47 protein-coding genes and 2 pseudogenes are annotated in these 57,671 nt (G+C 59.2%); 20 read left to right on the top strand and 29 right to left on the bottom strand.

The genetic code is table 11. The annotated features are described in order from the left end of the window. Positions 1-580 precede the first annotated feature (580 nt). Entirely contained in the window at positions 581-1,531 is a 951-nt protein-coding gene (locus BSG20_RS23570; protein WP_072379167.1) for a DMT family transporter, read from the top strand. 314 nt (positions 1,532-1,845) lie between these two features. Continuing rightward, positions 1,846-2,166, top strand: a complete 321-nt coding sequence (locus BSG20_RS23565; protein WP_072379166.1) for a hypothetical protein — start codon at positions 1,846-1,848, stop codon at positions 2,164-2,166. Between the two features lie 693 nt (positions 2,167-2,859). On the opposite strand, the gene BSG20_RS23560 is transcribed toward BSG20_RS23565, so the two are convergent. Further along, positions 2,860-3,351, bottom strand: coding sequence for a YciE/YciF ferroxidase family protein (locus BSG20_RS23560; protein WP_072379165.1), 492 nt, complete (start codon positions 3,349-3,351; stop codon positions 2,860-2,862). A gap of 22 nt (positions 3,352-3,373) precedes the next feature. Then, on the bottom strand, positions 3,374-4,297 hold the full coding sequence (locus BSG20_RS23555) for a PhnA-like protein (RefSeq protein WP_072379164.1): 924 nt from the start codon (positions 4,295-4,297) through the stop codon (positions 3,374-3,376). A gap of 760 nt (positions 4,298-5,057) precedes the next feature. Here BSG20_RS23555 and BSG20_RS23550 point away from each other — a divergent pair. Then, positions 5,058-5,288: a hypothetical protein gene (locus tag BSG20_RS23550; protein WP_244541400.1), complete on the top strand. Its 231-nt coding sequence runs from the start codon at positions 5,058-5,060 to the stop codon at positions 5,286-5,288. A 21-nt stretch (positions 5,289-5,309) separates the two neighbouring features. Then, a pseudogene (locus BSG20_RS38905) lies at positions 5,310-5,504 on the top strand (transposase); the annotation flags it as partial. A gap of 140 nt (positions 5,505-5,644) precedes the next feature. On the opposite strand, the gene BSG20_RS23540 reads toward BSG20_RS38905, so the two are convergent. From BSG20_RS23540 to BSG20_RS23525, 4 genes are all read right to left on the bottom strand, one after another. Beyond that, entirely contained in the window at positions 5,645-6,844 is a 1,200-nt protein-coding gene (locus BSG20_RS23540) for a mandelate racemase/muconate lactonizing enzyme family protein (RefSeq protein ID WP_072379163.1), read from the bottom strand. 17 nt (positions 6,845-6,861) lie between these two features. After that, positions 6,862-8,223, bottom strand: a complete 1,362-nt coding sequence (locus tag BSG20_RS23535; protein WP_072379161.1) for a mandelate racemase/muconate lactonizing enzyme family protein — start codon at positions 8,221-8,223, stop codon at positions 6,862-6,864. Between the two features lie 64 nt (positions 8,224-8,287). Next, entirely contained in the window at positions 8,288-9,454 is a 1,167-nt protein-coding gene (locus BSG20_RS23530) for a mandelate racemase/muconate lactonizing enzyme family protein (protein WP_072379159.1), read from the bottom strand. Positions 9,455-9,508: 54 nt separating this feature from the next. Then, positions 9,509-10,219, bottom strand: coding sequence for a GntR family transcriptional regulator (locus tag BSG20_RS23525; RefSeq protein ID WP_072379157.1), 711 nt, complete (start codon positions 10,217-10,219; stop codon positions 9,509-9,511). Positions 10,220-10,429: 210 nt separating this feature from the next. On the opposite strand from BSG20_RS23525, the gene BSG20_RS23520 reads away from it, so the two are divergent. From BSG20_RS23520 to BSG20_RS23495, 6 genes are all read left to right on the top strand, one after another. Beyond that, positions 10,430-11,908, top strand: coding sequence for an ABC transporter substrate-binding protein (locus BSG20_RS23520; RefSeq protein ID WP_072379155.1), 1,479 nt, complete (start codon positions 10,430-10,432; stop codon positions 11,906-11,908). A gap of 73 nt (positions 11,909-11,981) precedes the next feature. Then, positions 11,982-12,941, top strand: a complete 960-nt coding sequence (locus BSG20_RS23515) for a carbohydrate ABC transporter permease (RefSeq protein WP_072379153.1) — start codon at positions 11,982-11,984, stop codon at positions 12,939-12,941. Continuing rightward, on the top strand, positions 12,938-13,828 hold the full coding sequence (locus tag BSG20_RS23510) for a carbohydrate ABC transporter permease (RefSeq protein ID WP_072379151.1): 891 nt from the start codon (positions 12,938-12,940) through the stop codon (positions 13,826-13,828). Before BSG20_RS23515 ends, BSG20_RS23510 begins: the two co-directional genes overlap by 4 nt. A gap of 11 nt (positions 13,829-13,839) precedes the next feature. Next, complete coding sequence (locus BSG20_RS23505) at positions 13,840-14,937, top strand: ABC transporter ATP-binding protein (RefSeq protein ID WP_072379149.1); 1,098 nt, start codon at positions 13,840-13,842, stop codon at positions 14,935-14,937. 33 nt (positions 14,938-14,970) lie between these two features. After that, the gene (locus tag BSG20_RS23500) at positions 14,971-16,134 is read left to right on the top strand and encodes a mandelate racemase/muconate lactonizing enzyme family protein (RefSeq protein WP_072379147.1); all 1,164 of its coding nucleotides are present in this window, start codon (positions 14,971-14,973) and stop codon (positions 16,132-16,134) included. Between the two features lie 21 nt (positions 16,135-16,155). Continuing rightward, a complete protein-coding gene (locus BSG20_RS23495; protein ID WP_072379145.1) occupies positions 16,156-16,905 on the top strand; it encodes a ribonuclease activity regulator RraA in 750 nt (249 codons plus the stop codon). 546 nt (positions 16,906-17,451) lie between these two features. Here the strand turns inward: BSG20_RS23495 and BSG20_RS23490 are convergent. Both BSG20_RS23490 and BSG20_RS23485 read right to left on the bottom strand, forming a co-directional pair. Next, positions 17,452-18,396: an extracellular catalytic domain type 1 short-chain-length polyhydroxyalkanoate depolymerase gene (locus tag BSG20_RS23490; protein ID WP_306372252.1), complete on the bottom strand. Its 945-nt coding sequence runs from the start codon at positions 18,394-18,396 to the stop codon at positions 17,452-17,454. Positions 18,397-18,766: 370 nt separating this feature from the next. Beyond that, positions 18,767-19,186 carry a CopG family transcriptional regulator gene (locus tag BSG20_RS23485; RefSeq protein WP_072379140.1) on the bottom strand — a complete coding sequence of 140 codons (420 nt, stop codon included), beginning with the start codon at positions 19,184-19,186 and terminating at the stop codon, positions 18,767-18,769. Positions 19,187-19,604: 418 nt separating this feature from the next. Between BSG20_RS23485 and BSG20_RS23480 the strand changes: the two genes are divergently transcribed. Further along, entirely contained in the window at positions 19,605-19,958 is a 354-nt protein-coding gene (locus BSG20_RS23480; protein ID WP_280142206.1) for a response regulator, read from the top strand. Positions 19,959-20,517: 559 nt separating this feature from the next. Further along, the gene (locus tag BSG20_RS23475; protein ID WP_072379136.1) at positions 20,518-21,525 is read left to right on the top strand and encodes a sensor histidine kinase; all 1,008 of its coding nucleotides are present in this window, start codon (positions 20,518-20,520) and stop codon (positions 21,523-21,525) included. A 190-nt stretch (positions 21,526-21,715) separates the two neighbouring features. Here the strand turns inward: BSG20_RS23475 and BSG20_RS23470 are convergent, their stop codons facing one another. From BSG20_RS23470 to araD, 5 genes are all read right to left on the bottom strand, one after another. After that, positions 21,716-22,009, bottom strand: a complete 294-nt coding sequence (locus BSG20_RS23470) for a hypothetical protein (RefSeq protein ID WP_072379135.1) — start codon at positions 22,007-22,009, stop codon at positions 21,716-21,718. After that, entirely contained in the window at positions 22,006-22,530 is a 525-nt protein-coding gene (locus BSG20_RS23465; protein WP_177309874.1) for a hypothetical protein, read from the bottom strand. Before BSG20_RS23465 ends, BSG20_RS23470 begins: the two co-directional genes overlap by 4 nt. Positions 22,531-23,101: 571 nt before the next feature. Then, entirely contained in the window at positions 23,102-24,022 is a 921-nt protein-coding gene (locus tag BSG20_RS23460; protein ID WP_072379130.1) for a 2-hydroxyacid dehydrogenase, read from the bottom strand. A 9-nt stretch (positions 24,023-24,031) separates the two neighbouring features. Beyond that, the gene (locus BSG20_RS23455; RefSeq protein ID WP_072379128.1) at positions 24,032-24,757 is read right to left on the bottom strand and encodes a ribonuclease activity regulator RraA; all 726 of its coding nucleotides are present in this window, start codon (positions 24,755-24,757) and stop codon (positions 24,032-24,034) included. A gap of 29 nt (positions 24,758-24,786) precedes the next feature. Next, complete coding sequence (araD, locus tag BSG20_RS23450; RefSeq protein ID WP_072379126.1) at positions 24,787-26,517, bottom strand: L-arabinonate dehydratase; 1,731 nt, start codon at positions 26,515-26,517, stop codon at positions 24,787-24,789. 266 nt (positions 26,518-26,783) lie between these two features. Here araD and BSG20_RS23445 point away from each other — a divergent pair, with 266 nt between their 5' ends. The 4 genes from BSG20_RS23445 (at position 26,784) to glgB (ending at position 36,811) form a co-directional block, all read left to right on the top strand. Beyond that, entirely contained in the window at positions 26,784-27,761 is a 978-nt protein-coding gene (locus BSG20_RS23445) for a DUF72 domain-containing protein (protein ID WP_072379125.1), read from the top strand. A 268-nt stretch (positions 27,762-28,029) separates the two neighbouring features. After that, positions 28,030-31,284: a maltotransferase domain-containing protein gene (locus BSG20_RS23440; protein WP_072379123.1), complete on the top strand. Its 3,255-nt coding sequence runs from the start codon at positions 28,030-28,032 to the stop codon at positions 31,282-31,284. A 14-nt stretch (positions 31,285-31,298) separates the two neighbouring features. After that, complete coding sequence (gene treS, locus BSG20_RS23435; protein ID WP_083539979.1) at positions 31,299-34,607, top strand: maltose alpha-D-glucosyltransferase; 3,309 nt, start codon at positions 31,299-31,301, stop codon at positions 34,605-34,607. Next, the gene (gene glgB / locus BSG20_RS23430) at positions 34,604-36,811 is read left to right on the top strand and encodes a 1,4-alpha-glucan branching protein GlgB (RefSeq protein WP_072379121.1); all 2,208 of its coding nucleotides are present in this window, start codon (positions 34,604-34,606) and stop codon (positions 36,809-36,811) included. The genes treS and glgB overlap by 4 nt, the downstream gene beginning before the upstream one ends. 169 nt (positions 36,812-36,980) lie before the next feature. Here glgB and BSG20_RS23425 read toward each other — a convergent pair whose 3' ends face one another. From BSG20_RS23425 to BSG20_RS36610, 5 genes are all read right to left on the bottom strand, one after another. Further along, positions 36,981-38,879 carry a DNA/RNA non-specific endonuclease gene (locus BSG20_RS23425; RefSeq protein ID WP_072379119.1) on the bottom strand — a complete coding sequence of 633 codons (1,899 nt, stop codon included), beginning with the start codon at positions 38,877-38,879 and terminating at the stop codon, positions 36,981-36,983. Positions 38,880-38,933: 54 nt separating this feature from the next. Further along, positions 38,934-39,920: a hypothetical protein gene (locus tag BSG20_RS23420; protein WP_072379118.1), complete on the bottom strand. Its 987-nt coding sequence runs from the start codon at positions 39,918-39,920 to the stop codon at positions 38,934-38,936. A gap of 482 nt (positions 39,921-40,402) precedes the next feature. Then, positions 40,403-40,618, bottom strand: coding sequence for a hypothetical protein (locus BSG20_RS23415; protein ID WP_072379116.1), 216 nt, complete (start codon positions 40,616-40,618; stop codon positions 40,403-40,405). Positions 40,619-40,881: 263 nt separating this feature from the next. Beyond that, complete coding sequence (locus BSG20_RS23410; protein ID WP_072379114.1) at positions 40,882-41,154, bottom strand: hypothetical protein; 273 nt, start codon at positions 41,152-41,154, stop codon at positions 40,882-40,884. 93 nt (positions 41,155-41,247) lie between these two features. Next, complete coding sequence (locus tag BSG20_RS36610) at positions 41,248-41,397, bottom strand: hypothetical protein (protein ID WP_167371595.1); 150 nt, start codon at positions 41,395-41,397, stop codon at positions 41,248-41,250. Positions 41,398-41,662: 265 nt separating this feature from the next. On the opposite strand from BSG20_RS36610, the gene BSG20_RS23405 reads away from it, so the two are divergent. The 3 genes from BSG20_RS23405 to BSG20_RS23395 all read left to right on the top strand — a co-directional run bounded on the left by BSG20_RS23405 (position 41,663) and on the right by BSG20_RS23395 (position 43,993). Next, the gene (locus tag BSG20_RS23405; protein WP_210216956.1) at positions 41,663-42,673 is read left to right on the top strand and encodes a hypothetical protein; all 1,011 of its coding nucleotides are present in this window, start codon (positions 41,663-41,665) and stop codon (positions 42,671-42,673) included. 180 nt (positions 42,674-42,853) lie between these two features. Beyond that, positions 42,854-43,444 carry an ankyrin repeat domain-containing protein gene (locus tag BSG20_RS23400; protein ID WP_072379110.1) on the top strand — a complete coding sequence of 197 codons (591 nt, stop codon included), beginning with the start codon at positions 42,854-42,856 and terminating at the stop codon, positions 43,442-43,444. 111 nt (positions 43,445-43,555) lie between these two features. Next, complete coding sequence (locus BSG20_RS23395; RefSeq protein ID WP_244541401.1) at positions 43,556-43,993, top strand: YHS domain-containing (seleno)protein; 438 nt, start codon at positions 43,556-43,558, stop codon at positions 43,991-43,993. 3 nt (positions 43,994-43,996) lie between these two features. Here BSG20_RS23395 and BSG20_RS23390 read toward each other — a convergent pair whose 3' ends face one another. Then, on the bottom strand, positions 43,997-46,207 hold the full coding sequence (locus tag BSG20_RS23390) for an adenylate/guanylate cyclase domain-containing protein (RefSeq protein ID WP_072379106.1): 2,211 nt from the start codon (positions 46,205-46,207) through the stop codon (positions 43,997-43,999). Positions 46,208-46,443: 236 nt separating this feature from the next. Here BSG20_RS23390 and BSG20_RS23385 point away from each other — a divergent pair, with 236 nt between their 5' ends. Beyond that, a complete protein-coding gene (locus BSG20_RS23385; RefSeq protein WP_072379104.1) occupies positions 46,444-46,680 on the top strand; it encodes a hypothetical protein in 237 nt (78 codons plus the stop codon). Positions 46,681-47,128: 448 nt separating this feature from the next. On the opposite strand, the gene BSG20_RS23380 is transcribed toward BSG20_RS23385, so the two are convergent. From BSG20_RS23380 to BSG20_RS23335, 10 genes and pseudogenes are all read right to left on the bottom strand, one after another. Continuing rightward, a complete protein-coding gene (locus BSG20_RS23380; RefSeq protein WP_072379103.1) occupies positions 47,129-48,283 on the bottom strand; it encodes a sulfite oxidase in 1,155 nt (384 codons plus the stop codon). Between the two features lie 424 nt (positions 48,284-48,707). Further along, positions 48,708-49,661 carry a DUF1643 domain-containing protein gene (locus tag BSG20_RS37680; RefSeq protein ID WP_244541398.1) on the bottom strand — a complete coding sequence of 318 codons (954 nt, stop codon included), beginning with the start codon at positions 49,659-49,661 and terminating at the stop codon, positions 48,708-48,710. 278 nt (positions 49,662-49,939) lie between these two features. After that, a complete protein-coding gene (locus BSG20_RS38900) occupies positions 49,940-50,149 on the bottom strand; it encodes an alpha/beta hydrolase family protein (protein ID WP_420884125.1) in 210 nt (69 codons plus the stop codon). A 565-nt stretch (positions 50,150-50,714) separates the two neighbouring features. After that, positions 50,715-50,843, bottom strand: coding sequence for a hypothetical protein (locus BSG20_RS38450; RefSeq protein WP_280142205.1), 129 nt, complete (start codon positions 50,841-50,843; stop codon positions 50,715-50,717). Between the two features lie 2 nt (positions 50,844-50,845). Next, a complete protein-coding gene (locus BSG20_RS23360) occupies positions 50,846-51,031 on the bottom strand; it encodes a hypothetical protein (RefSeq protein WP_072379099.1) in 186 nt (61 codons plus the stop codon). A 326-nt stretch (positions 51,032-51,357) separates the two neighbouring features. Further along, a pseudogene (locus BSG20_RS23350) lies at positions 51,358-52,585 on the bottom strand (cupin domain-containing protein). Between the two features lie 33 nt (positions 52,586-52,618). Further along, positions 52,619-55,729 (bottom strand): efflux RND transporter permease subunit, encoded by a 3,111-nt coding sequence (locus tag BSG20_RS23345; RefSeq protein ID WP_072379095.1) that lies wholly within the window; start codon positions 55,727-55,729, stop codon positions 52,619-52,621. Positions 55,730-55,834: 105 nt separating this feature from the next. Beyond that, positions 55,835-56,875: an efflux RND transporter periplasmic adaptor subunit gene (locus tag BSG20_RS23340; protein ID WP_244541397.1), complete on the bottom strand. Its 1,041-nt coding sequence runs from the start codon at positions 56,873-56,875 to the stop codon at positions 55,835-55,837. A 47-nt stretch (positions 56,876-56,922) separates the two neighbouring features. Further along, entirely contained in the window at positions 56,923-57,120 is a 198-nt protein-coding gene (locus BSG20_RS35760) for a hypothetical protein (RefSeq protein WP_072379093.1), read from the bottom strand. Positions 57,121-57,353: 233 nt separating this feature from the next. After that, a partial coding sequence (locus BSG20_RS23335; RefSeq protein WP_244551820.1) for a response regulator transcription factor occupies positions 57,354-57,671 on the bottom strand: 318 nt, incomplete at its 5' end.

The following is a 57,671-nucleotide window of genomic DNA, read 5'->3' as shown; positions in this document are numbered from 1 at the left end:
CGCCTAAGAACTGCCTTCCGCGCTGGTAGCGGATCTCTCTCGAGGCGGCTTTCCGCAGTTTCGGTAATTCGGTATCGTCCGCACGCTGTGCAGCTAATCTCCCTTTGATCACCCACCTTTGGTAATGCTTCGCCGCAATTTCCCAGACAGATGGGACACTTCCCGATCACCCAGCTCATCTTTCTTTCCCCGAATGATGAACAGCTAATAGACAATGCTTTGGAGTAGAAATTCAATTCCACCATAGGGGGATGGGAAGCGCGGCAGTCGTTTTTGAGGGTGTAGCCCAGTGCGGCCGTTAACATTCCTTAAACTATGCTGTTGCGCCGTAGGGCACAGAAATTTCTCGGCCAATAGCTCGGGCGCTGGCGCGTTTGTTCCCATTCACCCAAATTACCGAACTTTCCGGCTCTGCGATCCAACTACGGACAACGGAGGAAAGTCGCTGACAAAAGGAAACGCCACGAGCCTGTCCGTTTCGCTCAACGACCCAAGTTCGCTCGCGAAGAAATATGCCTAGGGTACCACAGCGGGCACTTATGGGCTTGAGCTAGTCCGTGCCCTCGACTAGGCCTCCTCAATGCGTGGGGCTTCTCGCGACGTAAAAGCGGAGGGCAGGGCGATCTTCAAGGACAGCAAAAAGGTCAGCGGATATGCGTTCACGCTGCTGGCGGTGTTCATCTTCGCGGTCCAGGACGGTTTCTCCAAATACCTCGGCGAGCGATACTCGCCCATTTTCATCACGATGATCCGTTATTGGGTTTTCGCGGCGTTCGTAATTCTGCTCTCATCCCGGCGACCCGGCGGGCTTCGAGGAGTGGCGACGACGAAGCATCCAGCCCTGCAGATCATGCGCGGCGTCTTGCTGGTCGCCGAGATCGCGATTTTCGTCTACGGACTGGCTCACACGGGACTTGCGATCACCCAGGCCATCTTCCAGGCGTCGCCCCTCATCGTCACGGTGCTGTCGATACCGTTTCTCGGCGAGCACGTCGGTTGGAGGAGGTGGTTAGCGGTACTGGCGGGACTACTCGGCGTGCTTCTGATCATCAATCCGACGGGCAGCCAATTCAGCGCGTATCTCCTGCTGCCGCTGACATGTGCTTTTATGTTCGCCACCTACAGCATCGCTACCAGGGCTGTTAGTCGCCAAGATCAGGCCTTTACCAGCTTGTTCTATACGGCTGTCGGAGGGGCGATCGCGATCTCCCTGATAGGTCCCTTCTATTGGACGCCAATTGCCCAGGCGGACTGGCCGTTCGTAGCTGCGCTGGGACTATGTGGCGCGGTTAGCCATTATTCCTTGATCCGCGCCTACGACTCGCTTCAGGCATCGGATGTTCAGCCCTTGACCTACTTGCAGCTCGTAGTCGGTGCGGTCATCGCGGTGGCATTCTTCGGCGAAACGCTGAGTTGGAACATGTTGCTCGGCGCAACAATCGTGGTAGGTGCAGGACTATTCACGATGTGGCGCGAACCTCGCGCGCACTCCAAGAACGAGCCAGCGAGCCGATCCGGGATCATGCCCTGACCTAAAGCTTCGCCGCCGCTGCAGTATGTTGCGTGGCCTCGAAATTTTCGGTGAACCCGCCGATTTCCGAACGGGCGCATCGAAAACGCAGCACAGGCGATCAGCTCAGGCGTCACCTGCGTTGATTGTCTCATTGCTTGCCGTCAGACTCGCAGCACTTTTCGCAGCTTCCCACCCTGACATGAGAATTCGATCCGGTTTCAGTACGCCACTAGGGTTCGATCCTCTGGCTCGATCTTTGCCATGGGATCGCTGCCCGGTTGCGTTTCCGAAAAGTTGTGTTATGTCGAACCAGCAGTGATCGGGAGGGGTCGATGCCGGCCGAAATGCTTTCCGAAATCCGGCAAGCCCGGCGGGCTCTTTCGCGCCTTTCGCCGGACGATCGTCGCCGCCTCGTCTCCAAGATCATTGAGGCGCTCGACGCCGCTCGTGACGAAGCCGCCGACGGCAATTCGAGCATTAATCTCGACGGCCTCGATCGCGTCATCGCCAGCACAGCCATGGCGATCGTCGATATCGGCGCTCTCGATGATATCGAGTTTGCGACGCTTGTCTCTGAATTCGAAATCTTGCTGGTGAAGCTCTCGGAGAGCTTCCACGCAAATGCGCGTCCTCCCACGCGTGACGTGCACTAGGCCCTTCGGCTTCGGACCCGGAGCTCGTAGAACTGAAAGTCTCAGTTCCGCGTTTAGCTTTTGATAATCGATGACAGTAACGAGGCAGACGACGGCGCACCCGGCGCCGAAGCGCCATTCCCTACGACCCGCCGACCGTCGAGCAGTTTCAGGTACGCTTTCCGCGTGTGGCACTGTCGTGGTAGTTGTGAACGCGGTTGCCCGTTTCTGGCCCGGAGCTACTCGGAACCGCGGTGTGCCGCTTTTGAGATGACTGTCGGCGAGTTAGGAAGCCAATTTTAACCCAGCGTGGAAGGAAGTTCACCTTTTCTGACTATGCAGAACTCGTCGGAAAGCTGACCTAGTGACGCTGTCAGACAGCCAGCGTTACAGAGAGCTTTCCGAGCGTCTCCAGATGGATAGCGACCTCGTGAAGCGCTCAATCCACGGTCGATATACGCTCGGGGAGAGACGGTCTGGGTCGTGAAGCCGGCCAAGGGAAGGAAAGGTCGAGCGGATCGAGGCAACAATACGACGGGACAGATCTCGGCCTATCCCGCAACGGAAGTGATGATAATCCTGCGCCGTCGGGCACGCACAAGGTGAGCCTCTCAGGGGGTGCATTAGGTCGCCAGTTGCAGGTTGGCCGCTAGGACGACCAACCCGATGTACCTCGCATGTTCATACGTCTCGCTCGCGAAACGTTGCCCGGATTCAGGCGGCCCGCGCGTTGACGGTCGCTTTGGCGATCGCGGTAAGCCGTTCGTCTGTCGTTTCCTCTTCGTCAAGAGTCTCCGCGAGGAGGTCAGCTACGTCATCTAAACCGAGCGTCTCGGCCCAGGTGACCATCGTTCCGTAGCGGCTGATCTCGTAATGTTCCACAGCCTGCGCAGCGGCGAGCAGGCCCGGATCGAGGGCTGCCGTACCCTTGAACGCCTCCATGACTTCCTTGCCTTCCTCGATGATGCCGAGGATGGCATTACAGGTCTTCGGCTGCGCAGGCTTGCCCATCAGTTCGAAGGCCCGTTCGAGGCGCGTTACGTGATCTTCGGTCTGGCCGCGATGTGTTTCGAATGCCTCCTTGAGATCAGGTGATTGTGCGGCTTCCGCCATCTTGGGCAGGGCGGCCAGTATCTGCTTTTCTGCGAAGTAGATGTCCATGAGGGTCTCATAAAGGAGATCACTGAGGTTTTTAGGTTCTGCCATGTTCGTGTTCCTCGTGTTGAGATTATGGGTTTCGGTCGCGTGTATATTCTTCAAGGATTGGGCCTGGCTTCGTGCCAGCTACACCGCCGAACCATGCTGCAATCAGGCCGAGAACGAGTGCGAGGAATCCGAGCAGAGCGCCGCTGGAAACGACGTCCGTCGTGGTCTGTGCCGCCTCCAAAGCCTGTTGCTTTGCCTGATCGATGGATGCCCTGTAGTTGGCTTCGTATTCATCGACCTTCGCACGGGCCTGGTCGACAGGGATATTCTGAGCTTTCGCTAGAGCGTCGGCGGCCCGTGCCTTGGCGTCCTCGACTTTGCTCTGGTCGCCCGTTGCTACGGCTTTCATCGCCGTCACTGCCGCCGTTTGCAGGGCTTGCGGGTCGGAGCCACCGCTGGCCCCGCGGATTTGCCGTTCGATATCGGCCATCGGATCGGTTGCCGCGGCAATCGAAGGCGCCGCGGTGGTCGCTGCGGTTGCTGCAGTCTTGCCGACGCCGCCGACCACGCTCGAAAGGCCGCTGAACGCGCCGCCGACGAGTGCGCCAACCGAGGTCGTCAGGAGGTAGAGAATGACCAGCGTGGTGACGGCCCAGGAAGTGATGCCGTGGAAACCGCCTGTGGACCTGCTGGGACGGCCCGACAGCCGGCTTGCAGCATATGCGCCGATAAACGAGGCGACGATGCCGGAAACGACGAACCAGAGGCCGCCGATGATGGAGAAACTAGCGGCTGCAGGATTGTCCGATGTGGCGGGATCGAGGACCGCAGCGCCAATTCCGACGCCGAGAAGATTGAGCAGGAACTGTGCGGCGAGGGCGATAACAACGCCGGCAAACACCGCACCCCATGATATCTTGTTGAGAGTGGCCGTAATGCGGGGGTCCACCGGGTTGACCGCATACGGAGTATCGCCCGGCAGGCGGGAGATGGATGGTTGGGACATTGTACAAGCCTCCAGAGCTTTCGGGGTTCTGTGAATGCGTCCCAACTCCCGCTTCATCCGAATGTTCCAAGGAGTATTTTCGCTTTGCTAGCGGTCAACTTGAGCGACACCGATGCTGAGCAGGATGCAAAGGACGTGTCGAATGGCCCGAAACCTCGTGGCCTGATCGCGAAGGATTCAACGGTGACGCTGGGGATGTCCGCAAAGTTTGCTGCGACTAGGGCGACCGACGTTGTGCCCTGACCGCAATCGAATCCGGAGAAAGACAGTGAGAGGCCTGCTGCCGTCTAGGCGATCGACTCCGCCACATGGTGTCCAACTCGGAGGAGGTCGAGGGCCCTCAATTACGCGGATATGCGTTCGATGTAGGCGGTCGCGAAATCTCTGATCTTTGTCATCAATCTGGAAATTTGAAATCACTCGAACGCTTCAGCTTCAAAGCTCCCTCATTCTAGCTCGTGAAAGGCGCCCCAGCGTGATGTGCCCGCTTGGAGGAACGCCACAAAGACCCCGCAGAATTGACCGGGGGTGTCTTCGTTGAGCCTGCCCTGGGAGTCCTTGTCTTTCTCGGTGCTCGATGCCGGAGGTCGAAGTGCCGGAGCCGCTACCGGACATGCTGCCAGATCCGCTACCGTAACCTGACGCGCCGCCGGACTGGCCAGAACCATTAGTTCCACCAGATCTATATTGGCCAAGGGAGAGGGACGAGCCGGATATCCGGATCGACTATCATCTTCGGGCAAACAGTCTGCATGACGTCATGACCAGGCTCTTCCCTTGGGCGACCTACTCCTACGCCGAGCCGATCAAGGAATATTCCGAAGACGTTGCCGTGCACGTTCTCAAGGTCGAACTTCGACCCGAAGCAGAGGCCTATCTCGAGGCCGAAGACTTCCTGGTGGCGGGTTACCCCGATGAAGAGGAGCCGTGCGCTTTGGAAGGAAGAAGAGGCGTTCTGGCGGGGCTGAGGGCTTTCTCGCGGGCATCGTGATCGAGAGGAGCGGGAGCGCGGACGATATTCCTGCCGCCCTATAGCCCCGATCTCACCCCCATCGAGCAGTTGTTCTCCAAGATCAAGCACGCCATGAGAACGGCTGTGGCCCGATCCGAACACGCCGCCCACGAAGCGCTGGCCGAAACGATCAATGCAATCGGGCCATCCGAATGCGCAAACTACATCCAGAACGCAGTATATATGCCAACCTAAATGCAAAACGCTCTAAAGGGAGGCCACAAAAACCTTTACGATAAGCAGGAGACTTCCCGCTTGTATGGTGCATGACCCCAAGCGTGTCATTCCGGACAGTAATTTGCGTGGACGATTCACATCATGCAGGTGGAGAGAGTTCAGTCGAAGAAGCCCACATCCTCTTCCCTGAGATATCTCCTGGCAGCTTCGGCGTCGATATCGAGGCCCAGCCCCGGCGCTTCCAGGAGGTCCACCATGCTTTCCTTCACGATCTGCGGCGGCAAGCCGATTACCAAATCCTCCCACCAGGGGTCGGAGGCACTCGGATATTCGAACGCGATGTAATTTGCAGGCAAGGTGGCGCAGACATTGATCAACGCGCCGAGGCCCAGCAGGCCGTTAGCAGTGCCGTGCGGTGCCATCAGGATCGAGTGCATGTAGGCGTGCTCGGCGACCCATTTGAGCTCGGCAATGCCGCCAACATCGGCTGGATCGGGGCCGATGACGCGCACCGCCTGCGTCTCGATCAGTTCCTTGAAATTGTGCCGCAGGTAGATCTGCTCACCAGTGTGGATTGGCGTCGAGGTGGAGGTTGTCAGTTCCCGATAGGCCTGCGGATTGACCCACGGCACGTAGTCGCCAGTCAGCATGTCCTCGAGCCACATCAAATTGTACTTCTCAACCGCGCGAGCGAACTTAATCGCATCGGGCAGCATCCAGCCCGGGCCGCAGTCGAGCGCCAGGCTGACTTTGTCGCCCAGCACTTCCTTCATCGCGATCACGCAGTCGAGCATGTGATTGAAACCGCGCTCGCTGATCACGCCCTGATCCATGGCACCGTGATAGCCGGCCTTCTTCTGCGTCACGCCATAGTGGAAGCCCTCGATGGTGTCCTTCATGTTGGAGTGGAACGAGATTCCTTGCTTGACCATGAAGAAGTTCTGCGGCTGCTCCATCATCCATTTGACGTCAGCGGCGTAATCCTCCGGCCGGTCGCCCGTGCGTTTCTGGCGAATCGAGCCGTTGTAGACGCGCACCTTGTCCCGCACCTTGCCGCCGAGCAGCTTATAGGCGGGCATGCCCGCGGCCTTGCCAGCAATATCCCACAGCGCATGCTCAATAGCGCTCACCGCCGCGCCGTACGGCTTGAAAGAGCCGCGTTGGCGGATCTTCAGCATTACTCTCTCGACGTCGGTCGGATCCTCGCCGACCAGCGCCTCGCGGAAATGCAGCACCCAGGGCTTGAGGTAGGACTTGGTGAATTCGACTTCGCCCAAGCCATAGAGGCCCTCGTCCGTTACGATGCGGACGATCGGGTGTTTGCCGATAACGGCGCAGCGGAGATCGGTGATCTTCATCTTCGTTCCTTTCCGCCTCAGCTCCAGGTGCGATCCCAGGAATACTCATCGTCCCAGTGATCCGTAGGCTGCCAAATGCCGGTGACACCCGGCTGCAGATGCTGCGAGATCACCTCGTCGACGACGTCGTCAATCCCTAGGCCCGGCTTGTCCGGAACAGTGATGAAGCCGTCCTTCACCAGCGGCTTGGGAAGGCCGGTGACGATATCGTCCCACCAGTCGACATCGGCGGAATGGTATTCGAGCGCCATGAAATTTTCGGTCGCCGTCGCGACATGTGCGGCGGCCATTGCGGCGATTGGACTTTCTGCCATGTGGATGGCCATGGCGACACCATGGTCCTGCGCCATGTCGCCGATCTTCTTGGTCTCGAGCATGCCCCCACTGGTGAGCAGGTCCGGGTGGATAACGGAGACGCCGCCGCTGTTGAGCAGAGGCTCGAAGCCCTCCTTGAGGTATATATCCTCGCCAGTGCAGATCGGCACCGTGGTGGCGTCCTGCAGTTGTCGGTATTGCTCGGTGTACTGCCATGGGATCACGTCCTCGAGCCAGGCTGGCACGTATTTTTCAATTCGCCTGGCAAGGCGAATGCCGTTCTGCACTGAGATGTGGCCGATGTGATCGATGGCGAGCGGAACATCCATGCCGATGACCTCACGAACCTCGGCAATGTATTGCTCAAGGAAATCGAGGCCCTTGTCGGAAAAGTGGAGGCCGGTAAAAGGGTGCGGGACGTTATGCAAATCGTACACAGCGTTGCGGACGCGCCGCTCTTCAATGGTCTTCACCGCGCCGCGACCGGGGTGGTCGCGGTACCCTTCAAGTGAGCCGGCAGGAGACACGACCGCACCGGGCACATCCGCGATCTGCATCAGCCCCAGATCCATCTTGAGGAAGGTGAAGCCGAGCTCCATGCGCTGCTTGAGGCGCTTGCCGGTCTCGGTGCCGCTCGGCACGGTGGCGTCGGTGTCGCAGTAGATGCGCACCTTCTCCCGAAACCGGCCGCCGAGCATCTGGTAGATGGGGACGCCATAGGCCTTGCCGGCAAGATCCCACAGCGCGATTTCGACCGCCGATACGCCGCCGCCTTGCCGGCCGTGCCCGCCGAACTGCTTGATCCGGCGAAACAGGCGGTCGATGTTGCAAGGGTTCTCGCCAAGCAACCGGCTTTTCAGCATCAGCGCGTAGGTGGCGCTGGCGCCGTCGCGCACCTCGCCAAGCCCGACGATGCCTTGGTTGGTGTAAATCTTGAGTAGCGCTGAGGTGAACGGCGCGCCGACAATTTCGGCTACCCGCATGTCGGTGATGCGAAGGTCGGACGGCTTGGAATGCGTGTTCACTCGATTGAGCGCCTCGTCGGCTCCATCTGCCCCTGGCATGATTTATCCTCGTTTTGGTCGACCGGGCTCGTCGCCGCGCACGCTGGGGCGGCGTCGAGCGTTGCTAGTCCAGCTCTATCTCGTGGTTTTGAAGGTAGTCGCGGTTCATTTCAACGCCGAGACCAGGCTTGGATGTAAGCTTGAGGCTGCCATTCGAAACATCGAGTGGTCTGTCGATGAGGTGATCGTATTTGCCCAGGTTCCACTCCGACGTTTCGAGTTTGTAGAAGTTAGGAACGGTCATCATCACCTGCGCTCCCGCAACCACGTTGATCGGCCCTGCGGCGTCATGCGGCGAGACCGGGATGTAGTAGGCTTCGCATAGGGCAGAAATCTTCTTGAGTTCGGTAATGCCGCCAGTCCAGGTGACGTCCGGCATGATGTAGTCGGCAAGCTTATTTTCGAGCACCGGCACGAAATCCCACTTCGTGTGTCCGCGCTCGCCCCACGAGATAGCGGCGCTGACCTTCTCACGGACCTGTCTGAGAGCGTTGAGGCTCTCCGGTGGACAGGGCTCCTCGAACCAGTCGATCTGACCAGCTTCCTCGAGGCTCCGACAAAGGCGAATGGCGGTGGGAACGTCGAAGCGGCCATGCGCATCGATGAGGATGTCGACATCAGAGCCCGCCGTTTCGCGGATCAGAGCCGTGAGTTCGGCGGCTTCGCGCTCATCCTTGCGGGTCATGCTGCCATCTAGGTAGCCGTCCCGCTGTTCGCGAGGCTGTCCATCGGCGATGCGGCCTTGGTGGGGGAAAGGATCGAACTTGAACGCAGTGTGGCCGGACTCGACGATGTCTCGAATTTCGCGGACCACAGCCTCCTTGCTGGTAAATTTGGCTTGGTTGGGGTGGGTGTAGAGCGCGATTTCATCGCGTACCGGTCCACCCAAGAGCTCGTAAATCGGCTTAGCAAGGACTTTGCCTCGGATGTCCCAGAGGGCTATGTCGATGGCGCTCACGCATTCGACTGCGGCGCCGCGACTGCCCATATAGGTGAAGCTGCGGAATATCTTGTGCCACAGATACTCAATACGCGCCGGGTCCTCTCCCGTCACAGCGGCACCGATCTGCCGCAGGATCGTGCAGAGGGTGCGATTGGCGAGCCTTGTCGTGGTGGTGATCTCTCCCCAGCCGCTCACCCCCTCGTCGGTCGTCACTTCGACGAACAGATACTCTCCCCAATAAGACGCATCGGACTTGATCAGCCACGGCCGAATGCTGGTGATTTTCATCTCAACTGCCTTTATCTGAAGTGGTTGGGATAACGATATTCCAGGCCGTGTATTCTATCCTGCCCGAGCAGCGTTACGCGCACGCATGTGTTCGAGGATGTGTCGGCCGGAGCCCTCGACATGGCGTGCAATGAGTTCGCCTGCCTCGTTCGCATTTCCCGCTTTTACATGCGCGATGAGCTCGCGATGCTCGCTAAGGATCGCGGCACGCCGGGCGAGCGTGAAGTTGAAACGCCGGCTCACGGCTCGCAGCACCTCGCGATGCTTCCACCAAAGCTCGGCGGCATGGCGATTGTAGTGCCTTTGGTACATTACGGTGTGAAAGGCGGTGTCCAGCTCGCTGTGCCTGAACGTGTCGGCGAAGTCGTTCACCTCAATCAGGTCTTGGATGCGTTCGAGTTCAGCAATGTCCTCGGCGGTGGCCATATTCACGAACCATCGCGTCAGGGCCGGCTCGATCAAGACTCCTATCTCGTAGATGTCCCGAACAAAATCCTGGTCTATGGGCCGGACGCGCGCTCCGCGGTTGGGAACAAGGGTGACAAAGCCCTCCCCGCGCAACAGTTGCAGAGCCTCGCGCACGGGGTTGGTCGAGGTGCCGTGGCGCCGGGCGAGATCGGTGACCACAAGCCGTTCGTTGGCAGCGAGGCGCCCTTCGATGATGTCTTCCCTGATCAGTTGATAAAGCGAGGCGCCCTCGCTGGAGGCCCCGATAGCGTCGATCCCTTCGGGTGGCTCTGCTTTAAAATCGCTTGTATCGGCCAAGACTGTCTCCAATCAATACACACATGGCTCAGATATCACGTGAGGCCTCTGCAAACAATGTACGATTTCTCTGGTTGACAGGCAATCAACGATCTGAAAACGTATGATTAGCTCGAAGGGATACATTGGCTGAAAAACGTCCTGCGGCCGACGAGCAAAGACCGCTCGCCTTGAGGCAGAGCGGCATGGGAGAGAACCTGGAGGATACCTATGACGAGGATTTCACTCGGAGGTGCCGTCCTGCGCGGCACTGTCTCCACTGCTTTGATGGTATCGTTGATGTCCGCGTCTGCGCTGGGTGCGCCGGTCGACGTGAGCAAGTGGTCGCCGCAATATGTGCGCTCCATTGCCGGCACCCAGGATTTTGACACGGCGGGCGATTGCGCCAAGGTCACCCCGCTCGACTACAAGGGGCGACTGACTTTCTGGTATCAGGGCGTCTTCGAGGGAGACCCCGACCTCCTGCGAGAGTACTATAAGGAGTTCTTCGAGACCTTCCGCAAAACCTATCCAAACATCCAGCTTGAGGAACAAGCCCTCACCTATAACGACCTGCTGGATAAGTTCCGGACCGCGCTCCTTGGCAATGCAGCGCCCATGGCGGTCCGCCTGCAAATCCTGGGGGGCACCGAGTTCGCGTCAAAGGGCTATTTGGAGCCGCTCAAACCCGAGGATGTAGGGTATTCGACCGAGGATTTCTGGCCCGGCGCAATGAAGGCCGTGACCTGGGAGGGGGTGACCTACGGCATTCCAACCAACAACGAGACGATGGCGTTCATCTGGAACGCCGACATCTTCAAGCGTGCAGGCCTCGATCCGGAGAAGGCTCCGGCAACCTGGGACGACGTCGTCAAGTATTCCAAGCAGATCCACGACAAGCTCGGCATTGCCGGTTACGGCCTCGTGGCTCGCAAGAATGCCGGCAATACGCCGTACCGCTTCATGCCGCAGCTGTGGGCCTATGGCGGCGGCGTCTTCGACGAGGCTACCGCCAACCCGACCTATAAGAAGGTCGAGCTCAATAGCCCGCAGAGCAAGGCGGCATTGCAAGCCTCCTACGATATGTATGTTCGCGACAAGTCGGTTCCGGTTTCGGCGCTCACCAACCAGCAAGCCGACAACCAGCCCCTCTTCCTCGCTGGCCAGCTCGGCATGATGATCTCGCACCCGTCCGACTACAACGTCATGCTCGACCTGCAGAAAAAGGCGACGGATACCGACAAGGACAAGGCGCAGACCGTCATCGACAACATGCGCTACGGCCTGATTCCGACTGGCCCCGACGGCAAGCGTGCCGTCGTGTTTGGCGGCTCCAATATTCACATCCTGAAGCCCGAATATGTCGAGGCCGGCAAGGTAGACGAGCCGGCTGCAAAGGCTATCATCTGCATGTGGACGAGCCCCGAATGGTCACTGAAGATGGCCTATGCCGGCTCGAACCCCGGAAACCTTAACGGCTTCAAGACCAAATGGATGAAGGAACGTCTGGATAACATCAAGTTCCTTGATGTCACGACCTCGATGCTGCCCTACGGCATCCCGTTCCCGGCGCTGCCACAGTCCCCCGAGATCATGAACATTATCGTCCCGGACATGCTGCAGAATGCCCTGACCGGAGCCATGACCGTCGACCAAGCAGCGGACGACGCGGCCAAGAAGGTAAAAGACCTGACGGATGGCGGACTCTAGTCCAAGCCTGACGATCTGACCGGCTGCACCTCGATTGCAGCCGGTTTGTTCCGAAGAATAAGGGCACGGCACAGTGACGATCTTGACTGGGAAGGCCGAGACTCGCCGAAGACTGCAACCCGGTAGGTCCGGCGTGCTGCGAAAGATTTGGGAGCACCGCGCTGACTACGCGTACGTGCTTCCTGCGATCGCCGTGATGCTCATCGTCATAGCCTACCCTATCTACTACACGATCGAGCTGTCGTTCTTTAATACGCCACCTGGCCTGCAGCTCCGGGACAAGATTTTCATCGGCCTCGACAACTACATCGCCATCCTCACAAGTCCGGTGTTCTGGAAGGTCACCTCGAACACTCTTATCTGGACACTGGGATCGACTTTCATCGCATTTGTTCTGGGGTTTGCCAGCGCGCTGGCGCTCCATCGTGAATTTGTCGGCCGTGGCATCCTGCGCGCCGTCCTGATCATTCCCTGGGTCATCAGCGCGGTCGCCGCGTCCTATATCTGGAAGTGGATCTACCATTCGGACTTTGGGATCGTTGGCGCGGTGCTGGTCGGTCTCGGATTGGCCGACCGGCCGCCGAATTTCATCGACAGCGTCAGCACAGTGCTGCCCTCGCTGATCGTCGTCAATATCTGGCGAGAGTTTCCGTTTGCCATGATCATGATGATGGCTGGCCTGCAGACGGTCCCCGACCAGTTGCTGCGCGCCGCAAAAGTCGACGGAGCCAATGCATGGCAGCGGTTCTGGCACGTCACCTTTCCGCACTTGAGAAACGTCTCGACGGTGACGATCCTTCTGCTGGCAGTGGCCAACTTCAATTCTTTCATCATCCCCTGGATCATGACCGGCGGCGGGCCGTCGAACGCATCGCATATCTGGATCACCCACATTTATGAACTCGCCTTCGGCCGGCAGCGCTGGGGGGTGGCATCGGCCTATTCGGTGCTGCTGTTCCTGATCCTGATGTCGCTCGGCTACTTCTACGTCCGTGCGCTGAGCGGCAACGAGCAGAAGGACGGGAGCGCATGAGCACGATTGCCGAGACTGCTCGTCGAGGCCAGGCGCGTCGCCGTATGCGCATCGATGGATGGCGGTGGGGCGGACGCATCTTCCTTGTGTTCATGCTGCTCTACACCGCATTACCGATGATCTGGATGCTGATCACCTCGATCAAGTCCGGCTTCGCGGCCATGCAATTCCCGCCGCAATGGTGGCCGGACCAACCGACCCTTGCCAGCTACCAGAAGCTGCTCGATCCGCAAAACAGCGTCGGTCAGGACTTCCTGCGCTTCTTCTGGAACAGCCTTTTCGTCTCCACCGCCACGACCATCCTTTCGGTGATCGTGGCAGTTCCTGCGGCCTACGCGTTTTCGCGCTTCACCTTCCCGGGCCGGAACTTTCTGTTCTTCGCCGTCTTGCTTCGCAACATGTTCCCGGCAGTGATCTTTCTCGTGCCGCTCTTCATCCTGATGCGCGCGATCGGCCTGGTGAACACGCATGGGTCGCTCATCCTCACCTACCTCACATTCGGCCTGCCGCTGGCAATCTGGCTCCTCAAGGGCTTCTACGACAACATCCCGGTGCAACTCGAGCAGGCAGCGCGCATCGACGGGGCAACGCGGTTCCAGGCCTTTGTCCTGATCGTGATGCCGCTCTCGGCGCCAGGAATCATCGCCACGGCGATCTATTCCTTCATTGGCGCGTGGAACGAGTACATCTACGCCTACACCTTCCTCTCCAAGAACGAGCAGTTGACACTGCCGGTCGGCATCCAGCGCTTCTTCTCGGAAAATACAACGGACTTTCCGGGCCTGATGGCGGCCAGCTTCATGATGAGCGTGCCCGTCGTGGTCCTGTTCCTCATCCTGCAACGATACTTCGTACGCGCCCTTACGGAAGGCGCAGTCAAGCACTAGGGGAGTTGCCGGTGGCCCACGTGGTCCTCAAAGATCTGGTCAAGACCTATGGCAGCTTCAAAGCTGTCAACAACGTTTCGCTGACGGTCAACGACGGCGAATTCGTTGCGCTCGTCGGCCCTTCAGGCTGCGGCAAGACAACCACACTCAATCTTGTGGCGGGGCTCATCCCCATCACATCTGGCGACATCGTCATCGGCGACAGGGTGGTCAACGACCTCGACCCCAAGGACCGGGACATCGCAATGGTGTTCCAGAACTACGCGCTCTATCCGCAGAAATCGGTCTACAAAAATCTCGCGTTCCCGCTGCAGATGCGCAAACTGCCAAGGGACGAGATCGACAAAAAGGTCAAGGAAGCAGCGCGAGTGCTCGACATGACGCAGCTGCTCGAGCGCAAGCCACGCGAACTTTCGGGCGGGCAACAGCAGCGCGTGGCGCTGGGCCGCGCCCTCGTTCGCGATCCGGCGGTATTCCTGATGGATGAACCACTCTCCAACCTCGACGCAAAGCTGCGCGTGCAGATGCGGTCGGAGATCAAGCGTTTCCACCAGGACCTCAAGGCGACGATCATCTACGTGACGCACGACCAGCTCGAAGCGGTAACCATGGCCGACAGGATGGCGGTGATGAACGGCGGCTACCTGCAGCAATACGATTCACCGGCGCAGGTCTTTGCCCATCCGGTGAACATGTTCGTCGCCAGCTTCGTCGGCAGCCCGGCGATGAGCCTTGTTCCGCTGGAGGCGTCAACGGCAAGCGGCAACACTGTGTTGACCAGCGCGGATGGTTGGTGCCTCGAGCTCTCGCCACACAACGCCCAGAAGGTCGCGAGGGCGACAACCAAGAAAGTCGTGCTCGGCGCACGTCACTCGACGATCAAGCTGCATAAGAGTGCGATGCCAGGAAGCGTCCCTGCCAAGGCCTACACGGTGGAGCCGACCGGAGACGTCACTTTCGTACAGGCGTTCCTGTCCGGCGCCATCGTCAATGTCAGCGTCCCGCCGACCATTGCCGTCGCGCCCGACGAACAGATTTGGCTCGAGTTCGATCAGGAGCGGATGCATCTGTTCGACGGCGAAACAGAAATGGCCCTCAAGGCCAACTGAGACCAAGCGGATGCGTGGGAAACGAGGGCGTGGATGACTGCGAAGCTTAAAATCACGGCGATCAAGCCCTATCCAGTATGGGTAGGAACGCGCAACCAGATGCTGGTCAAGGTCGAGACCGACAACGGCATCTTCGGCTGGGGCGAGAGCGGCTTGAGCGGTCGCGAGAAGGCCGTAGTCGGCGCGATCGAGCACTATCGCGAGTTTCTCATCGGCCGCGACCCGATGCAGATTGGTCGGATCTGGCAAGAAGTTTATCGCAGCCAATACTTCGAAGGCGGGCGCGTTCTGCAGGCGGCGATTTCCGCCATCGACATTGCCCTTCACGACATCAAGGGCAAGGCGCTGGGGGTGCCGGCCTACGAACTGCTGGGCGGCAAGCAGCGCGACCGCATTCCTACCTTCGCCTCGACCGGTGACGAGGCCGAGGGCGATGGCGCCATCGAACGAGCCCGCGAACTACGCGCACAAGGGTGGCAGGCGATCCGCTTCTTCCCCATCGGGCAAAACAGCAAGGACATTTTCGAGCCGCGCGAGTCGATCGGCGCTACCGCAACTATGCTAAACAAGGCGCGCGAGGTGCTGGGCGACGACGTCGTCCTCGGCGTCGACTATCACCATCGGCTGTCGGTGGCAGAAGCGGCGAGCTTCAGCAACAAACTCGGCCGTGGCGCGCTTGATTTCCTCGAGGAGCCGATACGAGACGAGACACCGGAGGCCTACGAATCCCTGCGCACGATGACCGACATCCCGTTCGCCATCGGCGAGGAATTTGCCAGCAAGTGGCAGTTCCTGCCCTACATCGAGCGCGGCATCCATCAGTTCAACCGGCTCGATGTTTGCAATGTTGGCGGGCTCACTGAAGCGATGAAGGTCGCTGGCTGGAGCGAGGCGCACTATGTGGACCTGATGCCGCACAATCCCCTTGGCCCAGTCTGCACGGCCGCGACCATCCATCTCGCCGCAGCGGTGCCGAATTTCGCTTGGCTCGAGACCAGGGCGCCCGAAACAAGGCTGGGCTTCGACAATTCCGACTTCTTCCCCGTGCAACCACGGCTCGACGGCCCCGACTATCCGGTCAGCGATCTGCCGGGGCTCGGCGTCGAGGTCAACGAAGAGGCGGTCAAGGCGGAGAGCTTTCGTTTCTGGGAGGCGCCTCACCTGAAGCGCCGCGACGGTTCTGTCACGAACTGGTAGTTTCATCCACCGGAGTCTAAAATGACGCATACTCCCGACATTACGCGACCGCCCAAAGACCTGATCGACGCACTGAAGGAAATCGGCGCCGCGACGGTTGCCGGCACGCTTGGCCACATGGGCTTCCGCAATCCGCACATGGTCGGTCCCGTGCCGCAGAACCGCGGGAAGTCGATCGTCGGGCCGGCGCTGACGCTCCAGTTCATGCCGCAGCGGCCGGACCTCTTCACCGAGGGAGAATATGCCGATCCGGAGACGCAGTTGCACCGGCACGTGCTCTATCACGCGCAAGAGGGCGATGTAGTCGTGGTCGACGCGCGAGGCGACATGAGCTCGGGCGTCTTCGGCGATATGATGTCGACGTATTTCAAAGGCAGAGGCGGCGCTGGCATCGTAATCGACGGGTGCATGCGCGATCGGCCCAATGTCGAGAAGCTAGATCTCCCCCTATGGCTGCGCGGCTGGACGCCCAACTACCATGTGCAAACCAGCATCTATCCCAATGCCGTCAACGTTCCGATTGCCTGCGGCGGTGTCACGGTAATCCCCGGCGACATCATCGTCGCCGACGACGACGGGGTGGTGGTGCTTCCAGTCGCAATGGCCTCGAAGGTAATCGAAGAGTCGCAAAAGCATCACGATTGGGAGGAGTTCTCGCGAGTGAAGCTTATGGAGGGCGGGTCGTTGCAGCGCTATTATCCGCTGCATGACGATGCCCGCGGAGAATACGAAGAGTGGCGCAAAACAAACCGCTTGGAGAACCGAAGTTAGCCTATTGATTACCCTCGGCGGGCCGCGAACCTCCTGAGGTATCGCCGACGTCTACGCAAAAAATAGGGAGTCGAATTTCGCCGTGGGGTATCCGCTTCTCGATCCGGCAGCCGGGATCCAGCCGCCGAGGTCCGCCGAATATCACTTTCTGGCGCAGGAGCTGCCGCGAGCGGAAATAATTTCCGCCTCCACGCAATGATCCCAGGTGCAGGTCTCGAGCCTCGCTCCACGGAGACTTGCAGATTCAGGCGCTTAGGCAACTACGATTTCCGCTTTGCGCCCCACATCGGCCGTCGAGCGATGCTATTGTTGTTCCGAAAACCTGCCACTCGTTGAGGGGGGTGCTGCAAGAGGATGGCATACAGCGGCCCCAGTGGTGCCTCCACAGACCCTTTGCGTCAGACATTGCAAGACGCTACGGTTGAATAGTCTCAGCACCTGATCGCAATAACGGCACTGACATGGCGTCGATCCGATGTCTTCCGTGGGGGAACTCATACCATCGTCAAGCGGAACCACCGGAGGCTCGCGCACCGCTAGTCCGAGCTACTTAGCGGCCACATTTTCCTGCGAAGCGTTGCTGGGTTCGAGGAAAAAGCGCACCATCTCATTTGTTGCGTCTGGCCCGTCCTGGTCTGTGTACGATCCGCCGGCATCACCGCCGGACCAGGCATGGCCCGCGCCCTCAACCAACCAATATTCCAGCGCCGGCAGCCGCTGCGCGTTTGTAACAATTTTCCTCGTATAGGCGCGCTTACCGGCGGAGCGGCCGGTGTGGGTTTGAGTTGTGGAGTTGGGCTCTGGCGGAATGGCGGCCGCGACTATCCGCTCAGCATTAGAAGGATTGACCGTGCGGTCCGCGCCTCCATGAAACACGATCGTGCGAACCTCGGGTTTGGAGCGGTAACGGGGTTTCGGTTGAGATATGAGACATGCGTCGCCTCGCATGACGGAGAAAGCCGACATGACGTCGCTTGCCGAAGCATAGGCTAGTCCGGAATGAATGCCTACAGCGCCGTAGAGATCAGGATACGTCTCTCTCATAACCGCGGCCATCGCGCCGCCTGCCGACAGGCCCGCAACAAAAACCCGGTTTCGATCGAGGTCGAATTCCGCCATGATCTCCGCGGTAATTCCTGCGATAATTGAGGGTTCCCCAGCATCGCGCTTCTGATCAGCAGTCCTGAACCAGTTCCAGCAGCATGAGGTGTTGTCCGATGCTGTCTGGTGGGGATAGGCAACGAGGAGGCCATGCACCTCAGCAACGGCGTTCATGCCAGTCCCTGTGGCAAAGTCGTCGGGGTTTTGTTTGCAGCCGTGGAGCATGACGACCAGTCCACGTGGCCGGTCCAGCGCGGATGCCGGTACGTAGAGTTTGTAGCTTCGGATGCCGGCCGCGCAGGTATAGGATCGCGTCAGAAATTGCGCTCCAGGTGGCACGGCAGGAGAGGGGCCATGTTTTGCCAGTCCGGGCAGGTCTATGCCCGGCATTGAGGCGAATGCGCCAGAGGCCGCCCGTCCTTCGCGCAAGATGCGCAGTGTCTCGCCGAGGGGCTTTCGGAATCGATCGGATCCAAGACCGTCATGCCGCTCCATGGCTCCGGTCGCTTGCTGTGTGTCCGGCTCGATAATTTCGGCGTTGGGATCTATCTGAAAAGGTTTCGAATGATGCACCCGCGGAGTGTCCGCGATGTCGGGTTCTGTTGAGGCACGAGCGCCGGAGGCGGGACGGCCAGCAAGTGCATCCTGGATCACGCGGGTTGCCTCGGTAATATTCGAGGTTCGCGTCAAGGACGTCGCCCGCCTCACGGCAATGAAGAAATCATCGTTCATGGAATGTCCTCGTTGGTGGGCTACAGGCCTAGCGAATACGTTCGGCCAATGCCGATTTCAGTTCCGCACTCGCCTGAAGCGCGCCGAGCACGGTGATAGATTCGATTGTTGCCAAGGCGAGGTCAGGTGTGACATCCGGGGCAATGCGGGCCAGTCCAAGTACCTTGATCTCGAGCTTTTCTCCTGCGGCCTTCACGGCTTCCAGATCGGACTTGCTGTAGTCGAGTAGGCCGAGTTCCAGCGTTTGCCTGATGACTGACTGTTTGACCGCCTCACCCTCGCTGGCGAGCTGATTTCTGATCGCTGTTCGTATGAAATCGCTGCGATTGGAATAGAAGCCTTCCTGCACGAGAAGGTCGATACGACCTAGATCGACATAGCCGAGATTAATCGTGATTTTTTCCGACTCGCTGTTTTTGTCGCGAAGCTTGTAAACGTTGTCAGTCATGCATTTACCATCCACATGGATGTTAATTGGATGGTATAGGATGTTTTACAAGGGCTGCCTCAACATAAACCTCGAAAATGACCAGGCGTTTGCAGAGGCATAGGGATTCCGAGGGCGTCACAGGTGCTATCGTCACTCCACCAACCAGGAATGCTTGGATAGAGATGGCTCGATCGTCATTCTGATTCTTCAAGGGGCTGATCGATCGGCGCCTCCCCGTTGTCTCGATAATCGTATCCCTTTGAGGCGGCGGTCCGACTCTTCGGTCCCTTTCACCGGCAGGAGAGGACCTTCGGCGTCATCGTGATTTCCACAATCTCACCGCTCTCTCGGTTATTTTCGAAATTACGTCACGGGCGATGTTACCGAGCATGGATAAACGAAACTCGACGATATCGGGGAATCCATCGCACTCGTCGTGGATGACGAACCACTGATACGGGTGGATACCGCCGACATCATTTCCGATGCCGGATATCATGTCGTAGAGGCCGCCATGGCCGACGAAGGTTTTACGTTTCTCGAAAAATACAGCTCGCTGCAGCTACTCTTCACGGACGTGCAGACAGGCGGCGATCTTGACGGCTTTGAACTGGCCAGGAAGGTCGCCGAGCGGTGGCCTCACATAGAAGTGGTCGTCGCATCCGGAGCGAGAACGCCAAAAGAGGGCGAGCTCCCGAGAAATGCGGCCTTCATACAGAAACCGTTTTCCGCAGAGACCATTCTTGAAGCATTGCGGGACCACTTTCCTAACGGACCGAGCGAACCTTAAGGTATCAGCTTGCTCAGTATCCGGGCGCAGAGCTTTAGGTCCGTTAAAGCTGCGCTGGCACCCCGGTCGCGAATGACCCATAACGGATATTGACCTGCGACAGGGCGGCATACACTTTCTGCGCTGAAGCTGGGAGCAATGTCCATGAATGTTATCCTCGCCGCGTGCGTCTTCCTCTCGCGAATGGGCATCGTACTTCGTCCTGTCTTGTGATCGGACGCGGATCGCGGGTTCCTGCTTCGGCCACCCACCTAACACATCGGCCAGGCAGATGTGCCCAGAGTTATCACAGGGATGTGCGGTTAAATTCTCAAAGCGTAGCCCTATAGGAAAGCTGGGCTGGAGCGAACAGCAAGCAGTGGCGACCATGGACAACGCAATTCTCATCTTGAAGGGCGCAAGCGTCCAGAAATATGCCTCTGCACGGCGTATTCGGAAGCTTAGCGCCCCTCAGATAAACTCATGCCTTGGGAACTTCGGGAAGCGTTCGAAGTTAGTGAGGGCGCAATCCCCTGCAGCTCTACAAAGCCCTCTATTCACCTCTAGCGGAAGACTTTCGATGAAAAGCCAGGGCCCGACCAGTCAGTACGAATGGACTCCCGCCGAACTACGCAACGCGATCAAGGCGGCAGGCGTAGCGCTTTGGACCTGGAATGTTGACGATGACACCTTCATCATGGATGCCAAGGCATATGAGCTTTGGAACGTGTCGAGCGACAGGGCGCTCACCTTCGAGGACCTGTCGGCGAAAATCCATCCAGCCGACCGGGATAGGGTCAGGGCCGCATTCGTGGCGACGAGAGCCGTCAACGGGCCCTATGAGATCGACTTCCGAATCCTGACGGACGCCTCCAACGTCCGATGGGTCTCCGCTCGGGGCGAAGGCAGCGCCGGAGACGTGGTCGCGCGAAGGACAATGGGCATCTTCCTTGACGTAACCGGGCGCAAGCAGGCGGAGGAAGGTCATGAGCTTCTCGCTGGTGAGATGAGCCACCGCGTCAAGAACCTTCTCGCGCTTGCTTCGGGGCTGACTGCAATAACCGCACGCGCTGCCGGGACAAAGGAAGAAATGGTGCAGCAACTGACCCAGCGTCTGACCGCGCTCGGTCGTGCCCATGATCTCGTTCGGCCACTTCCGGGCGGGCAGGGCAGCGCGGCCCTTCTTGGAGATCTGTTCGCCGTGCTGCTTGCGCCGTACGACGCGACCGGCGCCTTTGCTGGTCGCATCCGTGTTGCGGTTCCACGTATGGGTGTGGGAGAAAAGTCGGCGACAAGTTTGGCTTTGGTGATTCACGAGTTGGCGACGAACTCACTTAAGTACGGCGCGCTCTCGGACGTGGCCGGCACGCTGGACGTCTCCGGGACGACCTTAGAAGGCGAAGTGGAAATCGTCTGGACGGAACAGGGTGGACCCGAGGTCCAACCACCTCAGGTGTCGGAAGGCTATGGCAGCAAGCTGCTACACCGGACCGTCACCGGTCATCTGGGGGGTGCCATCGCCTACGACTGGACAAAAAGCGGCGTCCTTGTGACGCTGCGGATAAAGGATGAATGCCTTTCGGTCTAATGGGAAGACGCAGCGGTCGACTTTCCCGAGTTTCTGCACGCCGGCGTGCCGCTGGGCGAGGTCTACCGCTTGATCAATGGCTTCTTCCTCGCTTGCAACCGCGCGGGCATCGAACGCCTTCAAGGTCGAAGGCCTGCAGAAAGATGGATGTGAACGTTCCGGGCATCGCATGTCTCCGACCGGGCCGGCTTTACTGGTCCCTGTCCCAGGCCAAAAATGGCCGATAGTGTCGCTCGACGATGCGCAACGTCCTGTCTGGCTGGATGACATAAATCTCCTCGACCGTGCGTCCTGTCTGATCCGTGAACGTATGCGGGAACGAAGAGCCGATCGGAGATCTCGTGAGCTTCGTTCGAGGCTGGCCGCCGTAGGTGATGCTGCCGGGAATGGGTGCGTAACCCTCTGACGTATAGGAGCTCGAAACGACTGTGCAGCTTGCGACAAGCGCCGCCATCACACCTGCTGCTGTTATTGTCCGGATCATCCCTTCGCCTCCATGCTCATCGGTGAGAGCCCGCGCGAAGCAGCACGAGGCTGCGTCTCACCATATCGTAATCTAAGGCTTCGAGCCTCTTCTAGCCAGCGCCGGGATCGGCGGTGGTCAACACGACCGTCCAGCCTTTCTCCGCTTCCGGGAGAACGAACGGGACGGGTTCCGTTGTGCGGGTTGAAGAGGATGAGGACGTCGTCCCAGGCTTCCTCGTCGTCGTGGTCGCGAGAAATCGGCAGGCCGATCGTGGTGCTGCCGGCGTCGGCCCATTGCTCTTCGGTCGGCTCGCCGCCGCCCGGATTATACCAGGTGATCGTCATGCCATCGCGCCAGTTTTCGCGCCTGAGGATCGAGTGCTCCTGGCGGAGGGTGATCAGTCGCTTGGTGAAGGTGCGAAGCTCTTCCGCGCTTTCCGGAAGGTCGTCCCAATCCACCCAGCTCAGCTCGCTGTCCTGGCAGTAGCCGTTGTTGTTGCCCATCTGGCTGCGGCCGAATTCGTCGCCGGCAAGCAGCATCGGGGTGCCGTGTGAGAGGAACAGCGTCGCGAGGAAGTCGCGCTTCTGTCTATCCCTGACGGCGACGATGGCTTCGTCATCACCCCCTTGCCGAGGTCGAGGGCTTCCACCCCTCTGATGACTGCGTATTGATGCAGAAGACGGTCGAGGAACGCCGCAGTGTAGATTCCACGCATGCCGCCGCCATCAACGCAAAGCACTCGGTACGGCTGCGCATTGGGAGCCAGGCTGGCATTGATCATTATCTCTTCCGCAAAATTTGGTGGTAGCAGGAAAGCTGAGTCCAACTATTCCGTTTGTTTCACCATTTTTCTGTAAGGCATTTCCAGGCGTCGAAACGCCTGGAAACCTACGGGTTTGTCCAGTTAATCTTGCCTAGGGCATTGTTTCGTTGGACGCGACACCGTCGATCATCACCTTGCTACTCATGGCGCTGCAGGGGGCCGGTGGATGTCATCATCGGCAGCCTCGTCCTCGCTGTCATCCTCGTCCTGTTGCACAGGGAAGGTCGGCCGCCCTGGGAATGAAAATGCCGCGCAGCTGACGCGGCCTCTGTCGTCGGACACCGTGTCTAACCTGCGCTGAAATGCGTGACCAACGCCTCGACCAGCCGGTCGCCCATCTGCTGGCGCGTCTCCTGGGTGCCGCTACCCATATGCGGCGACAGCACGACCCGCGGATCGTTCCGCAGCGCATCGGGCACGACCGGCTCCTTCTCGAAGACGTCGAGCGCCGCGCCAGCGATGCCGCCTGTCGCTAATGCAGCGATGAGGGCCGACTCATTGACGATCGTGCCGCGCGAGATGTTGACGAGGAAGCCGTGCGGCCCAAGCTTTTCAAGCACGGACGGGCCGATCAGGCCGGTGGTTTCGGGGCTTGCTGGACAGGTGACGATCAAGAGATCGGCCCATTCGGCAAGGTCGTCGATGCTGCCGAAATAGAGATGGTCGACAGGCTTCCTGCGCGGCCCGAAATAGGCAACGGGCGCGCCCATGACCTCCATCCTCGCCGCGATCGCCGAGCCGATATGCCCGAGGCCGACGATGCCGGTGTTTAGCGAGCGCAGGGAGCGGCCGAGCGGGAAGCTGTGCTGGCCCCAGTGTCCGTCGCGCACGAAATCGTGGCCGCGCATCAGCCCGCGCGTCGCCGATATGCTCAGCGCGACGGCGAGGTCCGCCACGTCTTGCGCCAGGATCTTCGAAGTGTTGTGGATGGAAACGCCGCGGCTCGCCGCCGCCTCAATGTCGATGCCGTCGAGACCGGCGCTGTAGCTGGAGATGATCTCCAGTGCCGGCAGCTTCTCCAGCATGCCGGCGTCGATATGCGCATGGCGGACGGCCATGCCCCTGATGGCGGCGCCGTGTTCGGCCAGAACCCCGGCGGCTTCCGCCTCGCCTTTCGGCAGGCCGATGACGGTGAAGGCTTCCTTCAACTCGCGATCCGTTTTCTCGGGCAGCTCGGCTGCCTGAAGGATGGTGATGTGCTTGAACATGGAGACCGCCTATCGTCCGTTGGCCTGTCGCCACCTGGCGAAATCGGCCTTCGTCTCTTCGTGGGTCGCCGGATAGAGGCCGATGATCGACCGACCCTTCCGCACTTCTTCGGTGACGAAATCCTCGAAGGCGGTCATCTCGACTGCCTCGTCGGCGATGTCCTCGGCGAGATGGGCAGGAACGATGATGACGCCCTCGCGGTCGCCGACCACGACGTCTCCCGGCCAGACCGCGACATCGCCGCAGCCGATCGGCACGTTGATGTCCAGCGCCTGGTGCAGCGTGAGGTTGGTCGGCGCGGAAGGACGGTTGTGATAGGCCGGGATGTCGAGGTCACCAATCTCGGGACTGTCGCGGAAGCCGCCATCGGTAACGACACCTGCAACACCGCGTATCATCAGCCGCGACACGAGGATCGAACCAGCCGAAGCGGCGCGGGGATCCTTGCGGCTGTCCATGACCATGACAAAGCCGGGCGGGCACTGTTCGACGGCGGCGCGCTGCGGATGTGCGGGATTCTGGAACACAGTGAGCTGGTTGAGGTCCTCGCGCGCCGGGATGTAGCGGAGTGTGAACGCCTGGCCGACCATGTTCTTCGCCTTCGGCAGGACGGGATGGACATCCTGGATGAACTGGTTGCGTAACCCGCGCTTGAAGAGGGCGGTACAGAGCGTGGCGCAGCTCACGCCCTCGTATTTCTTGCGCGTCGCGTCCGAGAGAACGTAGTTCGTCATGGTTCCTCCAATCCTGAAAATAGCGGCAGTCAAAAAATATCGGGCTCGCCGGCGGCTGCACCGAAATCCTTCTCGAGGAAATCGAAATCGCAGCCGTCATTCGCCTGTTTGATGTGCTTTGAGAACATCCAGCCATAGCCGCGTTCATATTTGTCGGCCGGCACTATCCATTCGGCGCGCCGCTTTGCCAGCGTCTCCTCGTCCACCAGCATGTCGATGGAGCGGTTCGGAACGTCGACGCGGATGATATCGCCGGTGCGCACCAGCGCAAGCGGCCCGCCTATATGGGATTCGGGCGCCACGTGCAGGATGCAGGCACCATAGCTCGTGCCGCTCATGCGGGCGTCGGAAATGCGCAGCATGTCGCGATAGCCCTGCTTCAGGATCTTCTTCGGGATCGGCAGCATTCCCCATTCCGGCATGCCGGGACCACCCTTCGGTCCGGCATTGCGAAGGATCAGGACGTGATTTGCGGTCACCTCGAGATCATCGTCGTCGATCGCCGCCTTCATCTCGGGATAACTGTCGAAGACGAGTGCAGGGCCTTCGTGGACACGCAGCCGTTCTTCGCAGGCGGATGGCTTCATCACACAGCCGTCGGGTGCGAGATTGCCCTTGAGGACGGCAAGCGAACCCTCGTGGTAGATTGGGTCCGACAGCGGTCGGATGACATCCGCGTTGTAGACCACCGCACCCTCGAGAGTTTCGCCGAGCGGAAAGCCGCTTACCGTCATTGCATCGAGATGCAGGCGTTCCTTCATTTCCGCCATCAGAGCCCTCAGCCCCCCGGCATAGTAGAAATCCTCCATCAGATATTGCTTGCCGGAGGGTCGGATATTGGCGATGACCGGCGTCGTACGGCCGGCCTTGTCCAGGTCATCAAGGGTCAAGGGCACGCCGGCGCGGCGCGCCATCGCGATCAGGTGCACCACTGCATTGGTGGAACAGCCCGTCGCCATCGCGATCGTCGTGGCATTCTCAACCGATTTCTCAGTGATGATCTTGTCCGGCGTCAGATCCTCGAAGACCATCTCGACGATGCGCCGACCGACGCGCGCACTCATGCGGATATGGTTGGCATCGGCTGCGGGGATCGAGCTTGCGCCCGGTAGCGTCAAGCCGAGGGATTCGGCGATCGCCGTCATGGTGCTAGCGGTGCCGAAGGTCATGCAGTGACCGTAGGAGCGTGCAATCCCCTCCTCGACGCCGGTCCATTGATCTTCAGTGATGTTGCCGGCGCGGCGTTCATCCCAATATTTCCATGCGTCCGAGCCGGAGCCGAGATATTCGCCCTTATAATTGCCGCGCAACATTGGCCCGGCCGGCAGGAAGATCATCGGAAAACCGGCGCTGATCGCGCCCATGACCAGGGCAGGCGTGGTCTTATCACAGCCGCCCATCAGCACGGCGCCATCGATGGGATGACCGCGAAGAAGCTCTTCCGTCTCCATGGCGAGAAAGTTGCGATAGAGCATCGTCGTGGGCTTCAGCGCACTCTCAGATAGAGACTGCACCGGCAGCTCCACCGGAAAGCCGCCTGCCTGCAATACGCCGCGTTTCACGTCCTCAACGCGGTGCTTGAAGTGCGCATGGCAGGGATTGAGATCCGACCACGTATTCAGGATGGCAATGATCGGTTTCCTGCCCCAATCCTTCGCGTCATACCCCATCTGCATCAGGCGGGAGCGATGGCCGGAGGAGCGTAGATCATCTGGTGCGAACCATCGAGCGCTACGGAGCTGATCTGCATTTTTGGGCATGGACACATTCCGACTTGGGTTTCGTCGCGACCGTATTAGCACCGGCAAGGTTCGATTTCAATACACTAATGCATTAGTGTTTCTATGGCGCGGCCTGAGACGCGCAGAGGAGCCTGCAGGTTGCGTTCACGCTGAATCCCGGAACGCCGGGCCCGACCGCTTGAGAAGCCTTCTTTCTACCTGGGGTGACCTCGCTGTAGGCAAGGTTATCCTCGCAAGCCCGGATTGGTGCGGAACAAAGTCAGCCTCCCTTCGGTTCCTTCGGCATGAAAAACACCGGTACCACCCGCATCGGCCTATCAGGCTGGACCTATGCGCCCTGGCGCGGCGTCTTCTATCCGACAGGACTGCCGCAAAAGCAGGAATTGGCCTATGCCTCGCGCCACTTCTCCTCGATAGAGATCAACGGAACCTTCTATGGTTTGCAGACACCCGAGGCCTTCGCACACTGGCGTGAGGAGGTTCCTGACGATTTCGTCTTCTCGGTTAAAGGCTCACGCTACATCACACACATGCTGCGGCTGAGGCAGAGCGAAACGCCGCTTGCCAATTTCTTCGCCTCCGGTCTGTTGCGACTGGGGCCGAAGCTCGGACCGATCCTCTGGCAGTTTCCGCCGAACCTCAAATTTGATGTGGATCTTTTTGCGTCCTTCCTCGCGATTCTTCCAAAAGACACGGAAAAAGCTGCAGACTTCGCCAAGCACCACGACACCAGGCTCGACGGGCGGGCCTGGCTGAAAAGCGAGGCCAAGCAGCCCTTGCGCCACGCGCTGGAGATCCGCCACGACAGTTTCCGCGATAAGGCCTTTATCGAGCTCCTCAGGGAGCATGGTGTCGCCCTCGTTTGCGCGGATACCGTCGAATGGCCGCGGCTGATGGATGTAACCGCCGACTTCGTCTATTGCCGCCTGCACGGCTCCAAGGAGCTTTACGTCAGCGGTTATGACGACGAGGCACTGGATATCTGGGCGAAGCGCATTGATGCATGGGCGCATGGGAAGGAGCCCGCCAATGCCGAGTGCGTAACGCTGCCGCCGCCGCGATCTAAAAACGGTCGCGACGTCTATGTCTATTTCGACAATGACGTGAAGGTTCGCGCACCGGTCGATGCGCATGCGCTTGCCGAGCGCCTTGGCGCCGCCGTCGAAGCAGACGAGTTCGAGCTGCCGAAACGGTCTCGCACGAAAAGGCGCGTGGTCGAGTCGGCACGGCGACATTGGCCGTTGACGAGCAGCCGTCATTAGCACAGCAACGGGTCCGACTGTAGCCCGGCAACAAAGCATGGGCCTGTTGTGCCGGTGTCCTGAATCCTTTCAAGACCTCTGAAACCCGAAGATCTCGATGCGCGCAAATCCAATTTAGTGAACGCGCGCTATCGCTTGAAATGCTTCAACGCGTCGACGTCTTCGCGACCAAAAATTCACCTCTGATAGCAGGAGAGGCTCGAAAAAATCGGAACAAGTTCCGGTGACCTTCCGTTAGACCCAAAACATTGCGGCAAGGCATTACCCCATGGACACGCGCTCCCAGTTCGATTCCCGACGCTCCCTCTTGCGGCCGCCACCGCAGATTTATTACGTGCATCCCTTGATGCTGAAGGGGTTCGATGCCTGGAGAGAGGTCTTCGCGCATGTCAAGGATCTTGGTCTCGACACGGTACTCACTGCCCCCGTTTTCGAACGCGGCCATAATGCCAGTGTCTTTGTCATCAGGAATTTCGACCGGCTTGACGCTGAACTGGGACTGGGTCAATCCGTCGAGGATGGGCTCAAGGCATTGGTCCAGGCGGCTCGAGAAAAAGACATCAAGCTGATGCTCGACCTCGTCGTCGACCGGGTAGCCCTCGATGACAGTGCTGCGGGGTCAATTCCTGCCGATCCGCGAATGGCACCGCATGAAAGCAGCAGCCGGCGCATCGATTTCATCAGCGAAGCCAAGCACGTCGAGGATTGGCGCAACCGCATGATTTGGCTTGCCGGCCTCGGCATCGCAGGCTTCCGCTGCTTGGGGATCGGGCGCATGGCGCCGGAAACATGGTACGACCTTATCGTCTCGACCCGGAAATCGGCTCCGCAAACGACCTTTCTTGCCTGGACGCCAGGGAGCGCCTTCGAAGACCGCAACGCACTTGAAGGAACCGGATTCGACGGCAGCTTCTCCTCGCTTGCATGGTGGAACCTTGAGGACCGCTGGATCATGGACGAATACCAGATCCAGCGGCAGATCGGATATCAGATTACCTTCCCGGAAGCGCCGTTCGCAAAGCGCATCGCCAACGGCACCGACAGTTGCGAGGTTCTGCAGCGCAAGGCTGTCCGAGCGCTGAAACTGGCTTCCACATTTGCCAGTGGCCTGATGATCCCCATGGGCTTCGAATACGGTGTGGCAACGCCCCTCGATCCGATGCATGGCGACGCAACAGGCTTGCCCGGACTTCGTGAGGTCGGCTCCTTCGACCTCTCAGGAGACATTCGCTCTGTGAGCGCGAGAACCAATAAGACCGCAGCCGGCTTCGCCCGGCAGCCGCTCAGGTTGGTTTTCGCCAGTCAGACGCCGACGGTCGCCTTGATGCAGACCGAGCAGGAGGACATCCGCACATCGCAGAAGGCACGCGTCGTCGTCCTCAATCGCGACCTGCGGCGGGTGGCGCATGCGCCATTTAACGCGGTCCGCGAGGCGGCCTCCGCTTTTCTGCCGCTAGAGGCTCTCGATGCGGACGACGAAACCTTTACCGCTCAGCTTAAATTGAGGCCGGGTGAACTGCGTCTCTTCGAAGGAACATCATCAGTTCCGATCGTTGGTGCGGTCCCGGTACCTCGTGTCGAGGACGCCGCAGCCTCTGCAAGGCTGGCTGTTGAGAACATCACGCCGGCGGTCGATCAGGGGCGTTTCGTCGTCAAACGCATCGTCGGAGAGACGGTGAAAGTCGAGGCAGATATTTTCGGCGATGGCCATGATCCCCTGTCGGCGGCCCTGCTTTGGCGACCGGCCGACGAGGTCAACTGGAACGAGGTCCCCATGCAGTTGATCGAAAACGATCGCTGGCGGGCGGAATTCACGCCGAAGCGCATGGGGCGGCATGAGTTTTTGGTCGAAGGCTGGCGCAATCCATTCGCCATCTTCCGCTACGAGTTCAGCAAGAAGCACGAGGCGCGGCTCGATCTGCGCCTGGAAATCCAGGAGGGCATCAACCACGTTCTCGATGCGCTCGACTATTCGTCCGGTCCGATCAAAAACCGGCTGCGGACAGTCTTCGACAGGCTGACCGAGGTGCAGGATCCCCAGCGGATCGAAATCCTGCTCGCCGCCGAGACCGCCGAACTAATGACTAAGGCGGATCGCCGTCCGTATCGGGTTCGCTCGCAGGCCATCCCGCTCGATGCGGAACGCGCCGCCGCTGCGTTTGCGAGCTGGTACCAGATTTTTCCACGCTCCCAGAGCGGCGATCCGAATCGGCACGGCACGTTTGACGATGTCATCAAACGCCTGCCAGCCATCCGCGCGATGGGCTTTGACGTGCTCTACTTCACGCCCATCCATCCGATCGGCAAGACGAACCGCAAAGGCAAGAACAACAGCCTCCAGGCCGCGCCAGCAGATCCCGGCAGCCCCTATGGGATCGGCTCGGAAGCCGGCGGCCACGACGCGATCCATCCCGAGCTCGGCACGTTCGACGATTTCCGTCGGTTGATCGACGCGGCTGGCGACCACGGTCTCGAAATCGCGCTCGACCTGGCAATCCAGTGCTCGCCAGACCATCCCTGGTTGAGCCAACATCCAGGCTGGTTCGACTGGCGGCCGGATGGCACGATTCGCTATGCGGAAAATCCGCCGAAGAAATACGAGGACATCGTCAACGTCGATTTCTACGCCCATGACGCGATCCCCGCACTATGGATCGAATTGCGCGACATCGTACAAAAATGGGTCGACAACGGTGTCAAGCTCTTCCGCGTCGACAATCCGCACACCAAACCTTTTCCGTTCTGGGAATGGCTAATCGCCGATATCCGCTTGCGGCATCCGGAGGTCGTCTTCCTATCGGAGGCCTTCACGAAGCCGAAGGTCATGTATCGGCTCGCCAAGATAGGCTTTTCACAGTCATACACCTATTTTACATGGCGCAACGCCAAGTGGGAGCTCGAGCAGTACATGCGCGAGATCACCACGCAAGAACCGAAGGAATTCTTCCGGCCCCATTTTTTTGTCAACACGCACGACATCAACCCTGATTTCCTGCAGAACGCGCCGCGCCCCGCTTATCTGGTCCGTGCTGCGCTCGCCGCGACGCTGTCGGGACTTTGGGGCGTCTATAATGGTTTTGAGCTTTGCGAAGGCCGGCCCGACGCCAAGCGCAAGGAATATGCCGACTCGGAAAAGTACGAGATTCGCGCCTGGGACTACGACCGGCCGGGTAACATCAAATCCGAGATTGCCATGCTCAACCGGATCCGAAAGGAGAACCCGGCTCTGCATTCGCATCTCGGCCTTCAGCTTCTCACAGCCTGGAACGACAACATCATGTTCTATGAGAAGGCAAGCACGAGCCGTGAGAACGCTCTGCTGATTGCCGTCAACCTCGATCCATACAAGGCACAGGAAGCGGATGTGGAAATTCCACTCTGGTCATGGAACCTGCCGGACGACGGCGCGCTTGACCTCGAGGACTTGATCACCGGCTGGAGATTCACATGGACCGGCAAGATCCAGCGCATTCGGCTCGATCCGCATGCAGGCCCGCCGTTCGCAATCTGGCGCGTGAGATAAGGGAGGAAAACGAAATGGACACGATGACCGTAAGCCATGGCCCAGTCACTCAGACAGACACGCCGGAGCCAGATCCCCTGTGGTACAAAGACGCGGTCATCTACCAACTTCATATCAAATCGTTCTTCGATGCCAATGGCGATGGTATTGGCGACTTCACGGGCTTGCGCCAAAAGCTCGATCACATTGAAGCGCTGGGTGCCAATACGATCTGGCTGCTGCCGTTTTTCCCTTCGCCACGTCGTGACGACGGATATGATATCGCCGACTACACCAATATCAGCTCGGACTACGGCACGACGGAAGAATTCAAAGCCTTCGTCGAAGCGGCACACAAACGCGGTCTTCGCGTGATCATCGAGCTCGTCATCAATCACACGTCCGACCAGCACCCATGGTTCCAGCGAGCCCGCTTGGCACCTCCTGGCTCTCCGGAGCGGGAGTTCTATGTCTGGTCGGATACGGATCAGAAATTCCCGGAAACGCGCATCATCTTTCTCGACACTGAGAAGTCCAACTGGACTTGGGACGCGGTGGCTGGCGCGTACTATTGGCACCGGTTCTACTCCCACCAGCCCGACCTCAATTTCGATAATCCGCTGGTCTTGGAGGAACTTTTGGGCGTGATGCGGTTCTGGCTTGAAACCGGCATCGATGGCTTCCGGCTCGATGCCATCCCTTATCTCGTCGAGAGAGAAGGCACGATCAACGAGAATCTTCCGGAGACGCATGCGATCCTGAAGAAGATCCGGTCCGCTCTCGATGCGACACATCCAGGCAAGATGCTGCTTGCCGAAGCCAATCAGTGGCCGGAGGATACGCGCGAATACTTCGGGGACGGCGACGAGTGCCATATGGCATTCCACTTCCCGCTGATGCCGCGCATGTATATGGCGATCGCCAAGGAAGATCGCTTCCCTATCACCGACATCATGCGGCAGACGCCGGAAATCCCGGAGAATTGCCAGTGGGCAATCTTTCTTCGCAATCATGACGAGCTGACGCTCGAAATGGTGACTGATGAAGAGCGCGACTATCTCTGGAACATCTATGCCGCCGACCGCCGCGCCCGCATTAATCTCGGCATCCGGCGCCGTCTTTCACCGCTCATGGAGCGCGACCGCCGCCGCGTCGAATTGATGAACGCCCTGTTGCTCTCCATGCCAGGTACACCAGTGATCTATTATGGCGACGAGATCGGAATGGGCGACAATATCTATCTTGGCGACCGCGATGGTGTGCGCACGCCGATGCAGTGGTCTCCGGACCGCAACGGCGGTTTCTCCAGAGCCGACCCGGCACGGCTCGTGCTGCCGCCGATCATGGATCCTCTTTACGGCTACGAGGCCGTGAACGTCGAGGCGCAAGCAGCCGACGCGCACTCGTTGTTCAACTGGACGCGACACATGCTCGCCTTGCGCAACAGGCACATGGCCTTCGGACGCGGCACCTTGAGGTTCCTGGCGCCTGGAAACCGCAAGATCCTGGCATACTTGCGTGAATACGATAACGAGACGATCCTTTGTGTCGGCAACCTTTCCCGGCTGCCGCAGGCGGTCGAACTCGATCTCGCGCAGTTCGACGGCCGTGTGCCGATTGAGCTGACGGGCATGTCTCCTTTCCCGCCAATTGGTCAGCTCACCTACCTGCTCACGCTTCCGCCATACGGGTTCTTCTGGTTCAAGCTCGCTCAGGACGCAGATGGCCCTACCTGGCGCACCGAGCCTCCGGAGCAGTTGCAGGACATGGTGACCATGGTGGTGCGACGCAATCTGCAGGAATTGGTGGACGAGCCACCGCTTTCGCGGACCCTCTCGAACGAGGTGCTGCCGGGCTATCTCGCCAAGCGGCGCTGGTTCGGCGGAAAGGGCGAGTCGTTAAGGCGTGCCTGCCTTGTTGCAGCGACGCCACTTCCTTTCGCCGGCAATCTTCTCTTGGGAGAACTGGAGGTAGAACTCGACGGACACATCGACACGTATCTCCTGCCGCTCGCGGTTTCGTGGGACGACAGCCAGCCGACTGCGCTTGCGCAGCAACTTGCCTTTGCCCGCCTCCGTCAAAGCCGCCGCGTGGGGTTTTTAACCGACGGTTTTGCGATGGAGGGTCTCGCACGCGGCGTCGTCCGCGGGCTCTGCGAACATGCAGTCATCTCCGGCCGCACCGGCAGACTGGAATTCCTCGGGACCGAGCAGCTGGACTGCATCCACGTCACCGACGACATGCCGGTGCGGTGGATCTCAGCCGAGCAATCCAACAGTTCCCTGATCATCGGTGACATGGCGATGGTAAAGCTCATCCGCCATATCTTCCCAGGCACCCATCCCGAGGTGGAAATGACCCGTCACCTCACCAAAGTTGGGTACAAAAATACGGCGCAGCTGCTCGGCGAAGTCGCGCGCATTGCCCCGGATGGCAGCAGGTACACGTTCATCATCGTGCAAGCGGCCATTCGCAATCAAGGCGATGGCTGGGACTGGATGCTCAGCAATCTTCGCCGCTCGATCGATGAGATACTGGTTACCGGCGTTGACGAGGAAACGATGGACGAGCATTTCAAGCCGCTCGTCGACTTTGTTGCCGCAGCCGGCAAACGCCTCGGCGAATTGCATGCGGCGCTGGCGCAGCCAACCGATGATGAGGCTTTCAAACCGGTCAGGATGTCCAACGCGGATGCCGAAGCACTGGGAAACGCCGTCAAGGAACAAATCAAGGCCAGCCTCGCCATTCTCGAGGAAACCCGTGACAGCCTGGCTCCGGCTGTCGCTCAACAGGTCGGCCCGCTCATCGAAGAACGCGAGGACCTGTTGAAAGCAGCCAGCCATCTTGCCAAGGCTGCAGCTGGTACCCTCATGATCCGCAATCACGGCGACTTTCATCTTGGCCAGATCCTGGTCTCGGAGGGTGATGCCTACATCATCGACTTTGAGGGCGAGCCCACCCGAGATCTGGCCCAACGTTGCGCCAAGACCAATCCGCTGCGAGACGTCGCAGGGCTCCTGAGATCGCTCAGCTACATGGCGGCGTCGGCAGATCTTGACATGGACGTCGTGAGCCAGGTGGACAGCGAGAGGAATGCGGCGCTCGTGGCACGCTTTATCGAAATGGCCGAAGCAGCATTCCTCCAAGCCTATTTCGATGCAATCGACAACGCACGAGACCTCAGAATTCCGGCACATTCGCGCGGTCGCATCGTCGATCTGTTCCTGTTGGAGAAGGCGGCCTATGAGATCGCCTATGAGGCCCATAACCGTCCCAATTGGCTAGCCCTACCGGTTGCCGGTTTGTCGGCCATCGCATCCAGGCTGTTGGAGAACGTCGCATGAGACACGAGCGCGCAGACCTGATGATTGGCACCGTCCAAGAGGCTCTTCAGGATCTCGTCGAGGGCCGCCACGGCGACCCCTTTTCAATTCTTGGACCTCATCAGTACGGCGATCTTACCGTCATAAGAGCCCTGTTGCCGGCTGCGATTTCCGTGGATGTGGTGGAGGTTGGCACCAATCGCGTGCTGACGCGGCTGGAAACGATACATGCGGGCGGGCTCTTTGCTGGGGCGATCGCCAGCCCGACCAGGTACCTCCTTCGCATCAACTGGCCCGATGCCATGCAGGAGACCGAGGATCCCTACGCGCTCGGCCTGCTGCTCGGCGACCTTGACCTGCATCTGATCGCTCAGGGGACCCACTATGATCTCGGCCGCACACTCGGTGCCATTCCAATGGAAATTGATGGCGTCCATGGCGTGCGTTTTGCCGTATGGGCACCGAATGCCCAGCGCGTGTCCGTTATCGGCGACTTCAATTCATGGGATGGAAGACGCCATCCGATGCGGCTGAGGCCCCAGGCAGGCGTGTGGGAGCTTTTCATCCCCCGCCTCACGCATGGCGAGCGCTATAAGTTCGAACTGATAGACGCTCATGGCAATCTCCTGCCGCAAAAGGCAGACCCGGTTGCCCGTGCCAGTGAAGCCGCACCCTCGACGGCCTCGATCGTCGCCTCCTCGAAACCTTTCCGCTGGAGCGACGAGGATTGGATGCGCGCGCGCCGTACGGACCGAGCTCTCGACGGTGCTATCTCGATCTACGAGGTGCACCTTGGGTCCTGGCTCAGGATCACCGAGGAGGAAAACCGGGCGCTCGATTGGGTTGAACTTAGCCAACGGCTGGTTCCTTATGCCCGAGACCTCGGCTTCACGCATATCGAACTGCTGCCGATCATGGAACATCCATTCGGCGGCTCCTGGGGCTATCAGCCGCTTGGCCTCTTCGCGCCGACCGGTCGACATGGCACGCCAGACGATTTCGCCTATTTCGTGGACCGCTGCCATGCCGCAGGCATCGGAATCATTCTCGATTGGGTGCCAGCCCATTTCCCCACCGATATCTGGGGGCTCGCCCGCTTCGACGGGACCGCACTTTATGAACACGAAGACTTGCGGGAGGGGTTTCACAAGGACTGGAACACTTTGATCTACAATCTCGGCCGCAACGAGGTGAAAGGTTTCCTGATTGCCAGCGCACTCGAATGGGTGGAGCACTACCACGTGGATGGGCTGCGCGTCGACGCGGTCGCCTCAATGCTCTACCGCGACTACAGCCGCAACGAGGGCGAGTGGATACCCAACGAGTACGGCGGCCGCGAGAACTTCGAGGCAGTCGAATTCTTGAAACACCTGAACGGCATCATCCATCACCGCTGCCCCCACGCCTTCACGGTCGCGGAAGAGTCGACCGCCTGGCCCGGCGTCTCGAAGAGACTGGAGGAGGGTGGCCTCGGTTTCGATTTCAAGTGGAACATGGGGTGGATGCACGACACGCTGCATTACATGCAGGACGATCCGGTCTATCGCAAATATCACCACTCGGCGATGACCTTCGGCATGATCTACGCCTATTCCGAACGCTTCATCCTGCCACTCTCCCATGACGAGGTGGTGCACGGCAAAGGCTCGCTCTTCGGCAAGATGCCGGGCGACCACTGGCAGAAGCTCGCCAACCTACGCGCCTACTACGGCTTCATGTGGGGGCATCCGGGCAAGAAGCTGCTGTTCATGGGCGGCGAAATCGCCCAAGAGAGCGAATGGAGCCATGACGGCTCCGTACATTGGGATCTGCTCGACCGGCCGGATCATGCGGGCGTGCAGCGCCTGATCCGCGACCTGAACAGTCTCTACACGCGAGAGCCCGCATTGCAGTTCGGCGACCTGGATTCCACGGGCTTCGAATGGGTGGTTGCGGATGATGTGGAAAATTCGGTCTATGGTATGCTTCGCAGTGCGCACGACCGCTCCTCGCATGTCCTGATCATGTCCAATCTCACGCCGGTGCCAAGGAAGGATTACCGCGTTGGGGTGCCGGCGGGAGGCCGCTGGGAGGTGATGCTCAACACTGATGCCGCTGTCTATGGAGGAGCCGATTTCGGCCAGATCGAAGCATGGGCTGAACCCCAGCAGACGCATGCCAAGGAGTTCTCGATCCCGCTCACGCTCCCGCCGCTTGCGACGGTTTTCCTGCGATGGAAGGTTTAGGCGTCATTCGTCGCCCGACAGCTAGCGGTGATTTCGAGATCCTTTACGGCGCTCTCGATCCAATGGCCCGAAATTGACGGTTCTGGGAGCGCCGCCGCGTTTCTTATGATTGCAAAGACGTAAGTTGTCCCCGCAAGTTGGTTTCGTCCCTTGTGCCAAGGGGCGGTCATCAAAGGCGGATGTCTCGCTGTGAGCGGATCTCGGTCACGGGCTTGGTCGTGTCGACCAGGGATTCCGGGCCGACCGGCCGTGTTACGAGTTCCGGGTGACTGATGATGTCAGCCGTCGAAAGCGCATCGAAATTGAGCTCGGTCTTCCTGGCGAGCTCCGGCAGCGACACCTGGTAGATGCGGAACGGATCGAGATCCAATCTTTCAAGATCGTCCAGAAGTTTCTCCTGAGAAAGGACGAATGCGGCGCAACGCAAACTGTCGTCCTTGCCGCGGTAGGCGATCATCTTCCAGAAAGAGCGCGGGATCAGTGCGTTACGATACTCGATGTCCTCGCTTCCGAAAACTGGACCCCCGAATACCGACAGCTTGAAGTCCTTGAGGTCGGCCTGATCGAAAACGAGGTTCTCCAGTTCACCCCAAAGCCCTTTTCGAGAGGACTGATTGAAGCGTTCGTGCTGGGGAGCAATGTTGGTGAAGTAGAATGAATCGCGGTTGGCTTGATCTGCCTCCGGTACCGGTCCCCAGCAGACATCCGCCCGCCGGGCGATATGGCCCCGGTCGACGCGGTTATCGACGTAGAGATCGTCGCCTAACTGATACTTGGCCTCGATCCTGGGGTCGACGGAAAATCCGCGTCGCGGAAGTGCCACCAACCGGGATCCGTCGATGTTCCAGGCGACATAGCGCGCCATGCGGCGTTTTGCGCTGAGGCAGACCGAAAAATGCGTGTATGGGATCGTCTGAGCGCGCTCGAAATTGACGGCATCACGCTTCTGGGCCGTAGACAGGTCGGGCTCGGGAACGGCTGTTCCAAGGAAGCTCGCATCGTAACCACTACGGGGAACAACGACTTCCATCCCGGCGCTCGCATCAGTTGCCGCGCCCTTCGGCTCGAGGACGAAGTCGAGCTTCTTCTGAACGGAGCCTGGATAGCAGGCGAGGGCGTGCTCGTCGCTCGTCCTGTCGGTTTCACCGGCGAAGTGAAGGCCCGCAAATATGTCGGTCGCCTTGCCCCTGTCGAAGATGAGCCAAGCGGACCCGGAATCCCCGCCTTTGCTTATTTCTCCGTCTGCGGGAAGGTTCTGGGGATCGGGACCGATTTCGAAGCAGCCGATCGCCTGCTCCCCAGCCGGAATCCCATAGTCGATCTTCGCCATGACGTCGACGCGGCGCACGATGCCTCTCGTGATCGCCGTCGTACGTCCCGATTTGATCACTTTGTCGCCAAGTGCAACGCGCGCCATTCGGGTCGGTACGACGTCGAGCTCATAGACCGAGCGGTCGTAGCCACGTTGGCTGATCCTTGCAAGCGCGCAGTCACCGGCCGCGCCGAGATGGCTGCGCAGAAGGCTGCCTGCGACATTGAGCGCAACGTTGTTGTCGTCGTAGGGGCCCGGCTGCACGATCGTGTCGCCAACCTTTCCGGCGTTGCCATTGAGGACGTGCCAGTTGGAGAGGACACAAGGCGCACCTGTCGTGCGGTCGAAGACGATCAGGCCGAGCGTGCCGGCGGTCTCGGAGGGATGAGCGATGCTGACGCCCGGCCGGATCGGGTCGATCCTCTTTCGGCGCAGATCAACCTGTTCCTCCGCAACGATTTCGAAGGAAGGGCGATAGTCGCGCTGCAGGACATCGGTCGGGACCATCTCGCCCTCGACCTCGATTGCTTCCGGAATGCGGCGGCTCCCAAGTGCCTCGATTGCGGAGTCACCCTTCGTGCCCACCGTGAACTGCAGGCAGATTGGACCGTCTCCATTCTTCAGTCCGATGCCCACGGATGTGACGTTCGGGTCCTGCAGATAATCGGCGCCTTTGGCACGAATATGCCGGCGCAATGCCTCTTCGGAAATTCCACCGGTGGATTGCCGTGTTCCGCGCGTCGCCTTGCGTGCCATGATTTGTCTCCCAGTGGGTGTTTCAGTTGATATGGCGTTCCGCCAAGATCACTCCTAATCGCGCAGAACGTCGTAGAAGTTGCGTACGACCTTGCAGGAACCGAGTTTTCGCACGATCGCTTCCATCTCGCGGATGTCTTCGTCGTCCTGTTCGTGCCCGGCATGACCGTGCCCGCGTCCGCCCATCGCTTCGCGACGGACTGAAGCAGTGAGGGCTTCTGGTGCGCCGTGCGTCCAGCCGTCTTCGAGCTTGCCGGTCCAGGTTCCTATCCAGGCAATTTCGCTCACTCTATTGGCCGTGGCCCAACGGTCGATGCAGGAATTTACCCATCCATGCAGGTACCAGAAGATCGGATTGACGTGGCTCGAATAGGTGTCGCCTAAATAGTCGTAACTGGCCGCGTCCCATTTGGGATCGATGTCGCGTGTGTCCTCGAAGTTGGGCGAAGGCATGTAGCCGATCGGCACGCTGGCCCAGCGCATATGCAGATTGTTATGAATGGTCATTTCGAGCAGATTACCCAACGCTCCGAGCGACAGCTGCGCGAGGTTGGCGGGGTTCGTATAAAATGACTCCCATGTCGCGATCGTGTCGCGAAAGTAAGCGTCTGATTTGACGCGCTGAAGCCTTGCAGTCATAGCCGCGTTCGTCGCAGCGCTCTCCGAGGGGTCGTTATAGGTCCAGGCCGGAGGAAGCGCAAAGTCGGGGTGTTCACCCGGCTTTGGGATGGAGCGCCAGGATGTGAGCGGCTGCTCTCCCAACTGCTCGAGGAGTTCACCGACTTCCTTGATCATCTGCCGATGCATATAGAGGAAGTCCTCCCCAGAATGATTGTCCAGGATGAGCTTTCTCTCGGCATCTAGAGGCACCCGGTCATTGGGTGGGGCCCAACCCTTGTCCCTGATGAAGGCTTTGACCTCATCGGTAAGCTGAGGATTGTTCCAGGCACCGCGCACGGCATGCCATAGAAAATGGCGCAGGCGGTGACGTCTCGAGGCAAGCATCTCGATGATCTGTGAAGGCAAAACCCGAATTGCCATTAGGCCCCCGGACAAGACATAGGTTGGTCTGCACGAGAATATTATACTGGTGTGACGGCCAGCCGCTGGGTCGAGGCCGCTAATTCGCACGTCGTCGAGCCTGCTCTTGCGAGATTTTGAAAGGCGTCGAGCTCGACGATATTCTCGGATTGATCGCGTGAGTTTTCGGCAAAATACAACCGAAAGTCAAGTCTCTCGTTTAAAACGCTGCCAACCCTTGCAGGATATCATCGCCGGGGCGGTGACTGCCTCACCCCGTCCGCAGAGATCATTAATGCTCGGTGTGATCGGTCCTGATCGCGTTCGTGCATTTCGGAAGGTCGCCAATCAGCATTCCAAACGGCGCAGACAGGATCGGGACCGTTCAATGTCCAGCTGTTTTGCCGGCTCGCGCAATACCGCCCGCTGACCAACTACTTGCGTCGTTGCCTCGACGCTAAGACGTCACATCGCAGCAAACCGCTTCTTTGACGTTTAGGTCTTTAGTCGTTGATCGGGCTCGCGCGGGATGGTGTCTCGATCGCCGTATTCGCCTCTTGTTGAAGGCGCATCGCCCTCAGCCGAGCGGTCTTCTCATTCCTGGCTGTCACGACCGGGTCGATTTTCGAGCTCTCTTGCGTGCGGGAGAGAAATTGTGTCTGCGTCAATCCGAATGCCGCTTCCGCGCGTTCGCGGCTTTTGCTCATGGGTTCATTCATAGATGGCTTCCTAGTTTTATGGGGTTCATTTTCATGGCTGTTTTGGTACTGGCAACAGGCTTAACTACACTTCGCTCAGGCAAGGTCGACCGACATTCACGTTAGAGGCTGTGTCCGTGACGCAGCGATGAAGTGCGTGCTTCTGGCAGAGCTGCTATTTTGAAATCCGCCCACTTCAGGACGATCGATCTTTTCGGTGTTCGGGCTCTGTTGGGAAAAGATCCCGCTATCGTGAATCGCGTGCTGTGCGAGATCGCCGGGGGTTAGCGCGGTTGATCATTGGCACTTGCATCCTTCGCCTGGGCCGCTTCAAGTTCCTGTGGCGACACTCGCAGGCGCTGCCTGGTGCCAACGCGTGTTGCAATCGCGGGTATCTCAAGTTGGGTGTTGGTTCTCCTGAAGGCGGAGAACGATAGGCCTTCGATCGCTTCCTCATCAATAACCAGCCGATACGTTCCCGCTTCGAGGGGAACCATTAACGAACTGAGAACGAAGGGATGGGCGAAAGTTATTTCAGTTTCTGTCGTACGTTCCATATGGGTGACTCTCGCAAGGGGCTTTTATGCTGTCCGGCAGCGATGGCACCAACCGAGGCTGATGCGTGTAGGCCAATCTCAAAATAGCTACTCCTACCAGAGGACGCCCTTGAACGTGACATAAACAATGAACGCCACACTGATTGCCGGTGTCGATTTGATCAGAAGGTCCACATAGCGAAACCGCGCGGCGGCTCGCATCAGATTATTCTTCGGGTAGATACTGGTGGAGGCGGAAGACATCTTGTCCTCCTTTGTTGGGGCTGGAACGCTGTTGACGTCCGCACCCGGCAGCGCCCGTTTCAGATGCTGCCGATGCCACAGATATGGGGAGTCTGCCTGTGAATTGCAACGTGCTAAATATTGCGACTTCATCGCCCCGAGCCGATGAGCCTATTCCGTTTTTGAATTCGCTGGCGGACGCCCGGTTGAGCGCTTCAATTGGCTTCACGTTGAAGAAGAGTTTGAAGAGCTTTGATCGCCGAACGGCCTATGATGTAAGCACCGCATGAGTGAGTCATTTAAACGCGAGGCCGAATTGTCACCGAAAGCCGCCCATGAGACGCACCAACTCGGTATAGTTGCGCGAACGCTCGACGAACGCCTGGATGCAACTGGACCGCATTGTTCGGTCCGTCCCACTGAAGGGCACTGGCGCATCTATTTGAATGACGCGCCCATGGAGGGAACGTTTGAGACATCTCGAAAGGCGTTGGCGGCCGCCCGTCACTACAAGGCGGATATGCAACACAGAATTGCCGACGAATTCTTCAAGACGACAGGGCTCTCTGCCGATCAGTGGTCGCTGAATGCCCATGCGCTGGTCAACAGGGTCGATCCGGCAGAATTTGTTGTCTTCTATCGTCGGAGCTATATGGCGCACATCGGCTGCCATGCACTACCTTCACGCAAGACGATCCAGGAAGCGATCAAGCTCATCAATACGACGTTCCACCTTCCCGGTCCCATGCTTTTCGCTCTGGAGCAGGTCTATGGCGAGCAAGGCAAGCGCTTCGGTCCGGGAGCCGTCAACTGGTCGCTGTTCAACATCTTGCAAGAGAAGGGCTTTATCAGCTTCGACGAACGCGAGGAAGACAGGCACGTCCATTTGACGGCGGCCGGTCGAGCCGCCCTCACTCGTGATCCTCGAGGACTTTCACTCGAGCTCCGGGAAATCATCTTCGCGGGGGCGTTGTCCGAAGAGCGCCAGTTGCGGTCTGTGTGGAACAACCTCATCGGATCCGGCATCTCAGGACAAGTGAATGCGCAAGGACTTCGCGCAGCCTTTGCCAATGGCTACGAACTTCGTGTGGAAGATGGCTCTGATGAAGGCAAGGACATCATTCTTCGCGCTAGCGGTACGGAGCCGGACGGGACGCCGATCACCGATCTCATGGTTGCGTCCTTTCCAAGTCAGTGGGAACCATTCAAGGTCGCCTCGAAAGGTTTGGCAGAGGCGATCGTGCGGCAGCAGTCGATGCTGAAACGGCCGCCTTCCGCACCGGGAACAGCAGGCTGATCTTCTTTGTGCTGTAGACTGCCTGCGGGCAGGCCAGTCAGCTCCTTCGGTGCGTTGCGCAGCAGCCCAAGCATCCTGGGTCCGCGCTCCCCACCTCGTCTTGATTAAGCGCGTGTATTCGTGATAGCTTAAATACTCTTTCGCGCCGATGAGGGCCGTCCTTACGCGCCGGGGCATGCGATGAGGTTTGTCAGCACAGCCTGTCTGGGATTTTTTTTCGGCATCTCGTTTGCGTGGGCCGGGACGCTCCATGACGCGGCCAAAGATGGAGATATTGAGCGCGCAAAGCAAGCGATAGACCAGCGTGCAGACATTGGCGAACCAAATGAAGCCGGCGAGCCGCCGTTGATCATCGCCGCTCTTAGTGGCCACAAAGATGTCGTCGTGCTTCTGGTCGAAAAAGGCGGCGACGTAAATATTCGAAATAAAGGCGGATTAACCGCGTTGCATGCCGCAGCCTACGGTGGCCATCTCGATATTGTCGAGGTCCTAGTGTCGAAGGGTGCGCGGGTCAATGACGAAAAGAACTTCTACCACATGTCGCCGCTGCACGCCGCGGCCGAAGAAGGTCACGCAGATGTCGTCGCCTTCTTACTGGCAAGCAAGGCCGACATCGAAGCGAAGGAACGCAACGGCTATACGCCGCTGACGCAAGCCGGGTGGCGCTCCCACTGGGATGTGGCCGGGTTGTTGTTGAAGGCGGGCGCCGTGTGTCAGCAAGCCGATCTGGTGGGCGACTGGCTTTACGCCGAATGCACCAAACGGAAATAGGGCTGCCTGCTGCCACACAAGAAAGGAAAGATCATGTCATATCGACGGAACGCAGGGTTTGCCTCCATTATCGCCGGCGTCGCAATCGCATTCGCCATTGCTCCTCAAGTGATGGCCGAAGATACTGTGAATACGGGATATTTCGGAGACGTCGCAATCAAGGGTTATGATCCGGTGGCGTACTTTACCGATAACAAGGCCATAGAGGGATCGCCCGCCTACGCGCATCAGTGGTTGGGCGCAGAGTGGCATTTCGCAAGTGCCAAGAATCGCGATCTCTTTATCGCCGATCCGGGCAAGTATGCCCCTCAGTATGGCGGCTATTGCGCAGACGGCGTCTCGTTCGGCACGGTTACGACCAACATCGATCCCCAGGCGTGGCGGATAATCGACGGGAAGCTCTATCTTAGCTACGATCCTGGCGCTGCCGATGGTTTCGAGAAAAAGCCGACCAAGGTTGTCGATTCCCAGAAGCACTGGTCGGAGGTTCAAAGCACGCTGATCTCCGATAAAATGAAAAAGGATTGGCAACACATGCCGGCCGAATGAGAATCACGGCGCGGGTGAGAAGAATTTCAGCGCCTGCGGGGTGACGTGGACATACTGCGAGCCAGCATGTCCTGCGTCCCGGTTTCTGTAGATGCTTCCGCAGACCATGCGATCCAGAAAGTATCCGCTAAATCTCTCGCAAAGCCTGTTTCCCTGCACCTCTACGGTTCCGGTAATGTTCGTATTGGCGCTCCGATATGCCGTATTACCCGCCTTGTCGAAGAACTGGACAAAAGCCGTTCCGTTCTTGTGCTTTCCGAGCCAGGTCTTATCGCTGATGAGGGCACGCAGCCCGTCGCCGTCGACCTGATCTGCCTGCTCGCCCACGAATCCGAAGGGCCACTCTGGAAGACCTGCCGATCGCAGACCTGCGAGGTGATGCGTCAGGTCATCCGTGCGCCAATAGTCGTAAAGATAACTGTAGTACGTCAGATTGCTTTCGGGGAACTGCGCCAGAAGCCTTGCCTTCGCCTGACCAGTGCGAACTCGATCTCCCTCAAAGCTATAGGCCGCCGTAAGGTATTCCTGTCCCGCCTCCGCGTTAGGCAGGGCGTTACTCGCGGCCTCTATCAGCGGGATTGCGCGACTATTGTCCCGCGCGGTGTAGAACACAATGCCTGCCAGCAACCGAAAGCTCGCAGATGGTGACGGATCGAGTCGCAACGCCCTTTCTATTTCCGCGACGGCCTCATCGTGGTTTCCCGTATGGGCAAGAATCAACGCCAGGTTACCTGCGGCCTCCGCGCTATTTGGTTGCGCCTCGACGGCCCGATCCGCGGACTCGCGCGCTTCCGCTTGCCTTCCGTCGACAAATTGAAGAAGCGCAAGAACGGTGTGAGCGCGCGCATTGTCGGGGTCCAGCTTGAGCGCTTGCCCAGCCGCGTCATAAGCGATTTTGCGTGCAACCGCTGCCGACCATAGAAAATTGTAGTCGTTCCGCCAGACGTCGACTGCCACGCGCGCGATCCCCGCATGCGCATCAGCAAAATTGGGATCGAGACCGATCGCCTTCTGGTAGTACGACAGCGTTCGACGATAGGTGTCCACGTCGCCGTAAATTAATCCTTCGTGTTCTGCTCTCATATAATAGTCATAGGCTTCAAGATTATCGCTAGGGATCCGCTCGATCTGACTGCGCTCCCCCTCGCTGAGTTGCACCTCAAGCGCGGATATGATCTTGCCGGTCACGTCGTCCTGAACCGCGAACAGATCGGCAAACTGACGGTCATAGCGCTCGGCCCACATGGAAAGCCCGGTCAGCGCGTCGATGAGTTTGACATTGATGCGCAACCTCGATCCGGCCCGCTGCAGCGTGCCTTCGAGCACATAGTGCACCCCCAATTCAGCCGCCACGTCTTGTATTTTGGCTGCGCCGCTTTTCATGGCGAATACCGAGTGTCTGGCAATGACAAAGAGACCTGATACCTTGGACAGTTCGGTAATCAGGTCGTCCGTCAAGCCTTCTGCTAGGTGATCTTGCTCCGAATCGCCGCTGACATTTATAAACGGCAAGACTGCCACTGACGGTTTTTCGGGAAGGGGATAGGCGAAGCGTTCGACGACTTTCGGCGCCTTGTCGAAATCCCATAGCTGCCACCGATAGACCGCAGCGCCGGAGACGATCAGTAAGACGACAGCTATGGCGGCGAGGCCGCGCGGCGAAAGTCTTAACCGACGGGATTGTGAGCGAACAACACTCGGATCGCACACAACCCGATATACGCGTATAGGTTCCGCGATGCTTCGGACCTTCTGTTTCCCGAGCGAGGCATAACCGACGTTCACTTTCGATTTTACCTGATCATATGTCGTGCCGGAAATTGCAATGCCGCCCGGCTCTGCCAGCGTCTGCATACGATCGGCGATATTGACCCCATCCCCGTGAATGTCTTCGCCTTCGACAATAACGTCACCAAGATTGACACCGATACGAAACTCAAGCCGGCTCGCTACGTCAACGGAGGCATTCCGCAATGCCTTCTCGCGCTGTATTTCCGTAGCGCACTGCAGCGCGTTGACTACACTATGAAATTCGACGAGAAGCCCGTCACCCATCGTCTTGACCAAACGGCCGTGATGCTCAGCGATCTTGGGGAGAATGACCTCGTTCAGATCCGCTTGAAAGTAATGGCGAGTTGCCTCTTCGTCGATCTGGCTTAGACGGCTGTATCCAGCGACGTCAGCGATCAGAATTGCAGCAAGACGACGCTCCATATCGCTCCTCGCGGCACCGCGATGATTAACCGATACCATACAGCAGGTTAAGGGGGGAAGCCATGACGCTTCACGATATCCCTCCTTTGGCGGTGCTCGTGACCGTACAATTTCTAGGCATTCATCCGCTAGGTGCGCGGGCTACGCCGTTGTAGTTGGGGCGACGGGACCAATGTTCGACTGGCCACGTTGACGCCGCAGTCGTAGTTTCTAGATTTCTCTGGACGGAGGCATCTATGACCAAACAGCAGGATTCTGAATTCAGATTGATGTCGGAAGCAGTCCAGGCCTGGTACCGCTTCTACGAAGCGCCACCTGACGATAGAGCCTCCCGCGTCCTCCGCACCGCGGCGATCGACTTGTACAACGAAGGATACAAGACAGCGGAAGACATCGCGTTCGTTCTCATCGGAACATATGTCGGCATCTGTTCGACGAAGATAAACGCCCCGACTTCGGCATCGGTACACTAGCAGTTCCGCCGGTAGGCTATCTGCACCCTCGACAGCTAGCTCGCCGCATTGAAGACGAGGTGGCGGCGTACAGGGCATTCCGACGGGCGCTCCTAAGCCTGGGGAGATAAGGGCCATCCCTTCGGAGAGGGCTGTGACTCTTCAGCCAGGCGAGGAGCGAAGCACCCGCCGATATGTCCATCCGCCAAGCTTCACTCCCGAAGACGTCGCCAAAGGTATCTCCGCCATGTCCCCATCGGCTCGAAGATAACTGGAGCCCGACGGAAAACATCCGAACTCCGGAGCACGATGCGCAACATGATGACTGCCCGCGTCACCGGAGGACGCAATGACAACGCCTCAGGTCGAACGTAGGACCACAGCCGTCTTGGGTTACACGGCACTATCGCGCCAGCAAAAAAGACTGTGACGCCTCCCCATGAGCCCGACGTATGTGGCAGCAACGTTCTCAAGAGATGCGGATGCGGCGTGTCACCTGGCCATTGCTTTCCCAGTATGTGTGCTTTTTGGCGATCAAGGGATCGTCCATTGCCGGTTGAATCTGCCCAGTGGTACTGATCGCGCGTGAGGTCACAGTGTGTTCTCCAGGAGAGGGATTTGCCCAATCCAAGGACCAAATTTTCCAAGCGTGTTCGGCTTCCTCACTGTGATCAATGATCGCTGGTTTCCATGGCGTTTGATCGATTTGTACTTCGACCCGGTCAATCGGTGCCCCCCAGGCCGCGCCGATAATGCGGTAACCTGAATCTGTCCGGGTGACTTTGGCGGGTGCGGACTTTATCAGGGCTCGGCCGACGGAAGTCTCAGCCCAGACTGTCTCCCCGTTGTGCTCTTCCTCCCGGATGGTGACATAGTCGCGGGCCATCAGCAGGCTCATAAAACGGGTGTCGCGAACCTCGATGGCCTTCAGCCACTTGACGTTGGCGATGCCGTACCAGCCCGGAGCAATCAGCCGCAGCGGGAAACCATTGGGCGTCGGCAGGGTCGCGCCGTTCATTTCATAGCAGAGTAGATTGCCGGGGCTCATTGCATCGGCGAGCGACATGCTACGAGCGAAGTTCTGTTGCATCTTGATGTCGCGTATTTCGACGTCGCCTCTGTCGGTACCGAAGAAGACAACCTCGATGCCATTATCAAGGACGCCGGCTTCCTGCAGAATCGGCGCAAGCGGCGTGCCTGCCCAGCGGGCATTGCCGATGCCGCCCGTGAAAAATGGGAAACCGTGGTTGCCCGAGCATTCCACTGTAAAAACGACCTCCTGTCGCGGTCGCGCCTTGATGTCAGCAAGCGTCAATTTTAACGGCTTCTTGACCAGGCCACCGATATCGAGGGACCACGTTTTCTCGTCAATCGTCGGTCGATCGAAATGCGCGATGCTGAAGAACTTGTCATTTGGAGTTATGAAGGTATCCAAATCTTCCCAGACGAGCTGCGTCTGGATAACGGCCGGATTAGGATTTTCCGTCGGCTGATCGAGCCACGGAATAACCTTCTCGCCCGTCTGCGTCGGAAAAGCGCTGACCCTCGAAGCGTAAAGACCCGCGATTGCGGCGAGAACCGCACTTCCTTGAACGATAAATTCCCTGCGTTGAAGATCAGGCATGTTCTTCCCTCCCGGATGCCATCCGGAACGGGCTGCAATGCGCCTTAGGCCGTAGCCTAAAGAACGGATATGCGCACGATGTTTACCCCACCCGGAAATGCCCCCGAACGAAGTCAAGCGTCAGCTTCGCATATCAAACATGCAGCGCCGGACGACTTTTACTTTGCCTCAGATCGTTAATATGCGCGACTGCGAAACAATAGTCCATAGTTGTGAACCGAGTATTCTGACGGCAACTCTGGATAATCGGCCGCTCTGGGCTGATATTGTTGATTTAGGCGGCGGTTGCTGGCTTGGGTCGTCGTGGTTCACTCTCGTTACTGCCTCGAGAGGAGAGCGCAACCATGGCAGACACGTTCAATCCGCGACTAAATCAACAATATCGGCCAAATGCTGCCGCTGCGCTGAGGCGTTGCTGTGCTACCTAGCTCCCAACCATCTGTGGACCAATCGGCACCCGATACGGGCTGACGCGACATACGTTGGCGAATCTGGCCTGATCCAAACCTCGTTGATTCTGCGTCCTCTCCGGCCTGAGGCCCGACTGTTTCGATTTGGGAAAGGAATTCCCGCTCCCTCGATATACTATAAGAGGCGTCCACCTGTGCGAACGGGATAAGCCATCAACAGAACTCCCTGTAACCCGAAGCTCCTCCGGAGGATCTGGTTCATTCTCCAAGACCTCAAGCGCCGCGCCGGCTTGCTTGCCTCCTTCGGATATCGCCTTGGTCCGATAAAAGTCGACTGCGGAAGACGGACCAGTCCTGCTTGCTTCGCCGTGCGTTTGGCGCATCTTTCGAAGGCGCTGGATGTCGGTTTCTGATGCCGTCACGCAACCGGGTAGCGCATCGCGAAACATGATGGGCTGCTGGTCGCGCGGAACGCGATGTCGGCCACGTGACATCGGGTGCTTGGGCGAGCCGTCCCTGTTCTTGCCGAGGCAGATCAGGCTGACGGCGTGAAGACGGGCACGCGCAATGAACCATTCGTCGCGGCCGAGGTGGTCGCCGCCGTTGCCCCACGCGACGAGGAACGGCGTACCCTGATGGCAGGCAAAGGTGAATGCGGCCTCAATGAATTCGCGGTTCTTCGGCCCGACGCACGCGGTCTGCGCCATCATCTCACTCGGGTGCGACGCGCGGAAGGCATTGAGGTTGACGACGCTCAGACCGCCATAGCCCCAGAGCTTTGCGAAATAAATCAGTTCGCGCAGCGTCGGATCGTCGGTCTCGTCGTCGGCGGTGGACGGATTGAGCATGCAGACGACCAGGAGGCGCTTTCGAGCATCCCAGATGCGGCGCAGCTCGTAGCGGTAGCACCTGCAGTCGGAGATGACGGCGCTCTTCTGTACGGAAGATCCAACAAGATTGGTCTGCATCAGCATATCCCCATCGTAATCAAGATATAGAACTCGTCGAGCCCCGTCGTAGGTTCGCCGTGCCGACGATTGTATCGCGCCGTGTACCAGTGGCTGCAGGTCAACGGAGAGTGAGCATGCCGACGCGCGGACGAAAGGTGCCGAATCTAGGGGCGCGGCCCACCTGGCATGCACGACGCTGGGTCATATCGCCGGAACCTAGGAAGTCGGCATTTCCCTCCTTGCGCCTACATCTGAAATGGCCGCGATTCACGAGTTGGCGAAGGCCGGCAGCCGGATCATGTCGCCAGACGGTCTCGCGCCGGTATGGGACAAGACTGCCTGATAGGAAGAGGGCGGCGACTTCCCTCCGCAGCATAGCTTTCTTCGAGCTGCGTCGGGAAGACCGCGTCCGGGATTGGCGTGTATTCCATGAAGACGACGGCAGAGTTCGAGCCGACAGCGATGTCGCAAACGAGCCTCTTGTGGTTATCGAAGTCGCAGGCAATCCAAACGCCGATGATTGTCGACTATCTGCGTCAGCTTGCCCAGGCGGCAGGCGCTGCCAATCCGGAACAGCTTGCCGAGGAACTAGCGCTCTTGAAGAAGGGGCCATCGTCACTGCGCAGGTTCGCAACATGCCAACGCTGCACTGCGCGCAAAGGATATGGCGCGTATACTCATCGACGAGGCTTGTGGCTTGGACGCCGGTACCGGTGGCAGGCAACCGGCATGAGACCGCTAGGTAGCACTATCGTGAAAATACGATGTCTAGGGTCTCCTCTGGCGATCGGAGCCATCAATACAAGTGGCTTTATGGCAACATCGAAATTGCTGTTGATCGAGAACGCTCGTTAGTTCCCATGCCCTATCTCGCGGTCCCGAACGAACGAAAGATCTCGCAGAAAGCACGGGGATGCACGGCGCCGCCGTCAGCCCCGCGGCAGCCTCCCCAAAGGGAACCTATTGCCGGCGCGGTTCCCGCAGTAGGAACACTTCAATCTCTGGGCGATATTGGCAACGGGCATGCGTTTTCCCAACAGCCGGCCAAATTCCCACCGATCGATTGGCGCGCTATTCAGGCATGAGGGGGCAGACGGCCGCAAGGACAAACATTTCCGGCAGCGATGCGAGTGTCTCGTGTTCCAGATTGACGGCATGGTTGGCAGCTGACGTCAGATCGATGCTCCGACGGAGGCGCATGTCTATCTCCGTTCGAGCATAGGTTTCCAGCCGCGCGTCATGCCACGGCTCATGGCACTTTCAGTCAAGACAAGCTGCTGACGCAGATGGCGGATGTCCTCGAGCAGGGTAGCGATCGTCGCATTAACGTCATCGTCGTGCCACGCCAGCGCGGCCTGTACTTCAAAATTGACGTCTTCCTTTGTCATTGCAAATCCAGACTTAGTTGCTGGCCCTTCAGTGCGGGCAAGGGGCGGCCGATCTCGATCTTTCCGAAAACGCGCTTGCGGCGTTCGGCGTCGCGTTCCCGCTCCGCTCGGCTGGCCGCGACCGCTGCTAAAGCATTCGCAATGACTTGCTCGGTGTGAGTCATGAGAACCTCCATCGTTTGTTCCTATTTTGTTCTCATTAATGGGAAAGTCAAGACCCCCGGCCAGCCGCTCCACCGTGAGACGCACGCCGTTCACGGTGCTGGATTCTACGAAGACTCCTAATACGGATGTTGCGGCGCCTGCCGACGCCGCAATGGTCGAATTCAGCGAGGCATGATTCCCGGCTGATCGGCAGGAAATTTGGTAACCTCGGCAGGGCTGACATTCAGGTGTTGCGCGCGTGAGCCAGGACGACAGGCCAACCTCCTGATATTCCGCGACCTTGAAGACTGCGACGAGCTGCAGATCCGTCCTTCCGGTGTTCTCGATAATATGGCCCTGGCTTCGCTTCACGTATCCGATGTCGCCTGGCCGGAAGTCTGCGGTCTGGCTGCGCGGGCCGGCATCGAACACCGTCATGCGGCCTTCGCCCTTGATCCAGTACTGCCATTCGTCGGCATTCGGATGCCAATGCATTTCGCGCACAGCTCCAGGCTTGATGGTCTCGATCGCGGCGGCAATGGTCTTGGAAACCTTGAAGCTACTGCTGTCGGCAAGCTGGATCGTGCCGGATGCGTTCTGCTTCAGTGGTGCGGATGCCGTCAGCTTGTAGGTAAAGGGATAGGGAGGCAGGCCGGCCCCGGCGACGGCCTCCTGATCGGCCGACAGCGGACCGGGCTCCTTGCCCTGGAAGATCCAGAGATCCTGCAACGGGATGTTTTTGAAGGTATCCTGCGGGACGCCGAAATTCTTGGCCAGCAGCTCCGACGAGGTATGGGCCAGCCAGTCGGTCAAAAGCAGCGTGCCATATTCGGACTGATCGCCTTCGTCGAAGACGATGACAAATTCGCAACCATCAGGTCCGAGCCCCTGCAGCGAATGCGGAAATCCCGCTGGAAAATACCAGAGATCGCCAGCTTCGACATCCTGCACATAGGCGCGTCCCAGGGTATCGAGAACCGTGACGCGGCACCGCCCGTTCGTCATGATCGCCCACTCGGCTGCGCGATGCCAGTGCATCTCGCGAATGCCACCAGGACCGAGGCGCATGTTGACGCCGGAGACGGCGTCCGAGATCGCAAAGTCCGCCTTGGTGACCTGACGCGCCCAGCCACCATTCTGGATGCGCTTGGCAGCATTGTTGAACGATCCCCAGAATAGCTGCATGTCACCCACATCAGTTGCCGGCGGGCTTTGGAACGACGGGAACTGCTCGTTGATGGCGGGGTTTTTCGGGCCGGGATCCGAGAGGCCGGCCGGATTGGCATTGATAGCGCCCTCGGCTGGCTGATCGGGATTGCCAAAGCTGGCTGCGTGGGCAGCACCTGCCGCGAGCGCCGTGCCTCCCATTGCTCCGAGGGCAAGGACTGTGCGTCTTGATAGCGGTTCCATGGCTGTGACTCCTTTGAGTTGGACGGGAATGGGCTATTCTGCCCGAGCCTGTGTGCCAGAAATTTCAGTTTGTTTTCGGCCGACGAACTCACTCAGCTTCTCGAGGTAGAGGTAGACGACGGGGGTGGTGTAGAGCGTCATGACCTGGCTGATCAGCAGGCCGCCGACCATCGCGTAGCCGAGCGGCTGGCGAAGCTCCGAGCCGGTGCCGTGGCCGATCATCAGCGGTACACCGGCAAGAAGGGCCGCACACGTCGTCATGATGATCGGGCGGAAGCGCAGGAGACAGGCCTGCCGGATCGCATCCTCCGCCGACAGTCCCTCTTCGCGCTGGGCGGCAATGGCGAAGTCGACGATCATGATGCCGTTCTTCTTCACGATGCCGATCAGGAGAATGACGCCGATCAGGGCGATGACGGTAAAATCAAAGCCGAACAGCCAAAGCATCGCCAGCGCGCCGAGACCGGCCGAGGGAAGGGTGGACAATATGGTCAGCGGATGGACATAGCTCTCGTATAATACGCCGAGGATCAGATAGATCACGGCTATTGCGGCAAGCACCAGCAGGGGCTCGCTCGCCAGTGAGCTCTGATAGGCCTGGGCATTGCCCTGGAAGCTGCCGATCAGGGTTGCCGGCGTGCCCATATCCGTTTCGGCCTGGCCGATGGCCGCCACCGCCTGGCTGAGCGCCACGCCTTTGGCGAGATTGAAGGAAAGCGTGACGGAGGCAAACTGGCTCTGGTGATTGACGGCCAGAATCGCGGTCGGCTCGGTCGTCTGCTTGACCAGCTGATTGAGCGGTACCTGTTCGCCAGTCAGCGGCGACTTGATGTAGAGGCCGTTGGTCGCCAGCGGCGAATTCTGGAACTCCGGAGCAAGTTCAAGCACGACATGGTAGCTGTTCAGGTCCGTGAAATACTGCGTGACCTGGCGCTGACCGAAAGCGTCGTAGAGCGTGTTGTCGATCGTCTGCGGCGCGATGCCGAAGCGCGATGCCTGGTCGCGGTCGATCGTGAGCGTCACGGTCGCTCCGCCATTCTGCTGGTCTGTCGCAACGTCGGTGAGCTCAGGCAACGTCTTGAACCTGGCAAGCAGCCTGTTTGCCCAGTCGTCCAGCTCCTGCGCGTCGCCATCCTGCAGCGTGTACTGGAACTGCGTGGCTGCGCTCCGTCCGCCAACATTAATGTCCTGGGACGGCTGCAGGAAGAGCCGAGCGCCCTGCATCTGCGCCAGCTTCGGCCGCAGCCTGTTGATGATCTCGCTGGCCGAGGCGTCGCGTTCGTCTCTGGGCTTCAGCGTGACAAACATGCGGCCGGTGTTGACTGTCTGGCCCGAGCCACCACCGACCCCCATGGCGATAGACGCCACGCCGGGATCGCTGGCGACGATATTGCCGGCTTCGACCTGAAGGCGCGCCATTTCGGCAAACGAGATGTCCTGCGAGGCCTCGAGGAGGCCCGTGATCAGACCGGTATCCTGGATCGGGAAAAAGCCCTTCGGAATGTTGATGAAGAGGAGCCCGGTGACCGCCAGCGAGCCTAGGAAGGCAATCATCGTCAGGCGGTGGTGGCGCAGCGCCACGTCCAGCGTGCGGCGATAACCGGCAAGAAGGAGGTCGAATGCATGCTCGAATGCACCATAGAGTTTTCCATGGCCGGACGCCGCCTCAGGCTTCAGGAACCGGGCGGCCATCATCGGCGTGATGGTCAGGGAAACGAGCGCGGAGATACCGATCGTCATCGACACGGTGATGGCGAACTCGCGGAACAGCTTGCCGACGATTCCACCCATTAGGAGCAGCGGAATGAAGACAGCGACCAGCGAGATACTGATCGAAATGATGGTGAAGCCGATTTCGCGCGCACCATCGATTGCCGCCTGCTTGGGCGTCTTGCCCATCTCCATATGGCGATGAATGTTTTCGACCATAACGATCGCATCGTCGACGACGAAGCCGACGGCAATGCTCAGCCCCATCAGAGACAGGTTATCGAGGCTGAAGCCGGCGACATACATCAAAGCAAGGGTTGCCAGCAGCGCCAGCGGCACTGTGACGCTGGGAATGACCGTTGCCCACAGATTGCGCAGGAAGATGAAGATGACCATCACGACGAGCGCGATCGTGATGGTCAGCGTGGTTTCAACGTCGAATACTGAGGCACGGATCGTCACCGTCCGGTCAGAGAGGATGGACAGGTGAATGGCCGCAGGCGCGATCGCCTGAAGCTGCGGCAACGTCGCCTTGATCTGATCGACTGTGTCTATGACATTGGCGCCCGGCAGCTTGAAGATCGGCAGCAGGATCGCGGGTTTGCCATTCGCCCAGGCGGCGAGCTGGGTGTTCTCCGGTCCGTCGATTGCCTGACCAATATCGCTGATGCGCACCGGCGCGCCGTCCCGATAGGCGATGATCGCGTCGTTCCATGGTACAGCGTTCAGCAACTGGTCGTTATCGTAGATCGTGTAGGTGCGCTGGGCTCCCTGCACGCTGCCTTTCGGTGCGTTCGTTGTGAGGCCGGTAACGGCGGTCCTGATGTCTTCGAGCGACAACCCCATATTTGCGATCTTTTGCGGGTCAATCTGAAGGCGCACGGCGGGCTTCTGCTGGCCGAGGATCAGGACTTGCGAAACGCCGCTGAGCTGGCTTATGTGCTGGGCCAGAACGCTCTCGGCATAATCGTCGACCTGGGTGAGCGGCAGCGTATCCGATGTCAGTGCCAGTACCATGACGGGCGGGTCGGCCGGATTGACCTTGCGATAGGTCGGCGGCGACGGCAGTCCCGTGGGCAGCTGCCCGCCGGCGGCGTTGATCGCCGTCTGGACGTCCTGGGCGGCGCTGTCGACATTGCGCGACAGATCGAACTGGAGGGTAATGGAGCTGTTGCCGAGCGTGCTCGTCGACGTCATCTGTGTGACGCCTGGAATCTGGCCGAACTGTCGCTCCAGAGGCTGGGTGACGGACGAGGCCATCGTCTCCGGATCGGCGCCCGGAAACTGCGTGGATACCTGGATCGTCGGGAAGTCAACCTGCGGCAAAGGTGCAACAGGCAGGAGAGGATAGGCGACGACGCCGATCGCAAAGAGCGCGGCCATCAGCAGAGAGGTGGCGATCGGTCTTTGAATGAACCAAGAGGAGATGGACATCGTCCTACTCCTTCTGCGTCGCGCTGGATGAAGACTGCTGCACGGAGACATGCGTGCCCGCATCGAGCCGATACTGACCGGCAGTTACAACCTGCTCGTTGCCGGTCACCCGGGCGTAACCTTGCGAAAGGCAGCGTTGCCGTTGCCGTCGACAACGTACACGAAGAAGCCATCCGCGCCGCGCTGCAGTGCCGACGACGGGATTGTGATCGCCTGATGAAGTGTCTTCTGCTTGACTCGCAGCAACACGAACTGTCCTGGCCACAGCGCATCGTCCCCGTTCTCAAAAGTGGACTTAATGCGGATGGTGCCGCTGTTTTGGTCGATCACGTTGTCGATCAGGGAAAGCATGCCGGTCGCGAGCGTCCTGGATCGATCCATCGACAGCGCGATGACCTCCACTGGACCCGACTTCATAGCATCCCGCACGGCGCTCAGATCATCTTCCCGAAGCGTCGACATCACCGAGATCGGTTGCGTCTGCGTGATCGTCACGATCGGGGTGGTGTCTGTGGTGTGAACCTGATTTCCCATGTCGACCCGACGGATACCGGTGCGTCCATCAATCGGCGACCTGATCTCGGTATAGGATAGCGAGATATCCGCAGCCTCTTTGGCCGCCTGGTCTTCGGCAAGCTGGGCCGTGACGCTTGCGACCTGGCTTTGCTGTTGCTCCACGGCCTCCTGCGTCACGATCTGCTGCTGGGAGAGCTTTTCGTCCTTGGCAAGCAGATACTGCGCATTGGCAAGATCAGCCTGGTCCTCTTTGATCTTAGCAGCAGCCTGATCGGCGGCCGCCTGATAGGGACGAGGATCAATGATGGCGAGAAGGTCACCCTTTTTGACCTCCTGTCCTTCCGTGAACTGGACGCTCTCAAGCTCGCCATCGACACGGGGCGTGATGTTGACCGTATAGTTTGCCTGTACGGTGCCGAGACCATCAAGGTAGACTGGCACCTCTTGCACTGACGGCAGGGCGACCTGCACTGGTACTGCCGGGCCGACTGCCGTGGGCGCCGCGGCAGTCGGCCCGGCAACCCAGAACGACGCTGCCGATACGCCCGCAACCACGAGGACCACGGTGGCGGCGGCCAAGGCGGGTCGCCGATGCTTTCGAGATTCGGCAGTCGTGCGGATCGTCGTCATTTCCGGGCTCCGGACGAGGAAGATTGAACGTCGGCGTGAAGAGTGCGTCAGCGAGGCCGATCGCGGTTGGTGGCGCGCCGCTCGGCGTCATTGCGAATGCGAACGGGCAGATACTGAGGTTGCATCCAGAGACCGCCGACAGCGCACGCCGCATCGATAGTGCTCTTAAGTCGGATCGAAACTGAATTGCCGATACCGTCCAATATCTGGACGAGGACGTTTGGCTTCCTTGGGAACCTGGACATCGTGTCCTCCTGTCGTGAACGTGACGAACAGAGGCTACGACCGGAAGAGCGTGCGCACATCTATACGCAGGTCTAGTCGGATCTCGCGAAAGGTATGTGCTGGCCGGCCAGCACCGAGATATCGCGCCATCTCCCGAACGCTCGGCCGGCCTAATTGACTCGGGAAGGGGCGCACTTCTGTGCGAGGGTAGCTGATTGCAGACCGCTAAATCAGACGAAGGCGGCAGGCGGCTCTAAGATACAGGTGCCCGTCCGCCATCGCCCAGCACTTCGGCCTTCCTGACAAGCTCGGCCACCGAGCGAACTTCCATTTTCCGCATTACATTGCCGCGGTGCAGTTTCACCGTGACCTCGCTGATGCCGAGCTCATAGGCGATCTGCTTGTTCATCAGCCCCCTGACCACCGCCTCCATGACTTCGCGCTCACGCGGTGTCAGGCTTCCCGCTAGCGAGGCCACGGCTTGGCTCTGCGCATTCTGGCGTCGGCGCACTGCATCGCGCTCGATCGCCGTCGCCACCGCGTCGAGAATCTCCTGATCCTTGAAGGGCTT

The sequence above is a fragment of the Rhizobium tibeticum genome (genome assembly GCF_900110205.1).
In the GTDB taxonomy this organism is placed as follows: domain Bacteria; phylum Pseudomonadota; class Alphaproteobacteria; order Rhizobiales; family Rhizobiaceae; genus Rhizobium; species Rhizobium tibeticum.
This window is presented reverse-complemented; position numbering and strand designations above follow the sequence as displayed.

Bases quoted from the DNA above. Each gene is read 5' to 3' on its own strand.
- BSG20_RS23440 (WP_072379123.1), top strand. From the start codon at position 28,030: ATGGACACGCGCTCCCAGTTCGATTCCCGACGCTCCCTCTTGCGGCCG.
- BSG20_RS23535 (WP_072379161.1), bottom strand. From the start codon at position 8,223: ATGCCAGGGGCAGATGGAGCCGACGAGGCGCTCAATCGAGTGAACACG.
- BSG20_RS23395 (WP_244541401.1), top strand. From the start codon at position 43,556: ATGGCCGAAGATACTGTGAATACGGGATATTTCGGAGACGTCGCAATC.
- BSG20_RS23465 (WP_177309874.1), bottom strand. From the start codon at position 22,530: ATGCTGCTTGCCGGCGACGAATTCGGCCGCAGCCAGATGGGCAACAAC.
- BSG20_RS36610 (WP_167371595.1), bottom strand. From the start codon at position 41,397: ATGTCTTCCGCCTCCACCAGTATCTACCCGAAGAATAATCTGATGCGA.
- glgB (WP_072379121.1), top strand. From the start codon at position 34,604: ATGAGACACGAGCGCGCAGACCTGATGATTGGCACCGTCCAAGAGGCT.
- BSG20_RS23485 (WP_072379140.1), bottom strand. From the start codon at position 19,186: ATGACTGACAACGTTTACAAGCTTCGCGACAAAAACAGCGAGTCGGAA.
- BSG20_RS23495 (WP_072379145.1), top strand. From the start codon at position 16,156: ATGACGCATACTCCCGACATTACGCGACCGCCCAAAGACCTGATCGAC.
- BSG20_RS23490 (WP_306372252.1), bottom strand. From the start codon at position 18,396: ATGCCGGGCATAGACCTGCCCGGACTGGCAAAACATGGCCCCTCTCCT.
- BSG20_RS23420 (WP_072379118.1), bottom strand. From the start codon at position 39,920: ATGGCAATTCGGGTTTTGCCTTCACAGATCATCGAGATGCTTGCCTCG.
- BSG20_RS23425 (WP_072379119.1), bottom strand. From the start codon at position 38,879: ATGGCACGCAAGGCGACGCGCGGAACACGGCAATCCACCGGTGGAATT.
- BSG20_RS23565 (WP_072379166.1), top strand. From the start codon at position 1,846: ATGCCGGCCGAAATGCTTTCCGAAATCCGGCAAGCCCGGCGGGCTCTT.
- BSG20_RS37680 (WP_244541398.1), bottom strand. From the start codon at position 49,661: ATGCAGACCAATCTTGTTGGATCTTCCGTACAGAAGAGCGCCGTCATC.
- BSG20_RS23415 (WP_072379116.1), bottom strand. From the start codon at position 40,618: ATGAATGAACCCATGAGCAAAAGCCGCGAACGCGCGGAAGCGGCATTC.
- BSG20_RS23570 (WP_072379167.1), top strand. From the start codon at position 581: ATGCGTGGGGCTTCTCGCGACGTAAAAGCGGAGGGCAGGGCGATCTTC.
- BSG20_RS23530 (WP_072379159.1), bottom strand. From the start codon at position 9,454: ATGAAAATCACCAGCATTCGGCCGTGGCTGATCAAGTCCGATGCGTCT.
- BSG20_RS23400 (WP_072379110.1), top strand. From the start codon at position 42,854: ATGAGGTTTGTCAGCACAGCCTGTCTGGGATTTTTTTTCGGCATCTCG.
- araD (WP_072379126.1), bottom strand. From the start codon at position 26,517: ATGCCCAAAAATGCAGATCAGCTCCGTAGCGCTCGATGGTTCGCACCA.
- BSG20_RS23540 (WP_072379163.1), bottom strand. From the start codon at position 6,844: ATGAAGATCACCGATCTCCGCTGCGCCGTTATCGGCAAACACCCGATC.
- treS (WP_083539979.1), top strand. From the start codon at position 31,299: ATGGACACGATGACCGTAAGCCATGGCCCAGTCACTCAGACAGACACG.
- BSG20_RS23385 (WP_072379104.1), top strand. From the start codon at position 46,444: ATGACCAAACAGCAGGATTCTGAATTCAGATTGATGTCGGAAGCAGTC.
- BSG20_RS23410 (WP_072379114.1), bottom strand. From the start codon at position 41,154: ATGGAACGTACGACAGAAACTGAAATAACTTTCGCCCATCCCTTCGTT.
- BSG20_RS23555 (WP_072379164.1), bottom strand. From the start codon at position 4,297: ATGTCCCAACCATCCATCTCCCGCCTGCCGGGCGATACTCCGTATGCG.
- BSG20_RS23550 (WP_244541400.1), top strand. From the start codon at position 5,058: ATGACCAGGCTCTTCCCTTGGGCGACCTACTCCTACGCCGAGCCGATC.
- BSG20_RS23460 (WP_072379130.1), bottom strand. From the start codon at position 24,022: ATGTTCAAGCACATCACCATCCTTCAGGCAGCCGAGCTGCCCGAGAAA.
- BSG20_RS23340 (WP_244541397.1), bottom strand. From the start codon at position 56,875: ATGACGACGATCCGCACGACTGCCGAATCTCGAAAGCATCGGCGACCC.
- BSG20_RS23390 (WP_072379106.1), bottom strand. From the start codon at position 46,207: ATGGAGCGTCGTCTTGCTGCAATTCTGATCGCTGACGTCGCTGGATAC.
- BSG20_RS23470 (WP_072379135.1), bottom strand. From the start codon at position 22,009: ATGATCCGGACAATAACAGCAGCAGGTGTGATGGCGGCGCTTGTCGCA.
- BSG20_RS38450 (WP_280142205.1), bottom strand. From the start codon at position 50,843: ATGCGCCTCCGTCGGAGCATCGATCTGACGTCAGCTGCCAACCATGCC.
- BSG20_RS23510 (WP_072379151.1), top strand. From the start codon at position 12,938: ATGAGCACGATTGCCGAGACTGCTCGTCGAGGCCAGGCGCGTCGCCGT.
- BSG20_RS23405 (WP_210216956.1), top strand. From the start codon at position 41,663: ATGAGTGAGTCATTTAAACGCGAGGCCGAATTGTCACCGAAAGCCGCC.
- BSG20_RS23360 (WP_072379099.1), bottom strand. From the start codon at position 51,031: ATGACAAAGGAAGACGTCAATTTTGAAGTACAGGCCGCGCTGGCGTGG.
- BSG20_RS35760 (WP_072379093.1), bottom strand. From the start codon at position 57,120: ATGTCCAGGTTCCCAAGGAAGCCAAACGTCCTCGTCCAGATATTGGAC.
- BSG20_RS23345 (WP_072379095.1), bottom strand. From the start codon at position 55,729: ATGTCCATCTCCTCTTGGTTCATTCAAAGACCGATCGCCACCTCTCTG.
- BSG20_RS23380 (WP_072379103.1), bottom strand. From the start codon at position 48,283: ATGCCTGATCTTCAACGCAGGGAATTTATCGTTCAAGGAAGTGCGGTT.
- BSG20_RS23520 (WP_072379155.1), top strand. From the start codon at position 10,430: ATGACGAGGATTTCACTCGGAGGTGCCGTCCTGCGCGGCACTGTCTCC.
- BSG20_RS23455 (WP_072379128.1), bottom strand. From the start codon at position 24,757: ATGACGAACTACGTTCTCTCGGACGCGACGCGCAAGAAATACGAGGGC.
- BSG20_RS23445 (WP_072379125.1), top strand. From the start codon at position 26,784: ATGAAAAACACCGGTACCACCCGCATCGGCCTATCAGGCTGGACCTAT.
- BSG20_RS23475 (WP_072379136.1), top strand. From the start codon at position 20,518: ATGAAAAGCCAGGGCCCGACCAGTCAGTACGAATGGACTCCCGCCGAA.
- BSG20_RS23560 (WP_072379165.1), bottom strand. From the start codon at position 3,351: ATGGCAGAACCTAAAAACCTCAGTGATCTCCTTTATGAGACCCTCATG.
- BSG20_RS23500 (WP_072379147.1), top strand. From the start codon at position 14,971: ATGACTGCGAAGCTTAAAATCACGGCGATCAAGCCCTATCCAGTATGG.